Source organism: Mycolicibacter sinensis (assembly GCF_001667945.1).
Taxonomy (GTDB): domain Bacteria; phylum Actinomycetota; class Actinomycetes; order Mycobacteriales; family Mycobacteriaceae; genus Mycobacterium; species Mycobacterium sinense_B.
This window is the reverse complement of record NZ_LZJK01000161.1, coordinates 1-51,744: the sequence shown is the minus strand read 5'-3', so window position 1 is coordinate 51,744 and position 51,744 is coordinate 1. Positions and strand designations below refer to the sequence as shown.

The 51,744-nt window shown below is 67.9% G+C and carries 53 protein-coding genes and 1 pseudogene; 34 read left to right on the top strand and 20 right to left on the bottom strand.

Features of this window, described 5'->3' with window-relative positions; translation table 11 throughout:
- Positions 1–125: 125 nt before the first annotated feature.
- Positions 126–1,052, bottom strand: coding sequence for a class I SAM-dependent methyltransferase (locus tag A5694_RS21630; protein WP_419179724.1), 927 nt, complete (start codon positions 1,050–1,052; stop codon positions 126–128).
- 70 nt (positions 1,053–1,122) lie between these two features.
- A complete protein-coding gene (locus tag A5694_RS21625; protein WP_064924349.1) occupies positions 1,123–1,788 on the bottom strand; it encodes a TetR/AcrR family transcriptional regulator in 666 nt (221 codons plus the stop codon).
- A 115-nt stretch (positions 1,789–1,903) separates the two neighbouring features.
- On the opposite strand from A5694_RS21625, the gene A5694_RS21620 reads away from it, so the two are divergent.
- Entirely contained in the window at positions 1,904–2,497 is a 594-nt protein-coding gene (locus A5694_RS21620) for a TetR/AcrR family transcriptional regulator (protein ID WP_064924348.1), read from the top strand.
- Here A5694_RS21620 and A5694_RS21615 read toward each other — a convergent pair.
- Positions 2,484–3,398 carry a DNA-3-methyladenine glycosylase family protein gene (locus tag A5694_RS21615; protein WP_064924347.1) on the bottom strand — a complete coding sequence of 305 codons (915 nt, stop codon included), beginning with the start codon at positions 3,396–3,398 and terminating at the stop codon, positions 2,484–2,486. The two genes, A5694_RS21620 and A5694_RS21615, sit on opposite strands and share 14 nt — an antisense overlap.
- Positions 3,399–3,462: 64 nt before the next feature.
- Here A5694_RS21615 and A5694_RS21610 point away from each other — a divergent pair, with 64 nt between their 5' ends.
- Positions 3,463–3,852: a nuclear transport factor 2 family protein gene (locus A5694_RS21610; RefSeq protein WP_064924346.1), complete on the top strand. Its 390-nt coding sequence runs from the start codon at positions 3,463–3,465 to the stop codon at positions 3,850–3,852.
- On the opposite strand, the gene A5694_RS21605 is transcribed toward A5694_RS21610, so the two are convergent.
- The 3 genes from A5694_RS21605 to A5694_RS21595 are packed head-to-tail and all read right to left on the bottom strand — an operon-like array spanning position 3,849 to position 5,754.
- The gene (locus A5694_RS21605; RefSeq protein ID WP_064924345.1) at positions 3,849–4,229 is read right to left on the bottom strand and encodes a DUF427 domain-containing protein; all 381 of its coding nucleotides are present in this window, start codon (positions 4,227–4,229) and stop codon (positions 3,849–3,851) included. The two genes, A5694_RS21610 and A5694_RS21605, sit on opposite strands and share 4 nt — an antisense overlap.
- Positions 4,226–5,251: an NAD-dependent epimerase/dehydratase family protein gene (locus A5694_RS21600; protein WP_064924344.1), complete on the bottom strand. Its 1,026-nt coding sequence runs from the start codon at positions 5,249–5,251 to the stop codon at positions 4,226–4,228. The genes A5694_RS21605 and A5694_RS21600 overlap by 4 nt, the downstream gene beginning before the upstream one ends.
- Positions 5,248–5,754, bottom strand: coding sequence for a nuclear transport factor 2 family protein (locus tag A5694_RS21595; RefSeq protein ID WP_064924343.1), 507 nt, complete (start codon positions 5,752–5,754; stop codon positions 5,248–5,250). Before A5694_RS21595 ends, A5694_RS21600 begins: the two co-directional genes overlap by 4 nt.
- Before the next feature lie 122 nt (positions 5,755–5,876).
- Between A5694_RS21595 and A5694_RS21590 the strand changes: the two genes are divergently transcribed.
- The 6 genes from A5694_RS21590 to msrA are packed head-to-tail and all read left to right on the top strand — an operon-like array spanning position 5,877 to position 10,704.
- Positions 5,877–6,413, top strand: coding sequence for a VOC family protein (locus tag A5694_RS21590; protein WP_064924342.1), 537 nt, complete (start codon positions 5,877–5,879; stop codon positions 6,411–6,413).
- An 11-nt stretch (positions 6,414–6,424) separates the two neighbouring features.
- Complete coding sequence (locus A5694_RS21585; RefSeq protein WP_064924341.1) at positions 6,425–7,255, top strand: enoyl-CoA hydratase/isomerase family protein; 831 nt, start codon at positions 6,425–6,427, stop codon at positions 7,253–7,255.
- Positions 7,255–7,890, top strand: coding sequence for a TetR/AcrR family transcriptional regulator (locus tag A5694_RS21580; protein WP_082952795.1), 636 nt, complete (start codon positions 7,255–7,257; stop codon positions 7,888–7,890). The genes A5694_RS21585 and A5694_RS21580 overlap by 1 nt, the downstream gene beginning before the upstream one ends.
- The gene (locus A5694_RS21575; RefSeq protein WP_064924340.1) at positions 7,877–9,019 is read left to right on the top strand and encodes a hypothetical protein; all 1,143 of its coding nucleotides are present in this window, start codon (positions 7,877–7,879) and stop codon (positions 9,017–9,019) included. The genes A5694_RS21580 and A5694_RS21575 overlap by 14 nt, the downstream gene beginning before the upstream one ends.
- Positions 9,019–10,182, top strand: coding sequence for a cytochrome P450 (locus tag A5694_RS21570; protein ID WP_064924339.1), 1,164 nt, complete (start codon positions 9,019–9,021; stop codon positions 10,180–10,182). The genes A5694_RS21575 and A5694_RS21570 overlap by 1 nt, the downstream gene beginning before the upstream one ends.
- Positions 10,183–10,200: 18 nt before the next feature.
- Positions 10,201–10,704: a peptide-methionine (S)-S-oxide reductase MsrA gene (gene msrA / locus A5694_RS21565; protein ID WP_064924338.1), complete on the top strand. Its 504-nt coding sequence runs from the start codon at positions 10,201–10,203 to the stop codon at positions 10,702–10,704.
- A 15-nt stretch (positions 10,705–10,719) separates the two neighbouring features.
- Here the strand turns inward: msrA and A5694_RS21560 are convergent, their stop codons facing one another.
- Positions 10,720–11,166 (bottom strand): PaaI family thioesterase, encoded by a 447-nt coding sequence (locus tag A5694_RS21560; RefSeq protein ID WP_064924337.1) that lies wholly within the window; start codon positions 11,164–11,166, stop codon positions 10,720–10,722.
- Positions 11,167–11,194: 28 nt separating this feature from the next.
- Positions 11,195–12,535 carry a cytochrome P450 gene (locus tag A5694_RS21555; protein ID WP_064924336.1) on the bottom strand — a complete coding sequence of 447 codons (1,341 nt, stop codon included), beginning with the start codon at positions 12,533–12,535 and terminating at the stop codon, positions 11,195–11,197.
- A gap of 110 nt (positions 12,536–12,645) precedes the next feature.
- On the opposite strand from A5694_RS21555, the gene A5694_RS21550 reads away from it, so the two are divergent.
- Positions 12,646–13,254 carry a TetR/AcrR family transcriptional regulator gene (locus A5694_RS21550; RefSeq protein WP_064924355.1) on the top strand — a complete coding sequence of 203 codons (609 nt, stop codon included), beginning with the start codon at positions 12,646–12,648 and terminating at the stop codon, positions 13,252–13,254.
- Between the two features lie 47 nt (positions 13,255–13,301).
- Positions 13,302–13,514: a TOBE domain-containing protein gene (locus A5694_RS21545; protein WP_064924335.1), complete on the top strand. Its 213-nt coding sequence runs from the start codon at positions 13,302–13,304 to the stop codon at positions 13,512–13,514.
- A gap of 14 nt (positions 13,515–13,528) precedes the next feature.
- Here the strand turns inward: A5694_RS21545 and A5694_RS21540 are convergent, their stop codons facing one another.
- A complete protein-coding gene (locus A5694_RS21540) occupies positions 13,529–14,629 on the bottom strand; it encodes a fatty acid desaturase family protein (RefSeq protein ID WP_234786504.1) in 1,101 nt (366 codons plus the stop codon).
- 97 nt (positions 14,630–14,726) lie between these two features.
- Positions 14,727–15,776 carry a ferredoxin reductase gene (locus A5694_RS21535; RefSeq protein ID WP_064924334.1) on the bottom strand — a complete coding sequence of 350 codons (1,050 nt, stop codon included), beginning with the start codon at positions 15,774–15,776 and terminating at the stop codon, positions 14,727–14,729.
- 69 nt (positions 15,777–15,845) lie between these two features.
- On the opposite strand from A5694_RS21535, the gene A5694_RS21530 reads away from it, so the two are divergent.
- The 4 genes from A5694_RS21530 to A5694_RS21510 all read left to right on the top strand — a co-directional run bounded on the left by A5694_RS21530 (position 15,846) and on the right by A5694_RS21510 (position 20,880).
- Positions 15,846–16,553 (top strand): TetR family transcriptional regulator, encoded by a 708-nt coding sequence (locus A5694_RS21530; RefSeq protein ID WP_064924333.1) that lies wholly within the window; start codon positions 15,846–15,848, stop codon positions 16,551–16,553.
- A gap of 355 nt (positions 16,554–16,908) precedes the next feature.
- A complete protein-coding gene (locus A5694_RS21520) occupies positions 16,909–18,294 on the top strand; it encodes an alkaline phosphatase family protein (protein WP_064924331.1) in 1,386 nt (461 codons plus the stop codon).
- A 1-nt stretch (position 18,295) separates the two neighbouring features.
- Positions 18,296–19,717, top strand: a complete 1,422-nt coding sequence (locus A5694_RS21515) for an alkaline phosphatase family protein (RefSeq protein WP_064924330.1) — start codon at positions 18,296–18,298, stop codon at positions 19,715–19,717.
- Positions 19,718–19,761: 44 nt separating this feature from the next.
- Positions 19,762–20,880, top strand: a complete 1,119-nt coding sequence (locus tag A5694_RS21510) for an NAD(P)H-dependent flavin oxidoreductase (RefSeq protein WP_064924329.1) — start codon at positions 19,762–19,764, stop codon at positions 20,878–20,880.
- Positions 20,881–20,883: 3 nt separating this feature from the next.
- Here A5694_RS21510 and A5694_RS21505 read toward each other — a convergent pair whose 3' ends face one another.
- The gene (locus tag A5694_RS21505) at positions 20,884–21,495 is read right to left on the bottom strand and encodes a GNAT family N-acetyltransferase (RefSeq protein WP_064924328.1); all 612 of its coding nucleotides are present in this window, start codon (positions 21,493–21,495) and stop codon (positions 20,884–20,886) included.
- A 54-nt stretch (positions 21,496–21,549) separates the two neighbouring features.
- On the opposite strand from A5694_RS21505, the gene A5694_RS21500 reads away from it, so the two are divergent.
- Positions 21,550–22,506 (top strand): dipeptidase, encoded by a 957-nt coding sequence (locus tag A5694_RS21500; protein ID WP_064924327.1) that lies wholly within the window; start codon positions 21,550–21,552, stop codon positions 22,504–22,506.
- Here the strand turns inward: A5694_RS21500 and A5694_RS21495 are convergent.
- On the bottom strand, positions 22,503–23,420 hold the full coding sequence (locus A5694_RS21495; RefSeq protein WP_064924326.1) for an alpha/beta fold hydrolase: 918 nt from the start codon (positions 23,418–23,420) through the stop codon (positions 22,503–22,505). The two genes, A5694_RS21500 and A5694_RS21495, sit on opposite strands and share 4 nt — an antisense overlap.
- A 57-nt stretch (positions 23,421–23,477) precedes the next feature.
- Between A5694_RS21495 and A5694_RS21490 the strand changes: the two genes are divergently transcribed.
- The gene (locus A5694_RS21490; RefSeq protein ID WP_064924325.1) at positions 23,478–23,831 is read left to right on the top strand and encodes a VOC family protein; all 354 of its coding nucleotides are present in this window, start codon (positions 23,478–23,480) and stop codon (positions 23,829–23,831) included.
- A 5-nt stretch (positions 23,832–23,836) separates the two neighbouring features.
- Here the strand turns inward: A5694_RS21490 and A5694_RS23795 are convergent, their stop codons facing one another.
- Positions 23,837–24,427: a hypothetical protein gene (locus A5694_RS23795; RefSeq protein WP_131809631.1), complete on the bottom strand. Its 591-nt coding sequence runs from the start codon at positions 24,425–24,427 to the stop codon at positions 23,837–23,839.
- Between the two features lie 283 nt (positions 24,428–24,710).
- Here A5694_RS23795 and A5694_RS22925 point away from each other — a divergent pair, with 283 nt between their 5' ends.
- Positions 24,711–25,091 carry a hypothetical protein gene (locus A5694_RS22925; RefSeq protein WP_234786505.1) on the top strand — a complete coding sequence of 127 codons (381 nt, stop codon included), beginning with the start codon at positions 24,711–24,713 and terminating at the stop codon, positions 25,089–25,091.
- Between the two features lie 127 nt (positions 25,092–25,218).
- Here the strand turns inward: A5694_RS22925 and A5694_RS24830 are convergent, their stop codons facing one another.
- Positions 25,219–25,413, bottom strand: coding sequence for a hypothetical protein (locus A5694_RS24830; RefSeq protein WP_131809630.1), 195 nt, complete (start codon positions 25,411–25,413; stop codon positions 25,219–25,221).
- Between the two features lie 150 nt (positions 25,414–25,563).
- On the opposite strand from A5694_RS24830, the pseudogene A5694_RS25200 reads away from it, so the two are divergent.
- From A5694_RS25200 to A5694_RS21465, 5 genes and pseudogenes are all read left to right on the top strand, one after another.
- Positions 25,564–27,195, top strand: a pseudogene (locus A5694_RS25200) (DUF5632 domain-containing protein); the annotation flags it as partial.
- A 220-nt stretch (positions 27,196–27,415) separates the two neighbouring features.
- Positions 27,416–27,649, top strand: coding sequence for a DUF5631 domain-containing protein (locus A5694_RS24225; protein WP_165605208.1), 234 nt, complete (start codon positions 27,416–27,418; stop codon positions 27,647–27,649).
- A complete protein-coding gene (locus tag A5694_RS21475; protein ID WP_064924323.1) occupies positions 27,646–28,602 on the top strand; it encodes a hypothetical protein in 957 nt (318 codons plus the stop codon). The genes A5694_RS24225 and A5694_RS21475 overlap by 4 nt, the downstream gene beginning before the upstream one ends.
- Positions 28,603–28,656: 54 nt before the next feature.
- Complete coding sequence (locus A5694_RS21470) at positions 28,657–28,875, top strand: type II toxin-antitoxin system CcdA family antitoxin (protein ID WP_064924322.1); 219 nt, start codon at positions 28,657–28,659, stop codon at positions 28,873–28,875.
- Positions 28,872–29,285 (top strand): type II toxin-antitoxin system VapC family toxin, encoded by a 414-nt coding sequence (locus A5694_RS21465; protein ID WP_064924321.1) that lies wholly within the window; start codon positions 28,872–28,874, stop codon positions 29,283–29,285. The genes A5694_RS21470 and A5694_RS21465 overlap by 4 nt, the downstream gene beginning before the upstream one ends.
- A 24-nt stretch (positions 29,286–29,309) precedes the next feature.
- On the opposite strand, the gene A5694_RS24820 is transcribed toward A5694_RS21465, so the two are convergent.
- From A5694_RS24820 to A5694_RS22920, 3 genes are all read right to left on the bottom strand, one after another.
- Entirely contained in the window at positions 29,310–30,005 is a 696-nt protein-coding gene (locus A5694_RS24820; protein ID WP_234786507.1) for a hypothetical protein, read from the bottom strand.
- A gap of 528 nt (positions 30,006–30,533) precedes the next feature.
- A complete protein-coding gene (locus A5694_RS21455; RefSeq protein ID WP_064924320.1) occupies positions 30,534–30,899 on the bottom strand; it encodes a hypothetical protein in 366 nt (121 codons plus the stop codon).
- A gap of 92 nt (positions 30,900–30,991) precedes the next feature.
- Positions 30,992–32,062, bottom strand: coding sequence for a DUF4226 domain-containing protein (locus A5694_RS22920; RefSeq protein WP_234786508.1), 1,071 nt, complete (start codon positions 32,060–32,062; stop codon positions 30,992–30,994).
- 122 nt (positions 32,063–32,184) lie between these two features.
- On the opposite strand from A5694_RS22920, the gene eccB reads away from it, so the two are divergent.
- The 12 genes from eccB (at position 32,185) to eccA (ending at position 49,100) form a co-directional block, all read left to right on the top strand.
- Positions 32,185–33,684, top strand: a complete 1,500-nt coding sequence (gene eccB / locus A5694_RS21445; protein WP_064924319.1) for a type VII secretion protein EccB — start codon at positions 32,185–32,187, stop codon at positions 33,682–33,684.
- Positions 33,685–33,687: 3 nt separating this feature from the next.
- Positions 33,688–37,899, top strand: a complete 4,212-nt coding sequence (gene eccCa / locus A5694_RS21440; protein ID WP_064924318.1) for a type VII secretion protein EccCa — start codon at positions 33,688–33,690, stop codon at positions 37,897–37,899.
- A 103-nt stretch (positions 37,900–38,002) separates the two neighbouring features.
- Positions 38,003–38,305: a PE domain-containing protein gene (locus tag A5694_RS21435; protein ID WP_064924317.1), complete on the top strand. Its 303-nt coding sequence runs from the start codon at positions 38,003–38,005 to the stop codon at positions 38,303–38,305.
- 3 nt (positions 38,306–38,308) lie between these two features.
- Positions 38,309–39,499 carry a PPE domain-containing protein gene (locus tag A5694_RS21430; RefSeq protein ID WP_064924316.1) on the top strand — a complete coding sequence of 397 codons (1,191 nt, stop codon included), beginning with the start codon at positions 38,309–38,311 and terminating at the stop codon, positions 39,497–39,499.
- A gap of 114 nt (positions 39,500–39,613) precedes the next feature.
- Positions 39,614–39,931, top strand: a complete 318-nt coding sequence (locus A5694_RS21425) for a WXG100 family type VII secretion target (RefSeq protein WP_064924315.1) — start codon at positions 39,614–39,616, stop codon at positions 39,929–39,931.
- A 41-nt stretch (positions 39,932–39,972) separates the two neighbouring features.
- Positions 39,973–40,257: a WXG100 family type VII secretion target gene (locus tag A5694_RS21420; RefSeq protein ID WP_064924314.1), complete on the top strand. Its 285-nt coding sequence runs from the start codon at positions 39,973–39,975 to the stop codon at positions 40,255–40,257.
- 141 nt (positions 40,258–40,398) lie between these two features.
- Positions 40,399–41,247, top strand: a complete 849-nt coding sequence (locus A5694_RS21415) for an ESX secretion-associated protein EspG (protein ID WP_064924313.1) — start codon at positions 40,399–40,401, stop codon at positions 41,245–41,247.
- A gap of 94 nt (positions 41,248–41,341) precedes the next feature.
- Positions 41,342–42,358 carry a MinD/ParA family ATP-binding protein gene (locus A5694_RS21410; protein ID WP_109535787.1) on the top strand — a complete coding sequence of 339 codons (1,017 nt, stop codon included), beginning with the start codon at positions 41,342–41,344 and terminating at the stop codon, positions 42,356–42,358.
- Positions 42,359–42,364: 6 nt separating this feature from the next.
- Complete coding sequence (eccD, locus tag A5694_RS21405; RefSeq protein ID WP_082952793.1) at positions 42,365–43,963, top strand: type VII secretion integral membrane protein EccD; 1,599 nt, start codon at positions 42,365–42,367, stop codon at positions 43,961–43,963.
- A complete protein-coding gene (gene mycP / locus A5694_RS21400) occupies positions 43,948–45,630 on the top strand; it encodes a type VII secretion-associated serine protease mycosin (RefSeq protein ID WP_064924311.1) in 1,683 nt (560 codons plus the stop codon). Before eccD ends, mycP begins: the two co-directional genes overlap by 16 nt.
- Positions 45,627–47,186 carry a type VII secretion protein EccE gene (gene eccE, locus A5694_RS21395; RefSeq protein ID WP_064924310.1) on the top strand — a complete coding sequence of 520 codons (1,560 nt, stop codon included), beginning with the start codon at positions 45,627–45,629 and terminating at the stop codon, positions 47,184–47,186. Before mycP ends, eccE begins: the two co-directional genes overlap by 4 nt.
- Positions 47,187–47,288: 102 nt before the next feature.
- Entirely contained in the window at positions 47,289–49,100 is a 1,812-nt protein-coding gene (gene eccA / locus A5694_RS21390) for a type VII secretion AAA-ATPase EccA (RefSeq protein ID WP_064924309.1), read from the top strand.
- 7 nt (positions 49,101–49,107) lie between these two features.
- On the opposite strand, the gene A5694_RS21385 is transcribed toward eccA, so the two are convergent.
- The 3 genes from A5694_RS21385 to A5694_RS21375 form a co-directional block, all read right to left on the bottom strand.
- On the bottom strand, positions 49,108–49,425 hold the full coding sequence (locus A5694_RS21385; RefSeq protein ID WP_064924308.1) for a DUF2710 family protein: 318 nt from the start codon (positions 49,423–49,425) through the stop codon (positions 49,108–49,110).
- Positions 49,426–49,474: 49 nt separating this feature from the next.
- Positions 49,475–51,106, bottom strand: coding sequence for a DUF5631 domain-containing protein (locus A5694_RS21380; RefSeq protein ID WP_064924307.1), 1,632 nt, complete (start codon positions 51,104–51,106; stop codon positions 49,475–49,477).
- A 300-nt stretch (positions 51,107–51,406) separates the two neighbouring features.
- Positions 51,407–51,685 (bottom strand): DUF2694 family protein, encoded by a 279-nt coding sequence (locus A5694_RS21375; protein ID WP_064924306.1) that lies wholly within the window; start codon positions 51,683–51,685, stop codon positions 51,407–51,409.
- Positions 51,686–51,744: the final 59 nt, after the last annotated feature.

Genomic DNA, 51,744 nt, shown 5'->3' with positions numbered 1-51,744 from the left:
AAGGAATCACTTACAGATCCCTTCCTGACACCTCCGGAGGCGTTTGTGAAGGACCTACCTCGACCTATATCAGCGAGCCTCGACGAAGGAGAGGCGACGCTGAACCGCCGAATCAGCCCCGGCGGTTAGCTGCGCACCGCGGTGACGAACTCCGCGAACGCTTGCGCGTCGTCGCCCATCGGCACGTTCACCCAGCGGTTCAGGCGGCGCATCTCGTCGGTGGAGTGCTGCGCGGTGGCACGCCACCCGTGCCCGTTGAGCCATTCCGACACCGCCGCCCGGTTCTCGTCGTGGTAGATCAGATCCTGCACGTCCACGGTCTGCTCCAGGCCGATCTGCTCTGCGACCTTTTTGAACCGCTCCGACATCTCCTGGCGCCGCTCGTCGGCGTGGTTGGCCGCGGTCTCCGCCGCGATCCGGCTGCCCGGGGCGCTCAGCGCGGTGATCTGCTCGAACAACCGGTCCTGGCCGTCGGCCGGCAGGTACATCAGCAGCCCCTCGGCCAGCCACGCCGTCGGGGCCGCCGGGTCGAAGCCGGCGCCGATCAGCGCGGTGGGCCAGTCCTGGCGCAGGTCGATCGCCACCGCGCGGCGCGGCACCGACGGCGTCACGTCGTGGGCCGCCAGCGTCGTCTCCTTGTAGGCCAGGACCTTCGGCTGGTCGATCTCATAGACGGTAGTGCCGGCGGGCCAGTCCAGCCGGTAGGCCCGGGAGTCCAGCCCGGAGGCCAGGATCACCACCTGGCGGATACCGGCGTCGACCGCCGCGGCGAAGTAGGCGTCGAAGAAGTGGGTGCGGACCGCCTGATAGTTGCGCATGTGGTGATACACCGCGGCGATCTCGGGGTCGACGGACTCTAACTTGTCGATCAGCGCTTCGTTGAGCAGTGTCTCCCATACGCCGGTGCCGGCGTTGGCGACCAGAAGTTTGGCGTAGGGATCGGAGATCAGCGCCTCGGGGCTGTCGGTCTCGACCGCGCGGGCTGCGGCCACCATCACCGCCGTCGAACCGACGCTGGTGGCGATGTCCCAGGTGTCGTCATGGGTACGCAGTGAACTCATCGGTTACCTCGCTTGCTTGCCGTGGCTGTCGCAAGCCATGCTACCGAAAAAGTTAGGCGAGCTATTCACTGCTTTCGGCGGCAACCGGCGGGCCCGGCTGATGCAGCTGCCAGAGTCGATTCGCCAGCAGCGCCTGCATGTTGGCGATCACCGCGGCTGACTCGTCACGGTCGCCGACCGCGGCCATGTAGAACCCGAGTCCCCACAGCAGCGCCAACAGCGTCTCCGTCAGGTCGCCGACCGTCGCCGCGGTGGCGAGTTCCCCCCGGTCGATGGCCTCGGTCAGCGTCTCGGTGAGGAACCGCCGGGTGGGGCCCTGCAGGTCACCGACCAACACCCGCAGCTGCGGGTCTCGTTGGGCGTCGAGCACCGCGGTGACGGCGAAGGCCGCGGCGGTGCGGTCTTCTTCGCCGAGTTGGGCAAACGCATAGATGACCGACGACAGCCGGGCGATCAGACCGTGCTCGGTGCGCGCCCGCTCCACGGCGTGGTCGAGGATCGACTCGTTGCGGTTCAGCACCGCCTGGTAGAGCAGTTGCTTGCTCGCGAAATAGTGGTTGATCGCCGGCCGGGTCAGATGCGCGCGGGCAGCAACCGCCTGAAATGTCGTCGCGTGGTAGCCGAACTCCCCGAAGACCCCGCTGGCCGCGATCACGATGCGTTCCCGGGTCACGTTTGATCGCGCGCCACGCGGGCGCCCGAGCCGGTGAAACGCCGCTTCCTGCACGATGTAGATTCTGTCACCGCACCCGTTACTCGTCGGTAAATTCCCCATTACGATCATTCACTTCTGTATCCCCCGATACGTTCCCACGGGGGATCCAGCGAACTAAAGTCGACTTATGGGCGCGGTCCTTTCCCGGCAGGCATATTTCGAGACAGGTCTCGATGTGCTGTCCGAACTGGGCTACGGCGGTCTCAAGCTGGCCGAGGTGTGCAACCGACTCGGGGTGACGACGGGCTCGTTCTACCACTACTTCACCAGCTGGCCGGTGTACACCCGTGACCTGGTACAACACTGGCTGGAGGAGCGCACCGTCCAGCACGTGGAGTTCGTACGGGCCCTGCCGGACCCCCGCGAACGGCTCGACAGCCTGATCCAGATCGGCCTGGCACTGCCGCACGGAGCCGAGGCCGCGATCCGGGCGTGGAGCTGGGCGGATCCGACGGTGCACGCCGTGCAGGCCGAGGTGGACCGGCAACGCTTCAACATCATGTACGAGTCGGCGCTGCAGGTCCTGCGAGAGGAGCGTCCGGCCCACCTGTTCGCCAGTTGGGGCATGTACCTGCTGATCGGGTACGAGCAGGCGCTGCTGCCGCGCGACCGCGCCGTAATCGAGTGGCTATCGGCCCAACTGCTCGAGGCGCTCGACTCGGGCCGCTTCGCCGGCGCCGCGAGCACGGCCTTCCCCGAACAGCCGTTCACAGCGAGCTGATGCGCTGCACCGCCAGCCGTGGGCCGCGCCGCGGCTCGACGGCCAGCCCGCTTTCGATCAGCAACCGCACCACCCGGTGCCGGTGCGGTCGCATCGGTTCCAGCAGGTCGATCATGGCGTCGTCGTCGATCGGATGGCCCAGGAGCGTCCAGCCGATCATCTTCGCGATGTGGTAGTCGCCGACCGACAGCGCGTCGGCATCGCCGAAGGCACGCTGCGCCGTCTCGGCCGCAGTCCACACCCCGACGCCGGGCAGCGACATCAGCGCCGCCCGGGCCTCGGCTGCCGGACGGTTCACCAGTCGTTCCAGCGATCCCGCCCGCTGCGCGCAGCGCACGACGGTGCGGGCCCGGCCACCATCGACGTTGGCGCGGTGGAACTTCCACGACGGAATGGTTCGCCACACCTCGGCCGGTGGCGGCACCCGCATCCGCGCCGGCGCCGGTCCCGGCGCCGGGGCACCGAACTCGCTGACCAGCACCCGCCAGGCCCGGAACGCATCAACACCCGGCACCCGCTGCTCGAGCACGGCCGGGATGAGCGCTTCGAGCACCCGGTGGGTGCGGCCCAGTCGAAGGTGTGGCAGGCGCCGGTGCGCGGCGGCCACCGTCGGTTCGGTCGGCGCGAAGTCCGAGACGTCGTCGTCGGCGCCCAGCAGTCCCGGCACGCCGTCGAGGAACTCGGCGGCGCCGGCGCCCCACGCCGCGCAGTCCACCACCGCCGGCGCCGCCTGGGTGATCCGCGCGGTCACCGGCCCACTGGGCATCAGGCTGGTCCGCCAGATGACGCCGTCAATGATCTGCAAGCAGGGATCGCCGGGACCGCGGCGCAGCGGCGACAAGGTCAGCGCGGGGCTGGCCGGCCCGGGGAAGGTGACGGTACGGCAAAGCGAACTGTTGATGACGTGATCCTAGGACCGCCGTTTGCACGTTGACCGCATCCCGTCGCCGCGCCACCATGAGGAAGTGGCCACCCCGTTCGACGATCCGCAGGCGGAATTGGCGTGGATGTTCCTACAGGGCATCTCTGGCGACGACGACCTGGACGACATTTTCACTCTGGTCAGCGAGGACTTCACCTACTGGAGCATCCTGACCCGCGAGGCGATCGACGCAGGCGCCTTGCGCCAGCAAGTGGAGGAGCGCCGCCACGGCCTGCGGATCACTCTCGAGCTGACCCGCTGCATCAATGAGGGCGAAACGGTGGTGATCGAGGCGCACGGTGACTGCACCACCGCCGACGGCTCCCATTACGACAGCCCGCTGGTGTTCATCGTCGACACCCACGACGGCCGGATTGTGTCGGTGCGTGAGTACACCGAGACACGATTCGCCGCTGAGGTGCTGGGGATTTAGGTTGCAGCGACGCTGATCTCGGCCTTGTCCGGGTAGAACGCGACGTGCCCGGCGATCGCGGCGACCGCGGGAAACGGCTGCTCGTAGGTCCAGATCGCATCGGTGACGGTCTGGCCGGCCGCGGTGGTCACCGTGTAGTAAGCGGCGTCGCCCTTGAACGGGCAGTAACTGGTCGTCTCGGTCCGGGTCAACAGCTCGCGCCGGACGTCAGCCAGCGGAATATATTGCACCGCAGCATGATTTGCTTCCTGCAGGGTGAGCGCATCGTTGGTATCGGCGATGACTTCGCCGCCGATGCGCACCGTGACGTGCCGGCCGGTCGGGGTCACGGTGATCGGGTATTCGGCGGTCGGGGTGAGAACCGGTCGATTGTTCATGCTGGGGTGCCTCGCTTGTCCGCATGCTTCCTGGCGTCGCGCAGTTTCATCCAGAAACGCGCCGCCTCCCGGATCGATTCCTCGACCGGTCGTGGCTGCCAGCCCAGTTCGCGCACCGCCTTGGAATGGTCGAGTTCGGACTCCGCGCGCATCATCCGCACCGATTTCAGCGACAGCTCGGCGTCCTTGCCGCCCAGCCGGGCCTTCAGCGTGCCCAGCGCCCCCAGCGCATAGAGCATCGGCACCGGGATCGACCGCGCCGGCGGCGGCACCCCGGCCTCGTCGGCCGCGATCGCGATGATCTCGGCGTTGGTGATCATGCGCTCGGAAATCAGATAGCGCTCCCCGTTCCGGCCGTGTTCGGCGGCCAGGATCAGTGCCTGCGCCGCATCGTCGACCCCGACGGCCTCCAGCCGGATGCCGTCCATCACAAACGGCAGCTTGCCGTAGACGGCGCCGGCGATGAATGCCCCGTGCGGGGTGCGGCCCCAGTCGCCGTCGCCGTAGGTGCTCGACACGCACATCGCCACCGCCGGCAGGCCGGCCTCGGCCGCATAACGCAGCACCAGGTCTTCGGCCTGCACCCGGGACTGCACGTAGGGGGTGAGGCGGCGGCGGTTGATCGGGTCGGCCTCGGTGGCGACGTGGCCGCGGCGGCGGCCGACGGTCACATAGCTGCTGGTGAACACGAACCGGCGCAGGCCGGCGTCTTTAGCGACGTCCAGGACGTTGCGGGTGCCCTCGACGTTGGTGCGAAACAGCGGGCTCGGGTCCCGGAGCCAGGCCCGGGTGTCCACGACGCAGTAGTAGACGTCGTCGCAGCCGGTCATCGCCTCGGCCACGGTGGCGGAATCGAAGACGTCGCCGTGGAAGCGGGTGACGTCGAGGTCGTCGATCCCGACGGTGTTGGCGCCCGGCCGCACCATGACCCGCACCTCTTCACCGGCATCGACGAGCCGGCGGGTGACGTGCGACCCCAGGAACCCGTTGGCGCCGATGACGAGCTTGGCCTTGCTGTTCACGCAGTACCCCCGAACTGCTGCATCCAGGCCGCCGCCTCGTCATCAAGGGTGCCGAGTTCTTGGGCCTTGCGGCACCACTTCAGGGTCGCGGCGACGAAGCGCAACGGGTTGTAGATGTCCTCCTGACGGCTCCACAGGCCATCGCCGGCGTAGGTGATGATCGAGATGTTGGTGGCGCTGATGATGGTGCCGTCGCCGGGGTCGCGCATCGGGTTGTCCAGTTCGCAGATGATCCGCCCGCCGTCCTCGTCGATCACCGACCACAGCGCCGGGAACTCGGTCATGTAGCTGCCCGGGAACGTCGACATCGTCTTGCGGATCCAGCGGCGCACCTCCTCGCGGCCGTGCATGGTGCCCATGGCGTGTTCGACGTAGGTGACGTCGGGGGTGTAGTGCCCCACCCAGGCATCCCAGTCCTTGGTCTCGGCGGCGCGGGCGACGGTCTGCTCGAAGGTCTCGAAGGCTGCCGCGAGCTCCGCGCGGCTGAACTGCGGGTTCGTCATGCCAAGAACTAGAACACGTTCTAGCGACGTTGTCGAGGGGTCTCGGATTCGAATCTGGGTTTATATTCGAATCGGTGTTACGGTGACCCGGACCGGTCCCCGGCCCGAAGGAGATTGCGGTGATGCCCAGCAAACCGGCCGTCGGCCTGCACCACGCGGCCTACGCCTGCGCCGATCTGGAGGCGACGCATCACTTCTACGAGGACCTGCTGGGGTTCCCGCTGGTCCACACCGAGGTCGAACACCTACAGGACGGCTTTTTCCGGCACGTGTTCTACGACCTCGGCGACGGCTCGTGCATCGCGTTCTTCGACCTGCACGGCGTCGGGGAGAAACCCGACTGGTCCAGCTCGTTGTCCCGCCCGAATGGCCTGCCGGTGTGGGTGAACCACGTGGCCTTCCGGGCCACCGAGGAGAAGCAGAACGAGGTCCGGACCCGGATGGACGCCGCCGGGGTCAAGGCGTTGATGGACGTCGACCACGGCTGGTGCCACTCGCTGTACTACCTGGACCCCAACGGCATCATGGTCGAGTTGTGCCGGGACACACCCGGTTTCGAACGCGACCCGGAGCGGGCCCGCGCACTGCTGTCCAGCACCGAGCGCGCGGCCGACCCCAAGGTGGTCACGTCACGCTCGACCACCACCCACCTCGGCTGAACCGGCCGCATATGGCCATCGATTCGCTGACGACGCTGCACGTCATTCACGACGGCCCGATCGCCCGGGTGCACATCGACCACGGCGCGATCAACCTGATGGACGCCGCCATGATGGGCGATCTGTGGCGGCTGGTGAAGTGGCTGCGCGCGGCGGGCGATCAGGTCCGGGTGGTGGTGCTGGAAAGCGCCAACCCCGACTTCTTCATCGCCCACGTCGATCTGGCGCTGCTGCAGGCGTCCGCTGCGGATCCCGCGGCCGCGGTCGGCTCATTCCAGGAGTTGGTCGGCGCCTTCCGGGCCCTCGAGCAGGTCACCGTCGGGGTGGTCGCCGGGCGGGTGGCCGGCGGCGGGATGGAGCTCCTGGTGAACCTCGATCTGCGGTTCGCGGTCACCGGCCGGGCAGTGTTCAACCAGATCGAGACCGGGATCGGGGTCATCCCGGCCGGTTCGGGTCCCCAGCACCTGCGTCGGCTGCTGGGCCGCGGCCGGGCGCTGGAGGTCATCCTGGCCCACGACGATCTCGATGCCGACCTGGCCGAACGCTACGGGCTGGTCAACCGGGCGCTGGACCCGGGCGACGTCGGGCCGTTCCTCGACCGGTTGCTGGCGCGTCTCGGCACCGTCCCGCTGGCCGACATCGCCGCCGTCAAAGCCACCCTGTGCGCCCCGGATTTCGACGCGGGCCTGGCGGTGGAACGCTCGGCGTTTGCCCAGGTGCTCGGCCGCGGCACCGCGCTGCCGAGGATGCAACGCTTCCTGGACGCCGGCGGCCAGACACCCGGCGGGGAACGGCGGCTGGCCGAGTTGGTGGCCGGCCTGCACCAGACGGAACCGGCCTGATGCCCGGCGATGTGGTGGTGCCCCGCCCCACCGTGCGCGGCCGCGACACCCAGGCCCGCCTGGAGCAGGCCGCCCGCGAGGTGATCGCCCGCAAAGGCTTCTTCAAGACGACCATCACCGACATCACCTCGACCGCGCGGCGCTCGCCGGCCTCGTTCTACCACTACTTCGAATCCAAGGAGGACCTGCTGGCCTCGCTGGCCGAGGACTTCCGGGCGTCAGCGAAAAGCCGTGCGGTGCAGGCGCTGCACCCGGGCCAGGACCTGCGGCAGATCATCGAGGAATCGGTGCGGGCGCACTGGGAGACCTACCGGGAGCACCTCGGGGTCATGGTCGGGGTGTTTCAGCTGGCGATGATCAATGACGAGTTCGCCCGGCGCTGGCGGGAGATGTGCGCCGATGCGATCGACTGGGTGGCGCAGACGGTGCGGATGGCCCAACGCAAGGGCTATGCACCCGACGCGGACCCGGAACTGGTCGGCTCCGCCATCGTCGCGATGCTCAACCAGTTCACCTACGTCTGGCTGGTGGCCGGCGGCGACGTGGCGGGCCGCGAACTCGACGACGAAGCGGCGATCAAAACGCTCACCGACACCTGGTATCGCTCGGTGAGCTGGCCCGGTGACAGGACCTGACCAAAGGAGTTGTGCAGTGGCGGTAACACGCGAATTCGTCTCGCTCACTTCGGCATCGGCTGGGGTGAACCCCGCCGGTTACCACCCGGCGCAGGGACTGTACTGGACCCCGGCCGGCGTCGCCCCGAAGGTGGCGGTCATCGCCAGCCACTACAACGTGGATTTCGCCGAGCACTACCTGGCGCCGCTGCTGGCCGAACGGGGCTACGGCTTTCTGGGCTGGAACACCCGGTTCCGCAGCGGCGAATCGGTGTTCCTGCTCGAACACGCGTTGGCCGACATCGCCGCGGGGGTGGCGTGGCTGCGCGAGCAGGCCGGCGTCGACGTGGTGGTGCTGCTCGGCAACTCCGGCGGCGGCTCGCTGATGGCGGCCTACCAATCCCAAGCCGTCGACCCGCATATCACAGGAGTCGGTGGCGGCCCGGTGCCCGACGCGGTCAACGCGCTGCCGCCCGGCGACCTGTACGTGTCCACCCAGGCCCACGCCGGGCGCCCGGAGGTGCTGACCGCCTGGATCGACCCCTCGGTGACCGACGAGTCCGACCCGCTGTCCTGCGATCCGGCTCTGGACATGTACGCCGAACACAACGCCCCGCCCTACACCCAGGAGTACATCGCCCGCTACCGCCAGGCCCAGCGAGACCGCAATGACCGGATCACCGCATGGGCGCAGGCGGAGTTGAAGCGGCTGAAGGCTGCCGGGACCTACGACCGCAGCTTCTCGGTGCATCGGGTCTGGGCCGACCTGCGCTACCTGGACCCCTCGCTCGACCCATCGGATCGCCCGCTGAACCAGTGCTATCTGGGGGACCCCCGGCGCGCCAACCGTGCGCCGTACAACATCGCCGCGCACTGCACGCTGCGGACCTGGCTGTCGATGTGGAGTCTGCAGACCTCGTTCTGCCAGGGCGCCCCGCACCTGGGCCGGATCACGCTGCCGTCCTTGGTGATCCAGAGCACCGCCGACACCGGCGTGTTCCCCAGCGATGCCCACCACATCCACGACTCACTGGCCAGCACCGACAAACAACTGCATTTCATTCCCGGCGACCACTATCTGCAGCAGCCGGCGGACAGCCGGACCGTCTGCGCCGACCTGGTGGCGTCCTGGATCGCGGAACGCACCTGATGGATGCGCCCGACTTCGACTTCCGCGATCCCGACCTGCATGCCGACCCGCTGGCCTATCAGCGCCGGTTCGCCGAGGCGGATCCGGTGCACCGCAACAGCCAGGGGCTGTGGGTGCTCACCCGCTACGCCGACGTGCTGGCGATGCTGCGCGACGAACGGGCCGGCACCGACCGGCGAAACCTGTACCGCGGCAAGCTCGATCCGGGGCGGCCGTATCTGACCCATGTGGAGCACAACCTGTTCTACCGCTCCGGCGACGATCACCGCCGGCTGCGGGCTCCGCTGTCGCGGGCGTTCACCCCGCGGGCGCTGGCCTCTTTCGAACCCGAAGTCGCCGCCCGCGCCCGGGCGTTGGCGGCGGGATTGGACGGGCGCGGCTTCGACCTGGTGGCCGAGTTCGCCAAGCCGTTGCCGCTGGGGATGATCGCCACCCTGCTGGGGGTTCCCGACAGCGAACTGGACAATCTGCAAGCCTGGTCGATGGCGCTGATCGCCGCCTTGGAACCGGCCGCGCCGCGGGCGGTGTTCACCGCCGCCGACGACGCCGCCGCCGCGATGAAGGCGCTGCTCGCCGACCTGCTGAAGCTGCGCCGCGCCGATCCGGGCCACGACCTGCTGTCGGTGGTGGCCACCAGCGGGCTGCCGCTCTCGGATGACGAACTGCTGCACAACGCCATCTTCTTGCTGTCGGCTGGGCACGACACCACCACCGCCGTGCTCACCGGGGCGGTGGCGCTGCTGATCGATAACCCCGGCCAACAGCGGTTGCTCAGCGCCCCGCATGCCGTGGATGAACTGGTCCGCCTGATCAGCCCGGCCCAGATGATCTCCCGGGTGGCGTCCGCGCCGATCGAGATCGGCGACTGTGTGGTGCAGACCGGGGCCCCGATCCTGCTCGGGCTGGCCGCCGCCAACCGGGATCCGGCGGTGTTCGCCGATCCCGACCGGCTCGACCTGGCCCGGCTGCAGACCGGCCACCTGGGGTTCGGGTTCGGCCCGCACGTCTGCCTGGGCGCCCCGCTGGCCCGGATGCAGATCCGCTCGGGCCTGCGGGCCCTGTTCGACCGGTTCCCCGTGTTGACCGCGCTGGGGGCTCCGTGCCGGGAGCCGAGTGCGGTGCTGACCAGCTATCGCTCTTATCTGCTGGCGGGCCGTGGCTGAGCCGGGATAATCGGGGGCATGACCGATTACCGCAGAGCGATCCTGGCCGGCGGCTGCTTCTGGGGCATGCAAGATCTGATCCGCAAGCAACCCGGCGTGGTGTCCACCAGAGTCGGCTACACCGGCGGCGACGTACCGAACGCCACCTACCGCAACCACGGCAGCCACGCCGAGGCCATCGAGATCGTCTACGACCCGGCGGCCACCGACTACCGCAGCCTGCTGGAGTTCTTCTTCGCCATCCACGACCCGACCACCCGCAACCGGCAAGGCAACGACGTCGGGACCAGCTACCGTTCGGCGATCTTCTACCTCGACGACTCGCAGCGCCAGATCGCGCTGGACACCATCGCCGACGTGGACGCCTCGGGTCGCTGGCCGGGCAAGGTGGTGACCGAGGTCAGCCCGGCCGGTGACTTCTGGGAGGCCGAGCCCGAGCACCAGGATTACCTGGAGCGGTACCCGAACGGCTACACCTGCCACTACATCCGGCCGGACTGGCAGCTGCAACGCCAGACTTAGCGGCTGTCGGCGGGCTTATTTCCCGTGGGCCCGCAGTTGATACAGCCCGCGGGTGGTGGCGACGGTCTTTCCTTCGGCGTCGGTGACCACGGCTTCCAGTTCGAAGTCCGCCTTGCCGCGTTCGGCGGCCTCGGCTTCGATCCGGGCGATGGTCGCCTCGTCGAGACGGGCCTCGGCGCGTAGCTCCGAGCGGGCCATCCCGACGAACGAGATGTCGATGTTCTTCACCAGCGGGAAGTACTTCGCCGCGTCGAACGTGCTCAGCGCGATCACCCCGCCGAGGATCTCGGCGACGGTGAACTGCACCCCGGCGTAGATGACGCCGAAATGGTTGCCGTTGCCCTCGACCGGCACGCTGGCCACCGCATGGCCGGGCCCGGCCTCGAGGATCCGCACCCCCATCCGGTGCGCGACCGGGATGGTGCGCTCGATCGCGGCGGTCATCGTCTCCGGTGTGCTCATGTCCGCCGATCCTAAGCGGTGGGCCTGATCAGCCTCGCCGGCGCACCGTGATTCGCCCGCCCCGTTTCGGGGTGAAGGCCACTCCGCGGGAGTGGAATTTCTCCCCCGGCGCGGTGGTCGGCTCGATAGTCAAGTGCCGCAACACCGTTCGCAACACCACGTCCATCTCCAGGTTGGCGAACGCCGAGCCCGGGCAGCGCCGGCTGCCGCCGCCATAGGGCAGCCACTCGAACGCCGAGGGGTTGCCGTCGAGGTAGCGCTTGGGGTCGAAGCGGTCCGGGTCCTCGAAGACGGCGGGGTTCTGGTGGATCTGATTGATGCCGACGATCACCCCGTAGCCGCGGGGAATCACCCATTCGCCGATCTGGACGCTGGGCGCATAGACGTGCCGGCCGGCGAAGTCGATGACGGTGCGCACCCGCTGCACCTCGCGAATTGCGGCGCGGCGCAACGTGTTCTCGTCGGTGTCGGCCTCGGCGACCAACTCGTTGAGCACGTCGGGGTAGCGGCTCAGCCGCTCGAAGACCCAGGCCATCGTCGACGCGGTGGTCTCATGCCCGGCCGCCAGCAGGGTGAGCAGTTCGTCGCCGATCTCCTGGCGGGTCATCGCGGCGCCGTCGTCGTAGGTGCTGGACAGCAGCAGGGTCAGCACATCGGTGCGGTTGGCGAAGTTCGGGTCGGCACGCACGTCGGCGATCAGCTTGTCCAGGACGGCTTCGTACTCGTCGCGCCAGGCGGCCAGCCGACCCCACGGGGTGAACCGCCCGTAGGTGCGGGTCGGCATGGGCAGCGCCACCAGCCGCGAGCCCAGCGTCACCCACTTCGGCAGTTCGGCCCGCAGTTTGTCCAGTTCGGCGCCTTCGGCGCCGAAGATCGCCCGCAGGATCACGTTCAGGGTGATCCGGTTCATCGGCAGCAGCGTTTCGAAGGGCTTGCCGATCGGCCAGTCGTTGATCTCGCGCAGGGTCTCCTCGACGATGATCTGTTCGTAGGCCCGGATGCTCTTGCCGTGGAACGGCGGACTCAGCAGGTTACGGCGGCGGCGGTGCTCGGCGCCGTCGAGGGCGAACACCGAACCGGGTCCGAGGATCCGGGACAGGTTGGGCTGGATGTTGCCCAGCTCGTCGGGGTTGGCGAGGAACACCTGCTTGGCCAAGTCGGGTTCGGTGACGAAGACCGTCGTCCCGAAGATGGGACTGGTGACGGTGAAGGCGGGGCCGTAGCGGCGGGTCAGGTGCTGCACCACCTGCCGCCGGGCCAGGCTGAACAGCAGCACCGAGAGCACCTTGGGAACTCGGGGGCCCGGGGGGAGGTTGATCGCGGGCGCGTCCGTGGTTGCAGTGCTGTTGCCGACGGCGGTCTGGGTCATGGGGCGCCTCCCGACGCGAGTTGTGGTACCGGTGCGTACCAGATGCTTGTGGGAAACGGTACCCTTAAGTACCAATGGCTGGCAAGGGCCTGCGGGTGGAAGGAACGGCGATGACGGTGCTGGTAGCCGGCGGCGAGGCGGCGCAGGACGCCGACCCGTTTCGGCAGCGCCTGCTCGACGGCCTGGCGGAGGCGATCGCCGAACGGGGCTACCGGGCCAGCACCGTCGCCGACATCGTGCGCGCGGCGCGCACCTCCAAGCGCACCTTCTATGACCGCTTCGCCAGCAAGGAGGAGTGCTTCCTTGAGCTGTTGCGCGCCGACAACGAGGCGCTGGCGCAACGGATTCGCGCCGCGGTCGATCCGCAGGCCGATTGGCAGGAACAGATCCGCCAGGCGGTGGGGGCCTACGTCGCCCAGATCCGGTCCCGGCCGGCGATCACGCTGAGCTGGATCCGGGAGCTGCCGGCGCTGGGTGAGGTGGCGCGACCGGCCCAGCGGCGCGGCCTGGATCTGATGTCGAACCTGCTGATCGAGCTCAGCGGCAGCCCGGGGTTCCAGCGGGCCGAACTGCCGCCGCTGAGCCCGGCGCTGGCGGTGATCCTGCTGGGCGGCCTGCGGGAGTTGACCGCGCTGGCCGTCGAGGACGGCGCCGACATCGGTGCCATCGTCGAGCCCGCGGTCGATGCCTCGATTGCGCTGCTTGGCCCCCGGTGCTGATCTACCGTTGATCCGTCAGGCGCATCGGAGAATCGAAGAGGACCGCCATGCAACTCTCAACGCGCAATCAACTCACCGGAACCATCGCCGACGTCGACATCGGCGCGGTGATGGCTGTGGTCAAGATCCGGCTCGACGGCGGCGAGCAGGTGATCACCTCGTCGGTCACCCGCGACGCCGCCCTCGACCTCGACCTCAAGGTCGGCAAGCCGGCGACGGTGTTCATCAAGTCGACCGAGGTCACCGTCGGCGTCGAGTAGCCGGTCACGGCCTCCTACGTCCAAGGCAGTGCCAGCTTGCAGATCTTGCGGACCACGCTGCCGAACTGCTTGAGCAGCGGGCCGGTGTTGTACGGGACGCCGTAGCGCTCGCAGATCTCGCGCACCTGCGGCGCAATCTCGGCATAGCGATGCGCCGGCAGGTCGGGGAACAGGTGGTGCTCCACCTGGAACGACAGGTTGCCGGTCAGGATGTGAAACCACTTGCCGCCGCTCAAATTCGCCGAACCGAGGATCTGGCGGTAATACCACATCCCGCGCGACTCGTTCTCGGTCTCCTCGATGGTGAACTCACTCGTGCCGTCCGGGAAGTGGCCGCAGAAGATGATGGTGTAGGCCCATACGTTGCGCATCAGGTTGGCGGTCAGGTTGCCGGCGAACACCAGCGGCGCGAACGGCCCGGCCAGCAGCGGGAATGCCACGTAGTCCTTGAGGGTTTGGCGTCGCACCTTCTGCCAGGTCTCCCGCAGCATTTCGCGTTTGTCGGCGACGCCGATCTCGCCGGCGCGGATGCGCTCGGCCTCCAGTTCGTGGACCGCCACCCCGTACTGGAACAGCACCATCAGCAGGAAGGCATACAACGGATTGCCCAGGAAGTAGGGCTCCCAGGGCTGCTTCTCGCTCATCCGCAGAATGCCGTAGCCGACGTCGCGGTCCATCCCGACGATGTTGGTGTAGGTGTGGTGCATGTAGTTGTGCGAGTGCCGCCACTGATCGGCCGGGCAGGCGGTGTCCCACTCGAAGTGCTTGCCGTACAACGCCGGTTCGCCCATCCAGTCGTACTGGCCGTGCATGACGTTGTGGCCGATCTCCATGTTGTCGAGGATCTTCGACAGCCCCAGCATGACGGTGCCGGCCAGCCAGGCCGGCGGGATGATGCTGAAGAACAGACACGCGCGCCCGCCGACCTCCAGCGCACGCTGGGCCTTGATGATCCGGTGGATGTAGTCGGCGTCGCGCTCGCCGAGGTCGTCGAGGACGGCCTGGCGGATGGCGTCGAGCTCGGCGCCGAAGGCATCGAGGTTCGGCGGCAGGTCTGAGCGGGTGGGGACTTGTGGCTGCGCGGTCTGCGGGCGCTCGAGGACGGACTGTGTCATGGTTGGCTCCTTTGGTCATCGTCCGCGACTCGGAATTTCCCGACGCAACACGCGGTGGTGTCGTCGTGTGATTCCGATTCGCGGGGGGTCATTGGTCTTAGAGGTCGATGTCGACGTCGCCGACGGGCACCGACACGCAGATCTGGATGTCTTCGCTCTCGGCGGTGGAGATCGCTCCGGTGATCAGGTTTCGCACCGTGCCACCGGTTTTGCGGCAGGTACAGCTGTGGCAGATGCCCATCCGGCATCCGCTGGCCGGCTGCAGCCCGGCCGCTTCGGCCTGTTCCAGCAGCGGCCGGCCGTCGTCGGTCACCGAGATGGTGCTGCCCAGGAAGCTCACCCGTCCCCCGGAGGCTTCGGCGGCGAACTCCGGCGGCACGAAGCTCTCCGAGATGGCATCGGGGCGCTGCTCGCGTACGGCCGCCACCAACGCCGGCGGGCCGCACACGTAGACCGCGTCGGGTTCCGGGCCAGCCGCGGCCAGGTGCTCGGCGCCGAAGTAGCCCTGCAGATCACCGGCTTCGGGGGCGCGGGTGTAGCCGTGTAGCACCGTCACCCGCGGCATCGCGGCCAGTTCGTCGCGGTAGCAGGCCTCCTCGGGCGAGCGGGCGTAGTGGATGAACGTCACCCGGCCGGCATAGTGTTCGGCGATCAGGGTGCGCAGCATCGACATCACCGGGGTGATGCCGCTGCCGCCGGAGATCAACAGGACGCGCCGCGGCCGGATCGCCGGCAACACGAAGTCGCCACCGACTTTGTCCAGGCCGACGACCATGCCGGGCCGCGCGTGGCGGTACAGGTGCTCGGAGACCAGGCCGTTCTCGTGGCGGCCGATGGTGAGCTCGATGAGCCGCTGCCCTTCGGCGCTGGCGGGCGAGTAGCACCGGGTGCGCCGGCGCCCGTCGATGTCGACCGAGAGGTTGATGTGCTGGCCGGCCTTGAATCCGGGAAACGCGTCGTTGGGTTCCAACAGCAGGGTGACGCTGCGCGCGGTGGCGCGCCGCACGGCGACCACCCGAGCACGGGCGTCATTGCGGGTCCAGGTCGGTGACACCAGTTCGGTGTAGCGGTCGACCCCGTGGGGGCCGGTGAGCAGGTCGAGCAGGCCGGAGCCGAGTACCCGCCGCGTCAACGTTTGAGTGAACATATGTACACAGTGAACAGTCGTTCACGACGAGTCAAGGCTTATTCGGCCATTGTGTTAGGCTTCACAACAGTGAACAGTCGTACTCCCAATTCACGGTCCGGGCGTACCAGGCCGCCGCGACCGCCCCGCGCCGAGCGGCCGACTCGGCCGGAACGGCCCGAGCGGCCCTCCCGCGAGGAGCGCAAGGAGGCCACCCGCCGGGCCATCATCAGCGCCGCGCTGACCCTGCTCGACGAGCGCAGCTTCAGCGCATTGAGCCTGCGCGAGGTGACCCGGGCGGCCAACATCGTCCCGGCCGCCTTCTATCGGCATTTCGAGTCAATGGACGCGCTGGGCCTGGTGCTCATCGACGAGTCGTTTCGCGCGCTGCGCGAGACCTTGCGCGACGCCCGCAGTGGTGGCGTGGACCCGGCCCGGGTCATCGAGTCCTCGGTGGAGGTGCTCATCGAGAGCGTGACGTCGCGGCCGGAATACTGGCGGTTCATCAACCGGGAACGCTCCAGCGGGATGACGGTCCTGCGGTATGCGATTCGCACCGAGATCAAGCTGATCACCTCCGAGCTGGCGACCGATTTGTCCCGCTTCCCCGGCGCGAGCGCGTGGAGCACCGAAGACCTCAACGTACTCGCCGGGCTGTTCGTCAACGCGATGATCGTCACCGCCGAGGCCATCGAGGAGGCACCGGACCCGGCGACACTCGCTGAAATCAAACATGTTGCCGTCAAACAACTTCGGATGATCGCCCTGGCTGCTGGCAGCTGGCGCAGCAAGCCCTGATTCAGTGAGCCCCGCCGCGCGGACCGTCGCCGGCAAATTGGCCGACGTCAGCCCGGCGCCCAGATCGGCACGCGTCACGCCGCCGGCGGGGTGGGCTTGCTGATGTCGCAATGGAATACGGCGACCGGCTGGCCGTATCGGGAGATGCAGTTCCGCGTGAAGCTGGTCAGTGGGGACACTATCTCCGCGCCTTACTTGAGCGCATGGGCGCCGCCCTCCGAGTCGGCCACCCACAGAACCCTCAGTAACTTCCAGGGGAAACGGTCGGATCACGAGAGAAACCTGAGTTTTTCCTGGGTGACTGCTAGCATCGCCGTCAATTAGTTCGGGCCGATCTAGCCGAGGGAAGTCGCTCGTGACAACGATCAAGCAGTTCCTCTGTGGGGCAGCCGCCGCCGGCCTGGTTGCGGGAACGGGCGCTGCTGTCGCAGCCCCGGCCTCGTTGGTGCACACCGCCGACTGGATGCTGGCCGCCGAGCACGTGCTGCTGATCGGCGTCGACGGCGCCAACCTCGCCAAGATCCTGGAGTACGCCTACAACGACGCCAGCGGTTTCAAAACGGCGATGGATCAGGGCATCACCGGAACCGCAAGCATTACCAACCACACCTCGCTCTCCGGACCGTCGTGGTCGACGATCCTCACCGGAGTGTGGGACGACAAGCACGGCGTCGTCAACAACCTGTTCCGGCCCGAGCCGTACGACAAGTGGCCGTCGGTGTTCAACCTGATCGAGTACCACAAGCCGGAGATCGACACCACGATCATCAGCAACTGGCAGTACCTCAACGACCTTGCCGCCGCGGGCGGTTATTCGGCCGACAACAATATCTTTATCCCGGTGGAGGGCAGCGCGGCCGACTCCGACGCCCTGGTCACCGCGGCCACCATCGCCCAGATCCTGGCGACCAAAGATAACCCGGACGACGTCTCGAGTTTCCTGTTCTCCTACCAGTCGCAGACCGACCACGCCGGGCACTCCTTCGGGGGCGGGTCGGACGAGTACATGCAGGCCATCATCAATCTCGGTGCCAACATCAAGGAGATCCTGGCCGCGATCGAGGAGGTCAAAGCGATCACCGGCGACGACTGGTCGATCATCCTCACCACCGATCACGGTCACCAGATGTCGCTGGGCACCGGTCACGGTTTCCAGTCGCCCAACGAGACGACGTCGTTCGTCATCTTCGATCAAGCCGGCGAGGACGCGACCGACGGCAGCCAGAACCTGAACTACTCCATTGCCGACATCACCCCGACCATCCTGTCGCTGTTCGGGATCCAGCTGCGGTCGGACTTCGACGGCGTCTCGATGGCCGACGACCCTGCCGTCCTGGACAGCATCGTCACGCCCGTCGATCTCAAGCAGGCGCTGACCGATGCGATCGGAATGTATGGCTACCCGAACATCGGCAACGACATCAGCCTGGCCATCCGCACGATATTCGTCAGCATCCCGTACTTCCTCGACAAGGGGATCCTTGAGGTCGACAAGTTCCTGCAGTCGATCGTCGACCAGGACATCTTCCTGCTCAGCGAGCTGGCCCAGGCCACCCAGTGGGTGGTCAACACCGTCGGCGGCGCGGTGGTGGACGCGACCAACGCGGTGGCCCTCGGGGTCGGGTACCTGACCGGGGCGGGTGTCGTCGCGCCGACCGACGCGCCGCTGCCGCTGCCGGGCAGCGCCGAGTTCACCCTTCCGGACTTGGGCTTGGTCGACGTCGAAGCGCTGCTGGGCTGACATGGCAACAGTGAAGAAGGCGCTCTGTGGTGCGGCCGTCGCCGGCCTGGTCGCCGGAACCGCGTCGGTGGTCGGAACGCAGGCCGGGCTGTCCGCACTGACCGCCGAATGGATGCTGGCTGCCGAGCATGTGCTGCTGTTCGGCACCGACGGCACCAACCTGGACAAGATCCTGGAGCACGCCTACAACGACGACAGCGGCTTCAAGATGCTGATGGACCGGGGCGTCACCGGAGCCACCAGCATCATCGGCCACCAGACCATGTCGACCCCGTCGTGGTCGACGATCCTGACCGGGGTCTGGGACGACAAGCACGGGGTGGTCAGCAACGTCTACCGGCCTGAGCCGTACACGACCTGGCCGTCGGTGTTCAACTTGATCGAGTACCACAAGCCGGAGATCGACACCACCGTCATCTCCGGCCGGGGCCTCTTCACCGAGATGGCCTCCACCGGCGGCTATCCCGCCGACAACATCATCGGCATTACCGGCGGCTCCACCTCAGCGGAGACGGACGCGCTGGTCACCGAGGAGACCATCTCCCGGATCCTGGCGACCACGACGAACCCGAACATCGACACCTTCATGTTCGCCTACCAGTCCCAGGTCGACCAGGCCGGACACTCGTTCAGCGGCGGGTCGCAGGAGTACGCCCAGGCCGTCATCAACGTCGGGGCCAACTTCAAGCAGATCCTCGAGGCGGTGGCCCAAGCCGAGGCGGCCACCGGCGACAAATGGACCATCATCGCGGTCACCGACCACGGCCACCAGCAGACGGTGACCCTGCCCGGTTTCAGCCTCGGCCACGGCTTCCAATCCCCCAACGAGACATCGAGTTTCGTCATGTTCTCGCTGGCCGGCAACGAGGCGCAGGCCGGCGGCCAGAACCTGAACTATTCCATTGCCGACATCACGCCGACGATCCTGCAAGTCTTCGGCATTCCGATGCGATCGGACTTCGACGGGGTGCCGATGCAGACCGACCCGGACATCCTCAACAGCTTCATCATGCCGGTCGATCTCAAGGCGTCCCTCACCGATGCCATCAACAGCTACGGCTACCCGAACCTCGGCATCGAGCTCATGCTGGGGTTGCGCGCGCTGGCCGGCGGTGCCGGGTTCGTCCTCGAGAGCTACTTCCTGCCGCCGATCCTCAATTACCTGCAGACGATCGTCGACCAGGACATCTTCCTGGTCAGCGACCTGGCCCAAGGCGCCCAGTGGATGCTCCAGTCCGTCGGCGGGGTGGTGGCCGATGTGGCCACCGACCTGGGACGAGCGATCGGCTACCTGACCGGGGCCGGTGTCATCGCACCGAACGATGCACCACTGCCGTTGCCGGGCGGCGCCGAGTTCACCGTTCCCGACCTGGGCGACTCCGAGTTGCCCTCGCTGCTCGACGTCGACGCCCTGGTGGGCTGATACTTCTTCGCACCAGCGGTGTTCGACGAAGGAGCGGCAGAACCGTGAAAACCCCCATCTGCGAGCAGTTCGGCATCGACTTCCCGCTGTTCGCCTTCAGCCACTGCCGCGACGTGGTGGCCGCCGTAACCAATGCGGGCGGCTTCGGCGTCCTCGGCGGCGCCGCCTACAGCCCGGAGCAGCTGGATCAGGAGCTGAGCTGGATCGACCAGCAGGTGAAGGGAAGACCCTACGGCATCGACATCATCGTGCCGGCCAAATTCGAGGGCAAGGGCGAGCATCTGTCCGGGCGTCAACTGTCCGACCGCATCCCCGATGACTACAAGACCTTTATCGCAGAACTGTTGGCACAGCACGACATCGAGCCCGACGACACCCCCCGGCTGGGGTCGGCCATCCTCACTGGCAGCGCCGGAGAGCAGCTGCTCGAGGTTGCCGTGGCCCATCCGATCCGGCTGATGGCCAATGCGCTCGGCGTGCCACCGGACTACATGATCAAGTCCGGCAAGGACCACGGCATCCCGGTCGCGGCCCTGGTTGGGGCCAAGGAACACGCCCTCAAGCAGGTCGCGAGTGGTGTCGACCTGATCGTCGCCCAGGGCACCGAGGCCGGCGGCCACTGCGGTGAAGTCTCCACGCTGGTGCTGGTGCCGGAGGTCATCGACGCCATCGAGGGTGCCGTGCCCGTGCTAGCCGCCGGGGGGATCGTCACCGGCCGGCAGATGGCCGCCTGCGTGGCTCTGGGGGCGGCCGGAGCATGGACCGGATCGGTGTGGCTCACCACCGACGAAGCCGAAACCGCCCCGCACACCGTGCAGAAGATGCTCGCGGCGACCTCGCGCGACACCATCCGCTCCACCGGGCGCACCGGGAAACCGGCGCGACAGCTGGTCTCGGATTGGACTGATGCGTGGCGGCCCAACGAAAGCGGGCATGCCACGTTGCCGCTGCCGCTGCAGTCCATGTTGGCCGAACCGGCCCTGCGCCGCGTCGACAAGCTGGCCGCCGCCGGGCACCCGGGCGCGCAAGCCCTGGCCACCTATTTCGTCGGTCAAGGCGTCGGGCTGATGAACAAAGTGAAGCCGGCGCGCGAGGTCGTGTTGGAGTTCGTGGAGGATTATCTTGCGGCTGCCGAACGCCTCGGCGCCTCAGTGGCCGACTGACTGCTACGGCGTCTGGGGCGCCCGCCACATCTTCCACAGTGTCGGCCCACCGCCGGGCAACGTGATCTCCCCGATCACCTGGAAGCCGAAACGCTCGTAATACGGCACGTTTTCGAGCTTGCTGGACTCCAGATACGCCGGGGCGTACTCGGCATCGCAGCGCTCCAGCCGGGAGCGCATCACGGCCTGGCCGAACCCGTGCCCCCGCACCGAGGGGTCGCTGCCGATCACCGCCAGATACCAGTGCGGCTCTTCAGGATGGTTGGCCTCCAACAGATCCGAGATCGCCCGTCCGCGCGCGATATGCCGGCCGAACGACCAGACCAGCGCCGGCACCATCCGCAGCTGCGACACCTTCGACTGCTTCCACTGGTTGGGCGGGTCCCACAGCGCCGCCGCCCCGACGGTCGCGCCGTCGCAGGCGATCTCCACCCCGCCGCCACCCAGGTGGTGGTACCGGGTCGACGTGGCGAAGAACTTCGACAGCTGTGCGGTGCGGCGGTCATCGTCAGGCAGCATCCACACCGACACCGGGTCGTCATAGAACGCGCGCCCCAATGCTGCGGCAAGGGCGGGGATATCGGATTTGTGCGCGGGCCGCACCTCAATAGCCATCCGGACACCATAATGCGTCGCATCCGGGCGCCGCGCAGAGCAAGATCAGCGGCTATGAGCACCCTGCTGTGGGAACAGCACACCTGCCTGCCGCTGCGCGAGGGCACCGATGTGGCGCCGCTGGCGCGCTACCAGCACACCGGCGGCGCGGTGCTGTCGGTGAACGCGGGCTATTCCCCGCAGCGCTTCGCCGACACCATGGCGCTGCTGCGGCATTTTCACCGCGCGATCGACGCCCACCCGGGCCTGGCCGTGGCGGCCGGCCTGACCGACGTCGAGACGATCACCGCTGCCGGCGGCATCGCGGTGGTGTTCGACCTGGAGGACGCCAACCCCCTCGATGACGATCTCGACAACTTGGCGGTACTGGTCGAGCTCGGGGTGCGCACCCTGCTACCCACCTACAACCACGCCAACCGCGCCGGGCACGGCTGCCTGGACACTATCGACGGCGGACTCACCGCGTGGGGGCGCGCGGTCGTCGCCGAGATGAATGCCGTCGGCATGGTGCCCGACGGGTCGCACTGCAGCGCGCGTACCGGCCTGGATCTGTGCGAGGTTTCGACCGGCCCGGTGATCTACAGCCACTCCTGCATGCGGGCGATCTGGGAGCACCCGCGCAATATCACCGACGAGCAGGCTCGGGCGTGCGCGGCCACCGGCGGAGTCGTCGGCATCACCGGAGTGGGAATCTTCCTGGGCCCCAACACTCCGACTCTTGAGGCGATGACGCGCCACCTCGAGTACGCGGTCGAGCTGGTGGGCATCGCACACGTCGGGGTCAGCACGGATTACTCGTTCGATCACACCGAGCTCACCGACGAGATGGCCGCCCATCCGCAGTTGTTCGACGACAGCTACACCCGCTGGGGCCCGATCCAGTGGATGCCACCGGAGACCTGGCTACAGTTGCGCGCGCATCTTTCCGCGCGCGGTTGGGCCGACGCCGACATCGGCGCGGTGCTCGGCGGCAACTTCCACCGCGTCGCCCGGCAGACTTGGGGAGACTAATGTGCGTTGACGAAACCCTCGACCGCGCTGAGGAACTCGGCTGGCTTTTCCACCATCGGACTGTGGCCTGAGCCGGCGATGACGACCGGCTCCAGGCCCGCCGCGCGGTAACGGTCGACATTGGCCTGGGTCGGCGTCAGCACATCACGGCCGCCCCACAGCACCAGCACCGGCTTGCCCAGCCCGGCCAGCCGGTCGGCGACTGCCCGCTGTTCATTGATCCGCCCGGCGCTCTTCGCATCGCACAGTGCGTTGTGCGTCATGCGTTTCAACGACCGGTAGGCCAACTCGGGAATCAGGAAGTCCGCGGCGAATCCGGTTTGCAGCGCAGACTTGTCGACGGCGTCGACACTACGCAACCGGTCCAAGGCGGCGCCGAGCACCGGCCAGCACACCGCGTCGCCCAGTGCGGGCATCGCGGTCATCCCCAGCGCCGCGGGGGTGTCGGAGACCATCACCCGCTCCACCAGCTGCGGTGCGCGCTCGGCCAGCGCGGTGGCCACCATGCCGCCCATCGAATGGCCGATCACCACCGCGTGCCGCACACCGAGTGCGTCGAGCGCTTGGTGCACCGCCGCCGCCTGGGCGTCGGCGCTGTAGGCGGCCCGATCGCGGGGGGATTCGGAGCCGCCGTGGCCGACCAAGTCGATCGCGATCACCCGGTTGCCCTGCGCCAGAGATGGTGCCACCGCCTCCCACCACTGGATCGACGCCGAATATCCGTGCAGCAGAACGATGGCGCGCTCCCCACCCGAGCCGTATTCGCGGACATTCAAATCCGGCCCCGGCAGCTCCAGTACCCGTCCGCCGGCGAAGGGCTCGGCTGCCCGTGCGATCCGGTCGGTCACCACCGTATTGATCAGCAATGCCACCAGGACGGCCGCGACGACCACAGCGGCAAGGCGTTTACCCACCCGCCGACGCTATCGCGGGCATAGCCTGGATCGAGACCGAACCCGCAGGAGGCACCCGTGAGCAACCACGACATTCGGATGATCGTCTTGTCCACCGATGACCTGGATGAATCGATCAAGTTCTACAGCGAAACCCTGGGCATGGCGTTGAAGTTCCGCGATGGTGCGCACTTCGCCGCCCTCGACGGCGGCTCGGTGACGCTGGCGTTGGCGACCGCGGTCGATCACCCCATCCACGGCCAGGTTGTGGTCGGCATCAAGACCGACGACGTCGACGGCGCCGCGAAAGCCATCGAGGCCAGCGGCGGCGGGATCGTCAAGGGCCCCTACGACGACGCCCATGAACGGCGCGCCGTGGTCTATGACAACAAGGGCAACGGGCTGGTGTTCTACAAGCCGCTGGGGCGGTAGAGGGGTCAGCGTCGGCCCGGAAAGGCGTCCGGGCAGACCGCCCGAAGTTTGTCTGCGGTCAGATAGATCAGATCGCCGGCTTGATGAATGCGTTCGGCTTCCCCGGTTGGACCTTTGGGCGATGACCGTTGCGCGTCATCTCGGATGACCTGGCCCAGCAGCGCGAAACCGTCCGCCCAGCTGTCCAGGTCCTCCTTGATTGCAGGATCGGAAACTGATTGCGCCGCGGCGCGTACCTTCGCACTAAGCGCGACGGTGCCATCGGCTTCGGCAAGTGGGATGTTCTCGTCTCGAGCTAGCGCATCCATCGAGTGTTCCGAATCCGCCCGCCACAGCTGGGCCAACTGGGCCACCACGGCGCAGTCGTCGGCGGAGGCGACAGGTGACGTGCGGTGATGTCGCACCGCCCAGGCAACGCCGGCTGCCAAGCAGGCAACGGCGACAAGTGCCGCGATGGCCGCGGCCCAGCGTCGGTACCGACTCGTGGTCATGTCAGGCTCGATTCGTTCTGGGGCCTCGCGGCTGGTGCGGCAAAGTCGGCCGGTCGTTCCGTGCCGAAACTGCTTGCGTAGAAACTCTGCAAAACGGCCTTCCACCGTTCCCTACCCGTCTCGATGGGCCGACTGGCGGTGAAAGGCGCCTCGGCATAGGTGCCGCACGCGACGCCCGCAGCCCGTTGGCCCGCGCATCGACCAACCTAAGCATGCGCGCAGTCGACTTTCATTGCTCAGCCGATGAAGCACCGGTGTAAGCGCAGAAGGGCCCATCGGGTCTACCATCCGCAATGTGACCATGACACAGCCCTGGCCTGTACCACCTCCAGTTCAACCGCACCGCCGAACCGCGATCGCACTTCCGGTACTAGCTGGTTTGACAGCTGTGGCCGCCTTGATCGTAGCCATCTTGGCACTCGTCCGGCCATCGCCCGGTCCCGCATACACCGCGGCTGAAAAGACCGCAGCGCGGGAACAACTATGCGTCAAATACAAGCTCGCATCGCGCGCTGCCCACATCGAAACTGCGCCGGATGGCGACACTGCACGGGCACGAATCTCGATGATTAACGGTGCGCTTATGCTCGAAACCGCGGCCGCAGACCCAGCGCTAGCCCCAAAGGATCGCGACGCGGCACCCGCGTTAGCGGCCGCTTATCAGAACATGGCAGCTACAGGAAGCCTGGCGGACGCCGCAAAATATCAAGCGGCGATCGAAACTACGAACGCCAAGGTGGGAACGATGGAAGAGCTCTGCGGTGAGTGACCTACCGCCCTGGGCCTGGTCAGCCTGGCTGGTGGGTGCCTCATGGCCCGCGGCGCCTACGCAGCCGACGCTCGGAATCAGCTTCTGGACCGACCATGCCGATGTCAAAGAGCGAGAAGCTGGCGAGTTAGACAAAGTCCTCACATTCTTCGGAGAGAACAACCGCGGCCACACCGCCGAAGACATGATTGCCAAGCTGCGGACAGGAATAAAGAGGCTCAGAAAAATTGGCGACGACTGCCGCGCTAAGAGCACCGCCAACGGCAGAGTTGCTGATGCGGTAAACCATCTTCGCGATCGGCTGACCGAGATCGCGCGTCAAGGCAACCAAGAGATCGATGACATCCTTTCGCGGCAAGGCTCGGTGGAATCGAAACTGCCTGAGATCAACGGGGTGATCGCCAAAGCCAACGCTTTAGCGGCGAATGCCGGCATTGACGCCAATAGTGCAATTATCAACGCGACCCAGTCGATGTTCAACGACATGGACGTCGCCCAAGACGCCCAGGAATGGCTTAAAAACCACGGCGCCAACTTCGGCATACCACCCACGCCACACATCAGCGCGGATGACGTGAACAGGACCCCTCACAAAGGCGGAGGAACCGACGGCGGCGGCGGCGCTACAGACGCCGGAACCGGCGGGGTCTCCGCTAATGGTCCGGGTAGCGATGGCACTGTCGGTCCAGCCGGCGCGCTACCGGGCGGCACCAACACCGCACCCGGCGGTAACACTGTCGGCCCAGCCGGCGCCACACCCGGCAGCACCAACACACCCGGCGGAGCCAGCCCCGCCGGCAGCGCAACCAACGGGAACACTGTCGGTCCAGCCGGCGCCACACCCGGCAGCACCAACACGCCCGGCGGAGTCAGCCCAATGGGCACCGCACCTGGCGGCACCAACACCGCACCCGGTGGTAGCACTGTCAGCCCAGCCGGCGCCACACCCGGAAGCGCCGGCCCACCTGCGGGAGTCAGCCCAGCCGGCAGCACAACCACTGCCAGCAGCGGAAGCACTAGCGGTGGCTCAGCCAACACAGTGGGCAGCGGTGGGAACGGTGGCGGCGGCCGAGGCGGCGACGCTAGCGGCGGCTCAGCCGGCACAGTCGGCGGCGGCGGAAACGGCGGCGGCGGACCGCTCGACAGTGCGACGATTGCCCCTGCGAGTGGCGCAGGCATTGGAATGTCCTCCCCAGCTCCGGGCGAAGGAGGTGGCATCGGGTCGCCCCCACTGTCGTCCCTGCCGGGCCTCGGCGGGGGAAGCGGCGGTGGCATGCCACCCGGTCTCCAGGGCGGCGGCCTGAGCCAACCTCTCGGCTCCGGCATGCCCGGCGGCCAGTCCGGTCCGGGTGCCCTCAGTGGGCCGGCAAACCCGCTGCATGGCGGAATGGATGGTTCCGGGCTCTCCCAGTCGTCGGCTCCACAGGTGCCCCCGTCGCCGTCGGTGACGCCGATGGCGGGCGGCATGCTCGGTAACCTGAGCCATCTGGCCGGCTCCAGCCCGGAAGCCGCCGCAACGGCTCAGACGGCCGGCGCAACGACGCCGACGCCGGCTCCGACTGCCCCACCCATGGCGGCTGGGCCTACCTCGGTACCGTCGGCGCCGAGCAGCGCCGGTCCAGCGGCACCGTCGGGACCGCTGCCCGGCTACGGCGCAGACCTGCGCCCTGCCGGAGGCGCTGCCTCGGCCGCGCCAGCAGGTCCTGCCGGGCCTTCGGCGCCGACGTCATCGCCGCCGCCCGGCGGCCCGACGACCCCGGCTTCCGGCGGTACCACCGTCGCCTCCTCGGGTGATCGTCCCGCACCGGGTAAGCCGACCGCCGGTGCGTCAGGGCAGTCGGCTGCCTCGGTGGCCGGCAACATGGGGGCCGGCGGGACTGCGGGCGCGGGGGCCGGCACGGCCGCAAGGCGTCTGGCCGAACATCAGGATCTGCAGCGCACCCTCGAAGCGGTGGCCCGGCAGGCACCGAGCCTGGCCTGGGCCGCCGGGTTACGCGAAGACGAGACCACCACCGTCGTGGCCACCGACCTGGCCGGCGGCTGGATTCCCCCCACGGTCAAGCTTCCCCCCGGAGTCACCCTGCTCGAACCGGCGCAGCGCCGCCGCGGCACCAGCGCGGTCGGTCTGCTCGGTGCGGTGATTGCAGCGGCAACTCACGAACCGAACACCTACATCACCGAGGCAGACCCGCACGATCCGATTCCCGGGACCGGGGAACGCGCCCGCTACGGCCGGCATCTCGACGAACTGGGGCCGACACTGATCGACGCCGCCGGGGGCCGGTACCCGGTTGCCGCGCATCGTGCAGACCGTCGCACAAGCGGTGGCCCGCAGGTCTGGCGTCGCCGACAACGAGGTCGAGCTGTTCCGGCAGGTGGTCGCCGGTACCGCTACGCGAGTACTGTCGACCTATCTCGAACACGCGCCCAGGGATGCCGCCGACTGGATGCTGTTGGCCGCCATCGACGCCCTGATCGAGGGAAGCGAGGAACTCGCCCGCTACCACCTGGCGTGGCACCAGGCGGTGTCGGCACCGCACGGAGGGTTTAGGCCATGACAGACCCGATCGAAGTCAACCCGCTGGATTACATGGCGATAGCGGCCGGCCTTCCGCCGCTGCCGATCCCGCCCGGACCGGTCCACCCGGGCGGAACGTCCCCGGTCGACGCCACAATGGCGGCCTTTGGTGCCGCAACCAACCTGAACTTGGTGGAGACGAACACCCACCTCGCCGAAGACCATGCCGACCGCACCGGCCATGCCGCTGACGCGGCGCAAAAGTTCGCTACCCACGAAGGCGACGCGGTCTCGCAGTTCCAGGATGTCGCTTCCCAGGGCGACGCACAGCAGGGCGCCCAGGAAGCCATGGGCGGAGCGATGCAGGGCATGACCGGAGCGATGCAGGGCATCACCAGCGCACTCAGCGGCGCGCTCGGTTCGGTGAGCAAGCTGCCGCAGGGCTTGATGCAGGCCGGCCAGGGTGCGCTGTCGCCACTGATGAGTGCGGCGCAGTCCCTGGGCAAGGCAGGTCTCGGCGGCACCGGCGCCACCCTCGCCTCCGACATCAGCCCCGCTGCCGGCTTGGGAGGCGGTGACCTCGGCACCGGCGGAGGTGGCGGCGGCGGGCTAGGCATGGGCACCACCCCCGCCAGCAACCTCGGGCCGCCCCCGGTGCCGGGAACTTCGACACCGACGACTCCCACCAGCTCGCTGGCGAACACCGGCGCGGCCGGTCCCAGCGGCGGCACGCCCGCCACCGGCGGTGCCGGCGGCGGCGGAATGATGCCGATGATGCCGGGCGGCGCCGGCGCGGGCGCCAAGGGCGGCAAAGACGACAAGGTCGGCGAGAAGCGGATCGCCGCCCCTGGAGTCCCCAACGGCCAACCGGTCAAGGGCCGCACGACGGCCCCGCCGAACGTCCCGGTGACCAAGTCCGTCGCCAAGGACGCCGGCCCAACCGGCCTGACACCGCTGAAACGCATCGTCGACAAGGACGATACGTCGAAGTAGTGGCTCAGCTCGTGTCATGCATCGCCGCGCGATTATGTGTGTATATTTGTGTGTATGGCCCGATTGAACGTGTACGTTCCAGACGACTTGGCGGAGCGAGCCAGGATGCGGGGTCTTAACGTTTCGGCGCTGACCCAGGCCGCGATCAGCGCCGAGTTGGAGAATTCTGCAACCGACACCTGGCTGGAGGGGTTGGAGTCCAGGAGCACTGACGCTCGACACGATGATGTGCTGGATGCACTCGACGCCGCCCGCGATGAGTTCGGAGCGTGAGGACGTCCCCCGCTTCACGACCAGAGCAGGTGGTCATCGACGCCAGTGCCATGGTGGATCTGCTTGCCCGAACCCCGGATCGGTTCTCGGCGGTGACTGCGCGACTGGCTGGCACCGTGATGCACGCGCCAGCACACTTCGACGCCGAGGTGCTGTCGGCGCTGGGGCGCATGCATCGCGCTGGTTTACTCGCCGCTGCGCAGGTGGAGGCGGCGCTGGATGAGCTCGGTCGAGCACCAGTGACTCGACACGAAGTCTCGTCGTTGCTCGCTGGAGCGTGGGCGCGGCGCGAGATTCTGCGCCTCACCGATGCCCTCTACGTCGAACTAGCCGACACCGCAGGACTGGTGTTGCTCACCACGGACCAGCGGTTGGCACGTGCTTGGCCTGCGGCCGAGGCCGTCGGCTGACACCAATGCGACTGCGTCGACGCTTCACCTGTCTACGACGAGCTCTGCGTTCTGTCGCGTGAGGAACGGGCCGATCAAGTCGACGACGACCCAGTGCCGCGCCTCCTCGATGCCGGTGATGATTCCAAGGTTCTGGGTGGATCCATCTACGTGTGCCGTCACGGGAGCGCCGACTAGCGCCTCGCCGATCGGCGTGGCCGCATTGTCCGCGGCGACGACGACCCGGTGGATGCCGGCCGGGAAGTTTCGCAATTCCGGCGTAGCGGCGGGATCGAGTAGATGCCCGGCGGCAACACGCCCGTCCAAACCGGTCCAGGCTGCCAGAGCCCGGCTGTCCTCTACCGCGTCGGCCGTCTGAACGGCCCCAGCTAGCGGTGGCTCGTCGTTGATTGTGGCATCGACGGGCAGAACCCAATCATCGCGCCCGGAACTGAACACCGCGAACGGAGATATCGGCATCGTCCACGACTTACCGGCCACGCTCGGGCTCGCGTCGCCGGAAGTCAGGTACGTGATCTCGCCAATCTTCGTCTGAGTCGGAGCCGACCCAGCGGCTTCGACCTTCATGATGGCGACCGGTGCGTTCTGGTCACCGCGAGCACATTGGGCAGCGGTCACAAACCCGGAGAGTCGCCTTCCCGGGTCGTTCGCGTGCGGGAAATGCACGTAAAACCCGGCCGTGCACACCGTCGTCGTTCCGTCACCCACCAGTACCTGCATCCCAGGATGCAATCGTGATACTGGACCGGGGACCACGGCCGCGTCGTTTACAGGAGGTGGCAACGGATTAGCCGATCGCGTTGCAACTGCGGACGACTGCCCGGTCCAAATCCGCAACTGCCCGTCGGTGACCCGGGCGCCGAACGCAGGCCGCAACGACGGCGCGAACGGTGCACTGGGGGATGTCAGCCCTGTTCGGGCCGACAGTCGAGCCAACAACATCATGCCCAACAGGAGGATCGGATCGCGCGGGCGGGGCGATCATTGACGGCTTTTCTTGGCCGGATCGGGAGTGCAGGTCGTCAGGAAGGCCTTGCCATCCTGAGCGTCCGCCTCGGTCGGGTTGAGCCAACTCGGCCTTGCTGGGACTGAAGTAGAGTGCCACACGCGTGATGCCGGTGCTGCTCTCGCGCCCGTGCCGCGTCGGCGAATGCCCCCGTCACGTCCGGCATAGCGCAGAAACTACTCGTATCGCCGTCACCGCGTCACCGCCAGCGGCTGGTTCCTATACCGGTGGAACGGCGAAAATCACCCTCCAGCTGATGGCAACGTCAACTGCAGAAACCCCGCACCCCACGGTTGCAGCATCACATCGACGGGCCAACTCACGCGATGGTCCTGCCCCCGCAGGTAGTCGCCGCTGACACCGACGGCCTTGACGGGCTTCCCATGGTTCTCGAAGACCAACAGGCTGGCTTTGGATTGAAAGAAGTTCGATCGGATCACCGGTGCGCCGACGGTTTTCTCGATGAAATCCCGCTCGGTGTATTCATGAAACAGATGCACCTCATCCCAGGGCCACGAGGTGAAGTCACTCAGTCTGCCCGACTTACCTTGATGCAGAAGGCTTTCTAAGCCGTTGTTGAGTCGTTGATCGTTGTAGTCGATGTCCATCGATTTCCTAGTGAACTCACAACTCGTCAACCAGAAGCACAGCAGTAACAGACTGAGCGCAGTGCGTATCGGCGTTGCCTTGATCGCCACGGTCAGTATCCTCCTGCTGATGTTCCGTAGCCGCCGGGTTGGCCCGGATCGTAGACCCCGCCGGGCCCGGCACCGGTCGGCGTGGGCGCCTGGCCCGGCAGCGTCGCGTTCGTCGTCGTGCCTGCCTCGCCCCAGGCAACGGTGTGGCTCCAGGCCAGCTTGTCGCCGCTGGGCGCAATCACGACCGTGTCGCCCCTGTCCACAGCCTGCTGCACCAGGTCGGCAAGCTGCGCCGGAGTGGCGCGCGGGTTAGCTGCTGCGATTTCGCGTCCGACTTCGTTGTTGTACAGATCCATCGCCTCGGCGGCGGCGGGGTTGTTGGGCAGTCGTTCGTGCGCGGTCGCGAAGTCGCGGGTCCAGTCCTCGCCGAATCGTTGCGTCATCAGGGCATTCCAGTATGCGTGTCGGAAGGCGTCGGTGTGGTTGTCGGCGGTGTCGTTGGCCCCATTCTGGGGCGGGAAACGCACCTTGGCTTCGGTTGCGGCGGCTTCCTTGATTTGGTTCAGATCTCGCAGCGCAAACGGTGAGAGGTCCTCGAGCATGCGCGCCTCCCCCGCGGTCACGTGCACGGGGTCGGTGGCCAAACTGAGTGGCCACGGCGGCTCCCAATCGAGTTCGCCATCCGGGTCCTCCGACACCTGGTACGTCTTCAAGATCTGCTCAAGCGGGTCGACGGGCGGCGGACCGTGTTGAGGGAAATCGGCCGATTGGATAGTTCGGTCCCCACGAAGCGGATAGCGCCCGGTCAATGCCTGCACCTGCGCCGCCCGCTGCTGGCTGTCAGCGGCGGCGTCGGCAACGATCTTGTGGATCTCGCGGGTTTTGCCGGCCAGGTATGTCTGAAACGCTCGGGCGCCGGCCGGAGTGTCCAGCCCCGGCCAAGAGGCGGCGGCTTGCTGGATCTCGACTTCCAGCGCATCGAGGCGCTGCCGCGACTGCAGGTTGAACTGGTGAGCGCCGCGCAGGACCGACTCGAAGCCCCGGTCGAGCTCCACCGACGTCGCCAACCGCCGCACCAACTGCTCTTCGCGCGCCCGTGCCGCATCGGCGAATGCGCCCAACACCTCCGGCATGGCGCAAAAACTACGCCCATCGGCCTCACCAAGTCATCGGAAGTGACTGGTTCCCGCTGGCTGACGCCAGTATTGTCGTCGCGGTGCGGTTGTCGCGCCTGCGTCAAAGGAGCAGCTAGATCATGCCGCTGAGTCTGTCGAACCGGGACCAGAACTCCGGTCACCTGTTCTACAACCGCCGGTTGCGCGCGGCCACCACCAAATTCTCGGTGCGGATGAAGCACGACGACCGCAAGCAGACCGCCGCGATCGTGCTGTCCATCGTGTTGATCTTCATCGGCATGGGCTGGATGCTGCTGCTGAACGTGCTGCGGCCGGCCGGAATCGTGCGGACCTCGGCGATCGTCGGTGACCGCGACTCGGGCGCGATCTACGCCCGCATCAACGGCCGGCTGTATCCGGCGCTCAACATGACCTCGGCACGGCTCGCGGTCGGCAACGCCGAGCTTCCCACCTGGGTCAAGCCCGCGGAGATCGCCAAATACCCGACCGGCCCGATGATCGGCATCCCCGGCGCGCCGGCGGCGTTGATCGCCAGCACCGGCGCTCCGTCGGCGTGGGCGGTCTGCGACACCGCGGGCTCACCGCGGCGGGCCGAACACCCGGTAGTGACCGCGATCGCGGGCACCTTGAGCCGCGCCGGCCGGGCCGCACCACTGGCCCCCGACGCCGCGGTGCTGACCCGTTTCCAGGGCGGCACCTACGTCATCTGGGGCGGCAAGCGTTCGCAGATCGATCCGGCGGACCGGGCGATCACGTTGAGCCTGGGTATCGACCCGGGAACGACTGTCCCCGTCGAGATGTCGCGGGCGCTGTTCGACGCGCTGCCCAGCACCGAACCCCTGCGGGTTCCGGCGATCCCGTTGGCCGGGACACCATCGCACTGGGTGCCCGGCTCCCGGGTGGGCACCGTCCTGGAGACCCGGACCGCCGGCGGCGGCTCCCAGTTTTACGTGCTGCTGCCCGATGGGGTGCAGAAGATCACCAGCTTCGTGGCCGATCTGATCCGCAGCGCCAACTCGTTCGGCTCGGTGGCGCCGCCGGTGCTCAGCCCCGACAAACTGGTCAACATCCCCGAAGTCGGCACGCTGCCGGTCGAGTACTACCCGAACAGCCGGTTGAAGTTCGTCGACACCGCCGCCGACCCGACGACGTGCGTGGGCTGGGAGAAGGCCTCCGGTGATCGCCAGGCCCGGATCACGGTGTTCAACGGCCGCGGCTTGCCGGTGTCACCGGCTATGGACAACCGGATCGTGCACCTGGTGCGCGACGACCGCACGCCCGGATCGGTGGTGGCCAACCAGGTGCTCGTGCTGCCGGGCGCGACCAACTTCGTGACGTCGACCAGCGCACTGCTTGAGTCCGATTCACGTGAAACCTTGTTTTGGGTGTCCCCCAACGGGGTTCGGTTCGGCATCGCCGCCGAGGACGAGACGCTGCGCGGGCTCGGATTGGACCCGGCCTCGGCGCAGCAGGCACCCTGGCCACTGCTGCGCACCTTTGCGGCCGGCCCGGAATTGTCTCGGCATGCCGCCCTGCTGGCCCGCGACACGCTTCCGTCCACCGGCGCGGTGATGCCGGTGGCGCCCAATAATCAGCAGGCCATGCCGGGAGGGCACTGACCGATGTCGAAACGAGCCTTCGTGCCGGCGCGCCTTCAGGTTCCCGAACCCAAGCCGGTGCGCGTCGCGCCGCGAGCGCCCGATGCGCTGCCGGAACGTGAACCGCGCAACCTGTGGGTGATGATCGGTCTTCCCGCCCTGGTGGTCGCGCTGATCGGCACCATCGTGATGCTGTATGTCTCCGGGGTGCGCAGCCTCGGGTCGGGCATGTTCCCGATGGTCGGCATGGCCGGGCTGGGCATGCTGATGTTCTCCGGGCGGTTCGGGCGGGCGCGCAAGATCAGCTGGGGCGAGCAGGAGAAGAACCGGCGCAGCTACCTGCGGTCACTCGATGCCGAACGCGACGAGATTCAGAAGGCGGTCTGCGCCCAACGCAGCGCCCAGGAAATGGTGCATTCCAACCCCCAGGGGCTAGGCGCCGTCATCGGCGGCCCGCAGATGTGGGAACGCCGCCGCTCCGACCCGGACTTCCTCGACGTCCGGCTGGGCGTCGGTGTGCAACACGCGCCGGACTCGGTGCTGTCGGTGCAGTGGCCGGAGATCCCGGTCGACGAGGAACTCGAGCCGGTCACCGGCCAGGCGCTGCGCGACTTCATCCTGGAACAGCGCAAGATCCGCGACATCGCCAAAGTGGTCAACCTGCGCTCGCGCCCGGGGTTCAGCTTCGTCGGCGAGGACCTCGACCGGGTCCGCTCCCTGCTGCGCTCCGTGCTCAGTGCGCTGGCGGTGTTCCACAATCCGCTCGACGTCAAGTTGATGGTGGTGACCCGCCACCCTGAGCTGTGGTCGTGGATGGTGTGGTTGCCGCATAACCAGCACGACGAGCTGTTCGACGCCTGCGGATGGCGCCGGCTGGTCTTCACCACGCCCGCTGAGCTGGAGTCGACGCTCGGCGCCGATTTGCACATGAAGGGCAAGCGCGGCGCGTGGCGGCCGCCGTCGGCGCCGAGCCCGACGACCATGGGCTCGGCATTGGAGACCGGCGGTGACGGGCACGATCTCGGGCCGCACTGGGTGATTGTCGACGACAACACCGGCAGCCCCGAGGCGTGGGAGAGCGTGGTCGGACGCGTCGGCAAGGAGGGCATCACGGTATTGCGGGTGGCCTCCCGGCTCGGCACCGGCGTCGGGTTCGCCCGCGACGAGATCTTCGAGGTCCTCGACCATCCGTCCCGGCACAATCGCACCGACGAGCCCTCCGCAGCCCACCGCCGGAACGGCCGCGGCGCCGAGCCGTCCCCGCCGCCGATGTTGCGCGCCGGCGGCAAGTTCTTCGCGCACGCCGACCAGCTGTCGGTGCCACGCGCATACCGCTACGCCCGCGCGATGGCGCGCTGGACGCCGACGGCGAGCGTCGACGTCACCGACTCGGGCAGCGGCGCGCTGGAACTGCTGCGCGCGCTGGGAATCGACGACGCGCGCGAGCTGAACGTGGACCGGCTCTGGGCCGAGCGGCGCAGCCGCGGCGACGAGCGGTGGGCCGAGATCCCGGTCGGGGCCAAACCCAACGGCGAGTTGCAGAACATCGTGCTGCGCGCAAAAGACTTCGGCGGCTTCGGCTTCCACTCGGTCGTGATCGGCACCAGCGGTTCGGGTAAGTCGGAGTTCTTCTTGTCGCTGGTGTACGGCATCGCGCTGACCCACTCGCCAGAGACCTTCAACGTCATCTTCGTCGACATGAAGTTCGAGTCCGCCGCCCAAGACATCCTCGGCATCCCGCACGTGTCAGCGGCGCTGTCCAACCTCGGCAAGGACGATCGTCATCTCGCCGAGCGGATGCGGCGAGCCATCGACGGCGAGATCGCCCGGCGCTACCGGCTGTTCAACTCCGTCGGCGCGCGCGACGCCAACGACTATGAGGAGATCCGGCTGGCCGGACGCGACCTGGAGCCGGTGCCGATCCTGCTGGTGGTGATCGACGAATACCTGGAACTGTTCGCCAACCACGGCAAGTGGATCGACCTGATCATCCACATCGGCCAGGAAGGCCGCGGCGCCAACGTCTTCTTCATGCTCGGTGGCCAGCGCCTGGACTTGTCGTCGTTGCAGAAAGTCAAGTCCAACATCGCCTTCCGCGTCGCGCTGCGCGCCGAGTCCGGTGACGACAGCCGCGAGGTGATTGGCTCGGACGCCGCGTACCACCTGCCGTCGAAGGAGAACGGCTTCGGACTGCTCAAGGTTGGTCCGCGGGATCTGGAACCCTTCCGCTGCTTCTACCTGTCGGCACCGTTCATCGTGCCCAAACGCAAGGCATCGACAGCCAAGACCCTCGATATGACGTTGACAAAACCCCGCCTCTACACCTGGCAGTACCAGCCACTGGACGAGGCGGACGCCCAAGCGCTGCAGGACATGTCGGCCACCGACGCCGAACCGGACGAGTTCCTGCTGCACGCCGACGGCTTCAAGAAGAAGAAGATCGTCGACGTGCTGCGCGAGTCGCTCATCGCCGCCGACCGCAAGGCACCCCACCTGCCGTGGCTGCCTCCGCTGGAGGTCTCCGAGCCGGTCGACTCGCTGGTTGCGCTGTACCGGGGCAAATCCTGGGACGTCGACTACGGGCGCAACCCGGGCCTGGTCTGGCCACTGGCCATCAAGGACATCCCCGAGGACGCCCAACAGCTGGTGCACTGCGTCGACGTGCTGCGCAGCAACGTCATGGTGGTCGGTGCCAAGAGCCGCGGCAAGACAACGACGCTGATGACGCTGATGTGTTCGGCGGCGCTGATGTACACCCCGGCCCGGCTGACGTTCTTCTGCGTCGGCGGCGCCACCCTGGGCTACGCCGAGACCTTGCCGCACGTGGCCGACATCGTCTCCCCGGCCGACCGCGAGGGCGTAGAACGCACCGTAGCGACGATGGCCGCGCTGGTCAGCGCCCGCCAGGACACCTTCCGGCGGGACAAGATCGACATCAACGAGTTCCGGGAGCGGCGGTTCGGATCCGGCGCCGACGGCCTTGGCGGCACCGACCCGAACGACCCGTACGGGGACGTGTTCCTGGTCATCGATGACTTCTCCGACCTCTACGCCGCCGACACCGTCCTCGGCGACCGGATCATCGCGCTCAGCGGTGTCGGCCCCGAATACGGCGTGCACCTGATGACCAGCGCCTCCGGCTGGATCCACGGCCAACGCCAGACATTGCTGCAGAACTCCGACGTCCGTATCCAGCTGCGGCTGCAGAACCCGGGTGAGAACGAGATGGGCACCGCCTCGCTGGACGCGCGCGACGCCGCCAAACGCACCGTCAACCGGCCCGGCTTCGGGCTCACCGAATCCCTGCACGAGATGCTCGTCGGGATGCCGGAGCTGGCAGGCGAGGACGGTTCCCGGATCGGGACCCGCGAACTGGGCACCCGGGTCGCCGAGGTCGCCGGCGTGACCAAGCACGCCACCCTCAAGCGGCTCCCACCGGCAGTGGCGCTGTCGGAGGTGCTGGCCTACGACGTCGCCCAGCGTCCGCCCGCCCAGACCGCGCCGTCGATCGCGTTCATGATCGGTGAGCAGCACGACCTGCTGCCGGTCCCGCTGGAGCTGTCCGAACACCCCGGCATGATGATCCTGGGCCGTGCGCTGTGCGGCAAGAGCGCCACCCTGGCAGCGGTCGGCGAAGCCGTGATGGCACGCTTCGGCCCCGAACAAGCGCAGATCACGATCATCGACCCCAAGACCGGGCCGCTGCGTGACCTGCAGGGCCCGGGTTACGTCAACGCCTACGCCTACGACCAGGACGAGATCGACGAGGTGCTGACCACGCTGGCCCAGCAGGTGCTACTGCCCCGGCTGCCCGCCAAGGGCCTGAGCCAAGAGGAGCTGCGGGCACTCAAGCCCTGGGAGGGCCCGCGCCACTTCATCCTGATCGACGATGTCCAAGATCTGCGCCCGGCACAGATCCACCCGGCCAAACCTCCAGTGGGCGCCGCACTGTGGAAGCTGATGGAACGCGGACGCCAGGTCGGCTTACACGTCTTCGCCACCCGAAACTCGTCGAACTTCGGCCAGCTGGAGATGGACCCCTGGGTGAAGACGCAGCGCAGCGCCAAGGTGCCGACGCTGTTCATGGACAACGACCCGCAGAACAAGGTCAGCCGGAACGTGCGCGCGCAAGCGCTGCCCGCCGGCCGCGGTTTGCTGGTCATCGACGACTCCAGCGTGGAGGGCGTGCTGGTCGGCGTGCCGTCGTCGATGATCCACAATTTCGAGCAACAATAGCCTTTTTTTGCCTGGGTGAAGTGACGAGTACCGCACCTTCGGTTTAGGATCTAGTCCGACCTGCCAGCGTCGGCACATCAGCGATGAGGTATCGGGAGGAAACATGTTCTCTGTGGAACCGGAAGCTGTCCTGGCATCATCCGGTGTCGAGGCGGCGATCACCGCGGAGACCGCCGCGGCCGCCTCCTCTGCCAGCCCGGCGCTGCTCGGCGTACTGCCCATGGGCAACGACCCGGACTCGATCGCGTTCCAGGCGGCCCTGCTGGCCGCCGGCACCGAATACCTCGGCATCGTCGCCGAGCACTCGGCCCAGCGCGGCTTGTTCTCCGGAGCCCAGGCGACCGCGGCCGGCGTCTACAGCGCCACCGAGGCGTTGCGGGCAGCCACCGCTGCGCTCGGCGGTTAGCCGATGGCCGACCCGGGGTGGGCAGCCCGTCCGCCGGAGGTCAACGACACACTGATCAAGACGGGCATGGGTGTCGCCACCATGCTGGCCAACGGGGCCGCTTGGACGGCGCTGGGCGCAGCCCACCATGCTTCTGGAATCGCCTCCGCGGTCAACACCGCGCTGACGTCGGTCGGATGGATCGGCGCCGGGTCGGCGGGTTCGGCGCTCAACGCGACTCTGCTGAACGTCGCCCTGCACGGCCTGGCCGGCTGGGTGGATATGAAGGCGCCGATCGTCGCGGCGGCGGTCGAGGCCTACCAGTTGGCCTTCGGAAGCATGCGCACCGCCCAAGAGTGCGAAGAGAACCGGATCGAGACCGCCACCGACTACGGCATCAACCCGTTGGTGCTCGGGGCGCTGACACCGCGCATCACCTCGCTTGAATTCGAATACTTCGGGTTGTTCTGGCCCAACAACGCCGCGGTGGGCGCCTCCTACGGGGCCACGCTGACCGCCTTGGCGTCCAGCCTGACCGTTCCCGCGCCGGTCGCCGGAATGGGTGCCTCGCCCGCCGCTCCCGCGGCAGCGGCCAGCGCCGTCGGCGAAGCGACCTCGCAGGTGGCGGCCGGCGGCGCCATGCGCGCCGCCTACACCGGCACCTCGATGGCGAGCAACGCGACCGGGCAGGGCGCGTCGGCGGCCCAAGGCATGAGCGGGCAGATGAGCTCCCTGCTCGGCCCGGTCCAGCAGGTCGGCTCGTCGCTGATGCAGGCGCCGCAGATGCTGACTCAGGTCCCGCAGACCATGATGGGCCCGATGCAGTCGATGATGGGCATGTTCATGAACCCGAGCATGTTCGGTGGCGCACTCAATTCCGTCGGGGCCGGCGGCGTTCCCGCCACCGCGATGTTGTCCAGCGCGACGGCCGCCCCCGGGGTGGGCGTCGGCGGTGGCGGTGTCGGTGGTGCCGGGGCACCGGTGTCGGCGTTCACCCGGCCGGTCAGCGCCTTCGAGTCCGGCGGCGGTCGCCCAGTGGGGCTACGGCCCAGTGGTGCTCTTGGTGCCGTGGAATCGCAGCGGGTGACGACGACCAGCGGCGGCGGGATGGGTGGAATGCCGATCGGACACGCCGCCGGAGCCGGCGCAAAGGGCCAGGGTGACCGTTCCTCCGAGCGGACCAACACCGTGCGAGTGGTTGATGACCGGGTGTGAGCTGGGCGTTCGCCGTCCACAGGGTGAATCGACACATTCCAGAGAAGCTCATACACTACCGCAAGGCACATCCCGCCGAACCCGGGGGGTTGTTTTACAACCAAGGAGGAATCGATGGCAGCCATTGTCGTCACGCCGGAACTGATGCGGAACACCGCGTCGAAGTTGTCGCAGCACATCGAACACGCCCAGGCGATCGCCAACCAGTACCTGGCTGACCACGAGAACATCCTGGGTGCCGGGACGTGGGACGGCGCGGGCTCCAAGGCCTCGTTTGCCACCGCCGCCCAGATCCATGAGGACATGCAAAAAGTCCTTATCGGCGGCACCCGCCTGACCGAGGGCCTCAACCAGGCCGCTGCCCTGATGGAATCCCACGAGTCCCACTCGGAGCACGCCTTCCACTCGCTGTTCGGCGGACAGTCCGCCTGAGCCCTCTTTGACCCCCCGTACTCGAAAGGACACCGATTCCAATGGATGGCATTACCTATAACCCCGGCCCCGTCGCCGACCAGGCGCACAGCGTGATCACCAGTGCCGGCACCCTCGATCAGATCCACGCTGACGCCCACCAGCTCACCCAGATGCTGACCGAGTACTTCGCCGGCCACGGCGCCACCGGCTTCTTCGAAGCCCAGGCACAGATGCTTTCGGGCCTGCAGGGCCTGATCGAGACCATCGGCCAGCACGGTTCGACCATCAGCTCCGTGCTGGAAGGGGCCATGCAGACCGACCAGACGATCAGCAGCCTCTTCTGACCACCACCGCGGGGCGCCGGATGTGCGTGCCCCGAGCGGTGTGGCGACAAAGCAGCGACGAGGTGGGGTGTCTGCGCGACCGGCGCAGGTGCCCCACTTCGCGCGTTGAACCGACACATCACCGGCAAGGCGAGGAGTGACGTGCTGACGACGAGCCTCGACGGGCTGTGGGTGCTGCAGGCGGTGACAGGGATTGAAACGCTCTGCCCGGAGCTGGGCCTGCGGCCGCTGCTGCCCCGGTTGGACACCGCCGAACGGGCCTTGCGCCATCCGATCGCCGAGGAGCTGACCGACATCGGCGCCCTGGACGACCAGGGCGAGGTGGATCCGATGATCCGGGAGTGGCTGACCGTGGTCATGCGCCGCGACGTCGCGCTGCTGCTGCAGCTGAACTTCCCCGGACGCCCCTACGGCGACCCGCAGCACATGACCCGGGTGTCGATCAGCCGGTTCGCCTCCTGGTGGGTCGTTTTGGAGCGGCACGACCAGGAGGTACGGCTGTACCCGGCCGGCACCGCGACCGATGAGGCCGCCGCGGGGGATCTGGTCGTCGGCCAGATCGAGCGGCTCTGCGGGGTCACCGACGCCGCTCCGCTGCGGCCGGTCACCCTGGACACCAAGGAGCTGCTCGAGCAGGTGCGGGACCCCGACAGCCTCCGCAGGTACCTGGCGGCTCAGCGGCTCGACATCGACCAGCAGCAGCTGGTGATGATGGCCGCCGACCCGGAGGTGTCCGGGCAGGCCAATATCGTCGCCCTCCAGACCGGTGCCGGGCCGGAGGAATTGGCCCGAATGGCCATTGGCGACACCGCGGTAATGATCTCCGATACTCCGGCAGGCCGGGTCTGCGTGGAGAACATCGACAACGGCGGCCGGCGCTACCAGATCGTCTCGCCCGGGACCCGCGCGGATGTCGCCAATGCGATCCTGCGGCTCATCCGCCGTCTTCCGGCCGGCGCGGAGTGGCATTCACACCGGCGGGTTGTGTAACAGTGAATTCAGCTGGCCGCCATTATCATGTATTACTGCCGGTAGTTAGAAACGCTGTAAACAAGGTATCGGCGACCGTGTTAACATCACGCACGTGACGAGCCCATGGAATAGCCCCAATATGCCTGACGAAGGCGCATCCGGGCGGCGGGATCCGGCAACCGGCCACCGCTACCGGGATTCCGTATCGGACTCCATGCGCATTTCCGACCTGGCGACACCACGCAAGATTCCGCCGGGCTCAGGCTGGCGCAAACTGGTGTATTTGGCGTCGGCAAAGGTGATTAATCCTGGTGAATCCCCCCGGGAACGTCATTACCGCGACCTGCGGAACAGAATTCGGCGGCACATCCGTCGGCAATATGTGATCACACTGGTGTCCGGAAAAGGCGGCACCGGCGTGACGACCATGGCCGCCTCCATCGGCAGCGTCTTCCGTGAATGCCGGCCGGAAAATGTGATCGCCATTGACGCCGTGCCCGGCTTCGGGACGCTGTCGGACCGCATCGATGAGCACCCGCCAGGTGACTACTCGGCCGTTCTCAGCGACACCGATGTACAGGGATATTCCGATATCCGCGAACACCTCGGGCAAAATGCCGTCGGCTTGGATGTGCTGGCCGGCAACCGCACCTCGGACCAGCTTCGCCCGCTCGTCCCGGCCATGTTCAGCGGGGTGTTGTCGCGGCTCCGCCGGACCCACAACGTCATCATCGTCGACACCGCCTCAGACTTGGAACACCCGGTGATGAAGCCGGTGCTGGAGAACACCGACACGCTGGTCTTCGTCTCCGGTATCACCGCCGACCGGTCGCGGCCGGTGCTGCGGGCGGTCGACTATCTGGCCGCCCAGGGCTATCACGAGCTGGTGTCGCGGGCGACGGTGATCCTGAACCACTCCTCCCCCATCGAGGACAGCGCGGCGGTCGCCTATCTGACCGAGCGGTTCAGCAAAACCGGCGCCACCGTGGAAGTAATGCCCTACGACGCCCATCTGGCTAAAGGCGGCATCATCGACGTCCACAATGAGGTCAAGAAACGGACGCGGCTGCGGTTATTTGAAATAACCGCCGGCTTGGCCGATAAATACGTGCCGGACACTGAAAGGTAGTCCCGGGTGACTAATCCGACACCGGCTAAAGTCGCGTTTCCGGCACGCTGTGCGGTCAGCCTGGCCTACGACAAACACCTCGTGTCGCAGGTCTTCCCGGCCGGAATTCCGGTCGAGGAATTCTTCGAGGGCATGGTCGAACTGCTCGACGAGGATTTGAAGCATCACGGCTTTGACGGCGTCGCTCTGCCGCCGGGGAGTTACGAACTGCATAAAGTCAACGGGGTGCGGCTGGATATCACCCGCAGCCTCGACGACCTCGGTGTGCAGGACGGCGACACCCTGGTTCTGGTGCCGGTGGTCGGCGGTGACTCGTTCGAACCGCAATACGAGTCGCTGTCGAGTGCGTTGGCCGCAACGGCCCGCCGACTCGGCACGCAACCCGAGATTCAGTGCGCCGAGTGCGGACACAAAGCCGACGAGCAGACCGTCACCCGATTGCTCAATGTGCGGGTTGATCGGATGTTCGCACCGGTCACGGCGGTGACCGCGGCGCACACCGCGATCGGGCTGCTGGCAATGGCGGTCGTCGTGCTCTTCGCGCTGGCGGTGCGTGCCCGCACGTTCAGCGACAGTTGGCCACCCGCCGCGGTTTTGGCCGGTCTCGGCGGACTGCTGACCCTCGGTGCCGCGGTGGTCCGCCGGAACTGGCCCGCACGTGACGACCTGTTCAGCGGATTCGGCTGGCTGGCAGTGATGGCGCTCTCCGGCGCGGCGCTGTGCGCGGCCCCCGGGCCGTTGGGCGCACCCCACCTGTTGATCGGCGTGACGGTCCTGGCCATAGGCGCCATCGCACTCAGCGTTCTGTTGCGGTCGCAGACCGCGGTGGCCACCGCGGTCGTCACGGCAAGCGGGATCGGCGGGGCGGTGGCGTCGGTGCGGATGTGGCATCCGGTGTCCCCCCAGGTGATCGGCATCTGCATGCTGCTCGGCCTGCTGATGCTGGTGCGCATGTCACCGACGATCGCGCTGTGGGTCGCGCGGGTGCGGCCACCGTACTTCGGCTCGATCACCGGGCGGGATCTGTTCGCCCGTCGCGCCAACATGCCGATCGACACCGTCTCCCCCGTCGCCCCCGAGGACGGCGAGGACGACGAGGACGACTTGGTCGACATCTCGGCACGAGGGGCGGCGATCGCGGCGTCGGCACGGCTGATCAACGCGGTACAGGTCGGCATGTGCGTGGCGGTCGCAACGGCGCTGCCGATCGCGGTGTGGATGGTGCTGGCCCCGGGCTCGACCCACGAGCGCGGCGCGGTGGCACTGTGTGGGCTGGTCGCCGGACTGTTCATCACCCAGGGCCGTGGGTTCGCCGGCCGGGTGCAGGCGATCGCCCTGGTCGGCGGGGCGTGCGCAGCGGTGCTCGTCGGGATCACCAAGTACGCGCTGGCGGCCCCCGGTTACACCGCAGGCGGCTTTTTGTGGCCGGCCGCGGCTGTGGCGGTCTTCGCCGGGCTCGGTCTGGCCGCGGGTCTGCTGGTTCCGGAGACGAAATTCGTCCCCTGGATCCGGCTGGCCGTCGAATGGCTCGAAGTGCTGGCTTTCATCGTGGTGGGGGTGCTCGGCGCCTGGTTGGGAGGACTGTTCGTGTGGGTGCGCAACTGAGTCGGCTGCGCACCCGGGCCGGGGCACTGACGGCCGTGGTGCTGCTGGCGGGCCTCGCGGACATTCCTCCGATGGCCCGGGCGATCGAACCTCCCACGGTGGATCCTGCGCTCGCGCCCGCCGACGGGCCGCCCGGCCCCGACCAGCCGATGCGCCGCTCGAACTCCTGCAGCGTCCCGATCACGGTCAGCAACCCCGACGTGGCCCAGCTAGCGCCCGGCTTCGACATGCTCGGCATCGCCGCGGCGTGGCAGTACTCCACCGGCAACGGCGTACCGGTGGCGGTCATCGACACCGGGGTCACACCGAACCCGCGGTTGCCGGCCATCGCCGGCGGCGACTACATCATGGGGGGCGCCGAGGGCCTGGGCGGGCTGCAGGACTGCGACGCCCACGGCACGATCGCCGCATCGATCATCGCCGCGGCCCCGCTCGGGGTGCTGCCGATGCCCCGACCGATGCCGGAGGTCCCGGCCTTCCCAGCACCGGCCGGGCCGCCCCCCAGCATCGCCGAACCGCCGCCGCCCGCTGACATTCCGGGCCCTCCGGCGCCTCCGCCAGTTCCGACACCGGTGACCATCACCCAGGTCGCACCACCACCGCCGCCACCGCCACCCCCTCCTCCCGAGGAACCTGGCGTGGCACCGGCTTCGGGTCCGCCGGATCCGCAGACCGAGGAGGAACCCGCCGTGCCGCCGCCCCCGCCGGGCGCCCCGGACGGCGTCGTCGGGGTTGCGCCGCACGCGCGGATCATCTCGATCCGGCAGTCCTCCCGGGCGTTCGAGCCGGTCAACCCGCAACGGTTCAGCTACGACGACGAGCGGGTCAAGGCGGGCACGCTGGCCACCCTGGCCCGAGCCGTCGTCCATGCCGCCGACATGGGCGCCAAGGTCATCAACATCTCAGTGACCTCCTGTGTTCAGGTGGCGGCCGCGCTCGACCAGCGCGCCCTGGGCGCGGCGCTGTGGTACGCGTCGACGGTCAAGGACGCGGTGATCGTCACCGCCGCCGGCAATGTCGGCGAAGCCGGCTGCGCCAACAACCCGATGTACGACCCGCTGAACCCCAGCGACCCCCGGGATTGGAACCAGGTCAAGGTGATCTCCAGCCCGTCGTGGTTCTCCGACTACGTCTTGTCCGTCGGCGGGGTAGACGCCACCGGGGCACCGATCGACAAGAGCATGTCCGGGCCCTGGGTGGGCGTGGCCGCGCCCGCCACCCACATCATGGGGCTGTCGCCGCAGGGTGGGGGACCGGTCAACGCGTACCCGCCGGCCCGGGTGGGCGACAAGAACATGCCGTTCTGGGGCACCAGCTTCTCCGCGGCCTACGTCAGTGGCGTTGCCGCTCTGGTGCGGGCCAAATATCCCCAGCTCACCGCGCACCAAGTGATCAACCGGATCGTGCAGACCGCGCACAATCCGCCGGCGGGCGTGGACAACCGGGTGGGGTACGGGCTGGTCGACCCGGTGGCGGCGTTGACGTTCAACGTGCCGCCGGGTGAGCCGGTGGCGCCGGGGTCACAGAGCCGCGTCATCACGCCGGCGCCGCCGCCGCCACCGCCGGATCATCGCGCCCGGACCGTTGCCCTCGGGTTCCTCGGCGTGATCGCCGCCGCTGTGCTGACCGCCGCCGTCACCGCCCGGATCCGAAGGGCCCGCAAATGAGCCAGGACCAGGTGCGGCTCACCGGGTTCAGCGCCTCGAGCAACCGGCGGCTGCTGTGTGCCCTGGCCGTCGCCCTGTGCGGTCTGGCCGGCTGGGCGCTGGGCGGTCTGATCGGTGTCGCGGTCGCGCTACCGCTGGCGGTGCTGCTGGTGCTGGTGCCCTGGTGGGGCCAGCCGGCCTGGTCATGGGCGCTGCTGCGGCTGCGACGACGGCCGACGGCGGGCTGGGCCGAGCCGATCACGGTGGCCAACAACCGAGCCGGCGGCGGCGTCCGGATCTCCGACGGCGTGGCGGTAGTGGCAGTGCACCTGCTGGGCCGCGCCCACGCCGCCACCGTCGCCACCGGATCGGTGAACGTCGAGACCGACAATGTCATCGACGTCGCCGCCCTGCTGCCGATGCTGCGGCATGCGCTCGGGCTGGTGCTGGACTCGATGAGCGTGATCAGCATCGGGGCCCGCCGCGCCACCACCGGCGACTATCCGCGGGTCTACGACACCGAGATCGGCACACCGCCCTACGCCGGCCAACGCGAGACCTGGCTGCTGCTGCGGTTGCGGGTCATCGACAACACCGCCGCGCTGCGTTGGCGCACCACCCTGGGTGCCACCGCGGTGGGCGTCGCCCAGCGGATCGCCGGCCTGCTGCGCTGCGAGGGACTGCGCGCGCGGGTCGCCACGGCCAGTGATCTGGCCGAACTGGACCGCCGGCTCGGTGCTGCCTTGCTGCTGGCCGACGCCGAGCGCTGGAAGACGCTGCGCTCCGAGGGCGGCTGGGTGACGACCTACGCCTACCCGGCCGGCGCGATCAGCGCGCAACTACTGGCCCAAGTCTGGACCCTGCCCGTCGACGAGGTGGTCCAGAACATCACGATTTTCCCGGATGCCACGTGCACGGTCACCGTCACGCTGCAGACGCCGCAGCCGGCGCCCACTCCCCCGGCGGTGGTGCTGCGGCGGCTCAACGGCGAGCAGGCCGCCGCCGTCGAAGCCAACATGTGCGTTCCGCGGCCGCGGCTGCGGGGGCTGCGGCCGGGGCCGCTGCCCGAGAGCCTGCCCGTCGAGATCGGCCCCTCCGGCGTCCTGGTCGGAAAGCTGGCCAACGGCGATCGGCTGATGGTTCCGCTGACCGACTCCGGTGAGTTGAGCCGGGTGTTCATCGCCGCCGAAGACCTCATCGCGAAGCGGATCATCATCCGTGCCGCCGGGGCCGGGGAGCGGGTATGCGTACACACCCGGGACAAGGCGCGCTGGGCCAGCGTCCGGATGCCCGAAGTATCGCTGGTCAGCGAGTCCAGGCCGACGCCGCGTACCACGGTCAGCGTGGTCGACGGACCGATCGCCCCGTCACCGCGTCCGGCTACCGTCATCACGGTGGCACCGCCCGGTACGCCTCCCCCGCCGCCGGACGCGGTCGAGGTGTGCATCGAGCAGATCGACCGGACCGCGGTACGGGTTGCCGCGGCCGGAAAATCGTGGCTGGCTACGGTGGAGTTGTTCCGGGCGGAAAACCGGTACTGCAGCCCGGAGGCGCTGGCGCCGATGTCGTCACGATGACACCGCGCCGGATCGACAGACAGCCGGACAACCCGTACATGCGACAGAGGACGACAGACATTGAGTGACTTGCTGGCGGCCCGACGGCACTTCGACCGGGCCATGGTGAGCATGGACGGGCGGTACGGCTACCCCGACTCCTCCCCAGAAGCGCTCGCCGAGTTCGTGGCGGCAACCGAAGCCGATCCCTCAATGGCCGACGCCTGGCTGGGCCGCATCGCCTGCGGTGACACCGCACTGGACACGCTCAAGCGGCTGTACGCCAACAGCGACTGGCTGCACAAGGAGACCACCCGGCTGGGCCGTCACCTGGCCGCCCAGATCCCCTTGGGGCCGTATCTGTCGATCACGGTGACCGATGCCTCGCATGTCGGGTTGGCGTTGGCGTCGGCGCTGACGGTGGCCGGTGAATACGAGCGCGCCGACACCCTGTTGGCCGACAAGGGTCTGCTGGACAGTTGGATCAACCACCAGTGGCACCAACTGGCCCGTGCCTACCTGATGTTCGTCACGCAGCGGTGGCCGGATCTGCTGACCGTCGCCGCCGAGGAGCTGCCCGAACGGGCGATCGTCATGCCCGCGGTCACCGCGTCGATCTGCGCACTGGCCGCCTACGCGGCTGCGCACCTCGGGCAGGGCCGGGTGGCATTGGACTGGCTGGATCGGGTGGACATCGCCGGGCAGGCCCGCTCCTCCGAACGGTTCTCCGCCGGCGTGTTGACCGCGTCGATCAACCCCGGCGAAATCCCCTTGCTGGCCGCGGATCTGGCCTACGTACGCGGGATGGTGCACCGCCAGCTCGGTGAGGAGGACAAGGCGCAGGTCTGGTTGTCCAAGGCCGCCATCAACGGTGTGCTGACCGAGCCGGCCAAAGCCGCGCTGGCCGAGCCGAATCTGCGCCTGGTGGTCACCGAGGAACAGATCATCAACAGCCGCACCGACCGCTGGGATGCCGACACGGCGAAAAGCCGGGCCGAACTCGACGAAGACAACGCGCTGGACCGCCGCGCCGAGCTGCTCGCGCAAGGCCGCGCCGAGCTGGAGAAGCAGGTCGGGCTGGCCGAGGTGAAACGCGCGGTGAAGGCCCTGGAGGACCAGCTTGAGATCCGGGCCATGCGTCTGGAACACGGCCTGCCGGTGGAGGGCCAGACCAATCACATGCTGCTGGTCGGCCCGCCCGGCACCGGTAAGACCACCACCGCCGAGGCGCTGGGCAAGATCTACGCGGGAATGGGCATCGTCCGCAATCCGGAGATCACCGAGGTGCGCCGCTCGGATTTCTGTGGCGAGCACATCGGCTCGTCGGGCCCGAAGACCAACGAATTGATCGAAAAGGCTTTGGGCGGAATCCTTTTCATGGACGAGTTCTATTCGTTGGTGGAACGCCACCAGGACGGAACCCCGGACATGATCGGCATGGAGGCCGTCAACCAGCTGCTGATCGCGCTGGAGAAGCACCGCTTCGATTTCTGCTTCCTTGCCGCCGGATATGAGGACCAGGTCGACGAATTCCTGACCGTCAACCCCGGTCTGGCGAGCCGGTTCAACCGCAAGATCCGGTTCGAGTCCTACTCCCCCGAGGAGATCGTCGAGATCGGTGAGCGGTACGGCTCCAGCCGGGCCACCGAACTGAATCCGGAAGCGCGACAGCGGTTCCTGGACATGGCGACCACGATTCGCGCCTATGTCAGCCCGCGCGGCGAGCACGGCATCAACATCATGCATAACGGCCGGTTCGCCCGCAACGTGATCGAGGAAGCCGAACTGGCCCGCGACACCCGGGTGGCCGCTCAGAAGCGTGCCGGCCACGAGGTGACGGTCGAGGACCTCAAGACCATCACCGCCGCCGACATCGACACCGCGGTACGCGCCGTGTGCGACACCAAACGCGAGATGGCCGCGATCAGCTGGTAGGGCGCACTCAGACCGGGCCGGTACCGTACCTGGCCGCGAAATCGGACTCGGCCTCTTCACGCAGCGCGGTGAAGACGAGGTTGAGCCGATCCGCCAGTTCGCTGTTGGTGTAGTCGCTCACCACACACGGGTGCAGCGTCAATTCCAGCAGTCGACCGTCCGAATTCGCGACGGCGCGGACGTCTCCGAGATCGACGCTGTAGGTGGTGTTCTCGGCCTCGGCGACCAGAGCTTCCCATTTCTCGGCGGCTTCACGAAGGTCCCGCAATACGGCCTCAACGAGGTCCTTGTCGCTGAGTTCCGCGCGGCTGTCCGGCCCCGACATTGGCTAAGTATGTCGAGCCGGTATGAGTAGCGTCAATTCATCATCGCCGTTAGTTCTGCGGATCCCACTGGCCGGCTGGCGGTGCGCTGAGCGCCCTGAACCAGCTGTAGTGGTAATTGGCCGAGACCGTGTCGCCCGTGGCAATGCCTTCGGTGGCGGCCAGCAGCATGCAGTTCAGCACCACGGCGGTATCGGCGTCGGGATACTGCGCCAACAACTGGTAGCGCATGGTGTCCAGATGTACCCGGAGGAGGTCGATTTCGGCGTCGACCACACCGGTTCCGGCGGATCCGGCTTTCGCCAGGGTGTTCGCCATACGCGGCAACCCGTCACGCCAGTGGGTGGCGTCGCTGAGCTGCCAGCCCAGATCGTCGATGGGCGCCAGCTCGCGGGGCTGCACCGACGCGTCCGTCGCACCGAAGTCACTTGCCCAGCCGAGCCGGTCGCCAGGGCTGTAGGAGGCCGATTCTGTCGGGGTGCCCAGCATCGCGGTGGCGGTCCCGGCCCGCCGGCCCGGCTCCAGCAGCCGCACCCCAGCCGGTAGCTCGATCCCAGACGGGATCCACCCGTGGGCGATATCGGTGACCAGCAGCGTTGTTCCGTCGGCGAAGGTGCCGATGGCCCACCGCAGGGCGGGCTCCTGGCGGGCCACGAAGGCCAACAGGCGCTGCAACCGCTGCTCGCTGGACTCGGTGACCGCGGCGAGTGGGGGCGGGGGCGGGGGTGTCGGCGCCGCGGCCGGTTCAGGGGCCGGCTCGGGGGCCGCCGGAATGACAGCGGTCAGGTCTTCCTGTGCTTCGGCCAGCGGTAGCGCGACGGGTTCCGGGGCGACGAACGGCTCCTCGGCCCGAACGACCGGTTCGACCGGCGGCCCGGCGGGGCGGGCAACGGGCTCGGCGGGGAATGCGGCGGTCGGCGGCTCGTCCTCGACGCTGTCGATGACCAACGGATCCGGCCGGAACGGCGCGACGGCCGGGGCCGGTTCCACCACGTCGAACACCTCGGCGGCCTCGGGAACCGGCGGAGGGGGCGCCGGCGGCCCGGGCAGCACCTCCGGCACCGGCGGCGGGGGAGCCACTTCGGCCGGCGCCGGGGTCGGCGTACTCGGGGTCGGCAGATCGAGGGGGGGCTCGGCGACGTCCGGTTCGGGCATCCGGTGGCGCGCCCTTCCGGCGGGCCGGTTAGCGCTCTGCCGGGGCGGCTCGGGCGCGTCGAACTCCTCTGGTTCGGGCGGGCTCGGTGGACTTGGCGGTGCGGGCGGGACCTGTTCAACCGGCTCGACGGGCCGCGGTGCCGCATCAAGGCTGAGGTATTCGGTGCGGAACTCCAGAGCTTCCTTGTGAAGTTGCCGAACCGTCGACTCCACCCGCAGGACCGCGAATGCCCTGGCAACGTTGATGACCCTGGCCTCGGCGGTCTGTCGCGCCTGCCCGGTAAGGTCGGATCGGCGGATCGCGTGCAACTTCTCGTTCGCCGAGTGCGCAATGCGCTGTAGATCCGCGTTCAGGTAGTCGGCAAGCGGGGCGGTCTCCGGGGTGATCGTGGCCAATTCGGCCGGCCACAGACCGCCGAGCACCCAGGCACTACAGTCGACCGGAGCGCTGAAGGCCGGGATCGCCAGTGATTCCCGAGCCGCGCTCCGCAGGCGCTGGCGCGCCGACCGTCGACCGAAGATTGCCACCGCGCAAGCCTACCGTTGCCGCCGTGCCGCCCCGACGCTATTTCGTCGCCCCCGCGAACCCGCGGTGCACACCGGCAGCCGGTCATCCACAGCCGCTGCGCGCCGTGAATTGTCAGTCCCACAGCAGGTCGGTAGCGTGCAGACCATGGCCGATGTCGGGTCACCCGCAACAGGGTGTGCAGCGCAGCTGAGCGAAGTGCTCGCCCTGTTGGCCCGCGCCCGGAACCTGTTCGGGGACATGGTGGTTGATCCTCCCGCCGATATTGCACCCCGGGCCGATGCCGCCGGGCGCTGGGTGGTCTAACGTCCGATGCCGTCACCGGCCTGATGGCCGGCGTGCAGCTGGTGGTTCAGCAGGCGCTCGGTGGCCACCCGCAGCTCCTCGTTGGTCGGCACCGCTGCTGAAGGGACGTGCCCGCCCGTGACGATCTCGGCGCGGATCTCCAACGCCGCCTTGAGAAACGACACGTCCGCAGTCAAGATGATGGCCTCGGCCAACCGATGGGCGTCGGCCGACATGGCCGCCTCACTCAGCACCACGCTGTGCAGATAGCCGCCGCGGCAGGACCGGAACAGCACATCACCGACGGGCGCTGATGACTGAACCGAATCCGGCGTTCGATACCACCCATCCGAGC

What these genes read in the sequence shown, in the direction of transcription:
- A5694_RS21420 (WP_064924314.1), top strand. Translation starts at nt 39,973, where the DNA reads ATGGATGGCATTACCTATAACCCCGGCCCCGTCGCCGACCAGGCGCAC.
- eccA (WP_064924309.1), top strand. Translation starts at nt 47,289, where the DNA reads ATGGTGAGCATGGACGGGCGGTACGGCTACCCCGACTCCTCCCCAGAA.
- A5694_RS22920 (WP_234786508.1), bottom strand. Translation starts at nt 32,062, where the DNA reads ATGCCGGAGGTGTTGGGCGCATTCGCCGATGCGGCACGGGCGCGCGAA.
- A5694_RS21505 (WP_064924328.1), bottom strand. Translation starts at nt 21,495, where the DNA reads ATGGCTATTGAGGTGCGGCCCGCGCACAAATCCGATATCCCCGCCCTT.
- A5694_RS21385 (WP_064924308.1), bottom strand. Translation starts at nt 49,425, where the DNA reads ATGTCGGGGCCGGACAGCCGCGCGGAACTCAGCGACAAGGACCTCGTT.
- A5694_RS24820 (WP_234786507.1), bottom strand. Translation starts at nt 30,005, where the DNA reads ATGCAGGTACTGGTGGGTGACGGAACGACGACGGTGTGCACGGCCGGG.
- A5694_RS21430 (WP_064924316.1), top strand. Translation starts at nt 38,309, where the DNA reads ATGGCCGACCCGGGGTGGGCAGCCCGTCCGCCGGAGGTCAACGACACA.
- A5694_RS21500 (WP_064924327.1), top strand. Translation starts at nt 21,550, where the DNA reads ATGAGCACCCTGCTGTGGGAACAGCACACCTGCCTGCCGCTGCGCGAG.
- A5694_RS21425 (WP_064924315.1), top strand. Translation starts at nt 39,614, where the DNA reads ATGGCAGCCATTGTCGTCACGCCGGAACTGATGCGGAACACCGCGTCG.
- A5694_RS21515 (WP_064924330.1), top strand. Translation starts at nt 18,296, where the DNA reads ATGGCAACAGTGAAGAAGGCGCTCTGTGGTGCGGCCGTCGCCGGCCTG.
- A5694_RS21605 (WP_064924345.1), bottom strand. Translation starts at nt 4,229, where the DNA reads ATGAACAATCGACCGGTTCTCACCCCGACCGCCGAATACCCGATCACC.
- msrA (WP_064924338.1), top strand. Translation starts at nt 10,201, where the DNA reads ATGACCGATTACCGCAGAGCGATCCTGGCCGGCGGCTGCTTCTGGGGC.
- A5694_RS21540 (WP_234786504.1), bottom strand. Translation starts at nt 14,629, where the DNA reads ATGACACAGTCCGTCCTCGAGCGCCCGCAGACCGCGCAGCCACAAGTC.
- A5694_RS21475 (WP_064924323.1), top strand. Translation starts at nt 27,646, where the DNA reads ATGACAGACCCGATCGAAGTCAACCCGCTGGATTACATGGCGATAGCG.
- eccCa (WP_064924318.1), top strand. Translation starts at nt 33,688, where the DNA reads ATGTCGAAACGAGCCTTCGTGCCGGCGCGCCTTCAGGTTCCCGAACCC.
- A5694_RS21435 (WP_064924317.1), top strand. Translation starts at nt 38,003, where the DNA reads ATGTTCTCTGTGGAACCGGAAGCTGTCCTGGCATCATCCGGTGTCGAG.
- A5694_RS21470 (WP_064924322.1), top strand. Translation starts at nt 28,657, where the DNA reads ATGGCCCGATTGAACGTGTACGTTCCAGACGACTTGGCGGAGCGAGCC.
- A5694_RS21620 (WP_064924348.1), top strand. Translation starts at nt 1,904, where the DNA reads ATGGGCGCGGTCCTTTCCCGGCAGGCATATTTCGAGACAGGTCTCGAT.
- A5694_RS21590 (WP_064924342.1), top strand. Translation starts at nt 5,877, where the DNA reads ATGCCCAGCAAACCGGCCGTCGGCCTGCACCACGCGGCCTACGCCTGC.
- eccE (WP_064924310.1), top strand. Translation starts at nt 45,627, where the DNA reads ATGAGCCAGGACCAGGTGCGGCTCACCGGGTTCAGCGCCTCGAGCAAC.
- A5694_RS21535 (WP_064924334.1), bottom strand. Translation starts at nt 15,776, where the DNA reads ATGTTCACTCAAACGTTGACGCGGCGGGTACTCGGCTCCGGCCTGCTC.
- A5694_RS21595 (WP_064924343.1), bottom strand. Translation starts at nt 5,754, where the DNA reads ATGACGAACCCGCAGTTCAGCCGCGCGGAGCTCGCGGCAGCCTTCGAG.
- A5694_RS21455 (WP_064924320.1), bottom strand. Translation starts at nt 30,899, where the DNA reads ATGGACATCGACTACAACGATCAACGACTCAACAACGGCTTAGAAAGC.
- A5694_RS21585 (WP_064924341.1), top strand. Translation starts at nt 6,425, where the DNA reads ATGGCCATCGATTCGCTGACGACGCTGCACGTCATTCACGACGGCCCG.
- A5694_RS21550 (WP_064924355.1), top strand. Translation starts at nt 12,646, where the DNA reads ATGACGGTGCTGGTAGCCGGCGGCGAGGCGGCGCAGGACGCCGACCCG.
- A5694_RS21560 (WP_064924337.1), bottom strand. Translation starts at nt 11,166, where the DNA reads ATGAGCACACCGGAGACGATGACCGCCGCGATCGAGCGCACCATCCCG.
- eccB (WP_064924319.1), top strand. Translation starts at nt 32,185, where the DNA reads ATGCCGCTGAGTCTGTCGAACCGGGACCAGAACTCCGGTCACCTGTTC.
- A5694_RS21545 (WP_064924335.1), top strand. Translation starts at nt 13,302, where the DNA reads ATGCAACTCTCAACGCGCAATCAACTCACCGGAACCATCGCCGACGTC.
- A5694_RS21570 (WP_064924339.1), top strand. Translation starts at nt 9,019, where the DNA reads ATGGATGCGCCCGACTTCGACTTCCGCGATCCCGACCTGCATGCCGAC.
- A5694_RS21555 (WP_064924336.1), bottom strand. Translation starts at nt 12,535, where the DNA reads ATGACCCAGACCGCCGTCGGCAACAGCACTGCAACCACGGACGCGCCC.
- A5694_RS21580 (WP_082952795.1), top strand. Translation starts at nt 7,255, where the DNA reads ATGCCCGGCGATGTGGTGGTGCCCCGCCCCACCGTGCGCGGCCGCGAC.